This window comes from Veillonella fallax, assembly GCF_020687175.1.
GTDB lineage: Bacteria > Bacillota > Negativicutes > Veillonellales > Veillonellaceae > Veillonella > Veillonella fallax.
The window spans coordinates 57,672-115,342 of the sequence record NZ_JAJEQD010000003.1 but is presented as its reverse complement, the minus strand read 5'-3'; the positions used below and the strand labels follow the sequence as shown (position 1 = coordinate 115,342).

The window sequence follows — 57,671 nt, the reverse complement described above, 5'->3', positions numbered from 1 at the left end:
AGAGGGTCATCTAATCAACGTATTATAGACGTTAAGAAAACATTAGAAACAGGCGAAGTCGTATTAGCAATGGAGTAAGTATGGCATTTGATAAACGTTTAATAGGCCTCATAATTATCGTTGGATTTATAGCGGGATTAGTAGGGGCCTCTTATACACATTTATTACATGGAATTCAGCACTTTGTATATCATTATTCTTCTGCTGATCATATGAGTTTTGGCGCTGCTGTAGCTCGTGTATCTCCGGTAGAGCGATTGATACCATTGATTATTTGCGGTCTTATAGGCGGTGTTGGTTGGGTACTTATTCACCGATATGGTAAAGGTGTTGTAGATATTAAAACGGCTGTATCTGGTAAAATGGATATGAATCCTATTACTACTGTTTTACATGCAACTTTACAAATTATTACCGTAGGTATTGGTTCACCATTAGGGCGAGAAGTTGCACCACGTGAAGCCAGTGCAGGGATTACAACTTTTTTAGTTAAACATTTTGATATTAAACAAGAAGATCGCCAACTATTGATTGCTTGTGCAGCAGGTGCTGGCTTGGCAGCGGTTTATAATTCACCGTTATCGGCAGCGATTTTTACGTTGGAAACATTGCTTCTTACATGGAATATACGCGCTATGAGTGCTGCTCTTATATGCTGTGGATTAGCAACCTTTGTTACGAGACAGGCAGGTGTAGGGGATGTTATTCAATATACAATGGCTCAACCTAGCTTGGGTAGCCATTATGTTGAATTCGCCATTGCCTTGGGTGCTATTGTTGCGTTAGGTGTAGTTTTATTTAATATTACACAAAGTAAGTTACCAGCTATTCATCGTAGCAGTCCTGTTATGATTCCCATTTCTATCGTAGCATTTACACTTATCGGTGTATTAGCTATGTATTTCCCTGAAATTCTTGGGAATGGTAAAGCTGGAAATGAATTAACCTTTACCAATGAAATTACATGGACTTATGCATTAGGTTTATTTGGTTCTAAGTGGGTAGCAGTACTACTCGCATTAGCAGCAGGTGCATATGGTGGCCGTATTACTCCATCTATGATGTTGGGAAGTACGCTAGCTATAGTATTTGGTACCATTTGGTCTATTGCTGTAGCACCTATATCATTAGGCATGGCAGCCTTCATTGGTGCCGTAGCATTCCTTGGCCTTGCTCAAAAGATGCCGATGACATCTTGTGTATTTATGCTTGAGTTATCTAGGTTTTCTGTAGAGATGTTGTTCCCTATAGCATTGACCATGGGGACAGCACTTATGGTAGAACAAATTGTTCAGGCTAAATTAAAGACTAGTAAATAGTTATTAACTAGAGTATTTATAAATGTGTATGACTACATATTTTTATTACCTTGAAATACTATAAAGGTATAATGCTATATTTAGTTATATAAAGGCATATTAAGCTTGTGAATAAAAAATAAAAGCGGATAGTTGTGATCAACTATCCGCTTTTGTTATATGTAATTATACGATCTTAGCGTTTTTATCGTATTCCTCGCCACCTGCATCAGGAAGCATACCGTATTCAATAGTCCATAAGTGTTTATATTTTAAAGCTTGGTTGTGAATACGTTCGATTTGAGTTTCGTCTGTGCGAACAATACGAGCAGGAATGCCTACTACTAAAGAGTTAGGTGGGATGACAGTGTTTTCTTTTACTACCGCACCGGCTGCAATAATAGATCCAGAGCCGATATGACAACCACTTAATACAATGGCGCCCATGCCAACTAAAACATTGTCTTCAATTGTGCTAGCGTGAACAATTGCACCATGGCCGATTGTTACGTAATCGCCAAGAATACATGCTTTATCGTCGTCTACATGTAATACAGAGTTGTCTTGTACATTAGAGTAACGACCTACTACAATCTTGTTTACATCACCACGAAGTGCACAGTTTTGCCAAATAGAAGCATATTCTTTAAGTTCTACATCACCAGCAAGTTCTGCACCGGGCATGACGCAACTTTTAGGATCTAATTTTGGATATTTTCCATGAAATGGTAACATATGGTACTCCTAATTCATTAAACAATTTCAAGAAGGCGTTGAGCCTTACGAATAGACATAATGGCTTCGTTCATTACAGATTGAACGATTGTATGAGCTGGCTCAATAGCTACAAGACGATTCAATGCTTGACCGACTTGTACAGCACCATTTACAACATCGCCATCAATAGCAGCACGTTTATTAGTGCCTTGAGACATTTTTGTACGTTCTTCAGGGGTAGTAACGCCATCAGTTTCTGCGGCCAAATAGCGAGTAGTAAATTCATTTTTTAAACTACGAACACCACCGTGGCCAGAGAGAAGACCAGTTACAACAGAATCAGTATCTGTAGCTTTGATAATGGCTTCTTTCATATTTTTGTGTGCTTGGCATTCCTCAGCAAGTAAGAAGCGAGAGCCCATTTGTACACCTTGTGCACCCATGAGTAATGCAGCGGCAAGACCGCGACCATCAACGATAGAGCCAGCTACTACTACAGGGATAGAGATTTCAGGTAAAATGTTTTCCATTAAAGACATTGTTGTTTGGCTACCGATGTGGCCACCAGCTTCCATACCTTCTACGATCATCGCATCAGCGCCAGCTTCTTCGATACGTTTAGCTAATTTAAGGGAAGGAACTACAGGGATAACCTTGATACCAGCCTCTTGAAGAGGTTTGATATATGGTACAGGGTTACCAGCACCAAGTGTTACAAAAGCAGGTTTTTCTTGGATGATAACATCTACTAACTCATCTTTATTAGGAGCCATCAACATAAGGTTAACACCGAATGGTTTATCTGTTAATTCTTTGCATGCACGAATTTCATTGCGAGTCCATTCTGCATCACGACCGCCGAGGGCGATAACGCCTGTTGCGCCAGCATTAGCAACGGCAGATACTAATTTGTGTTCAGATACCCAAGCCATAGCGCCTTGGATAATAGGGTATTCGATTTGTAAAAGTTCTGTTAAAGCTGTTCTCATAAATCCTCCTATGATAACAATATAAATGACGATTTCTCTGATCAATATTTCATATTAAGATCGTGAAGTTCTTATTATGATTATATTGCATAGAGAAGTAAGAGTTCATAAGTACATACTTATATAATAAGTTATTAATTAAGTTCTTTTAGAATAAATAATATAACAATATTCTCTTCTATATATAATAGTATAATATATAAATTATGTACACCTTAGGTCTTATTTTAGTTAATACCTTAAAAACTATCGGTATAATAATGGCCATTACTTATATTAATAGATATATTGACAGATGAGTAACAATAGGGAAAGGAATTGAGGTAAATTTAGGTCATAATTAGTCTAAATGATAATACATTTCAAATTATAATGTAGCACAAATCCGCATATCATATATGCTTTTTAAATATTAGAAAAAATGAGAAATTAAGAAAATGAGTATTGAAAAGTTTCGATATCTTTGATATACTACATTACAGATAGAGTATCTGAATTATAAAAGATAAACATTAAACAATAATTTTCAAGTGAAGGAGGAAATACTCATGGAAAAATACGTATGCGTAGTATGTGGTTGGGTTTATGACGAAGCTGTTGAAGGCGTAAAATTCGAAGATCAACCAGCTGATTATGTTTGCCCAATTTGCGGTGTTGGTAAAGACCAATTCGAAAAAATGTAATTGACTTACCAAAAAGACTATCTTGAGTCCGCTTAAGATAGTCTTTTTTATTTGACAAAGCACTATGTCATGTTTATAATATTATGAGTCGAGGTAAGATTATGAAACTGCAAGTAGAGCAAGCAAAAGAACATATAGGAAAGAAATTTCCTTATAGCTATACGATACCAACCTCTGAGCTTGGTGACGTAACTGCTTTTCCTTGGAGCCGTCATGATATAACCATTAATGGTGAGTTTTGGTTTGATGGTCAAAATTACATCGTTCAAGGTTCGATAGAGTCTAAAGGTGATTACGAGTGTTCTCGTTGTTTAACTACAACAGAGCATAATCGTAAGGATTCCTTTGAGGAAATCTTTAGTGATTCTAGAGACGCTGTTGAAGATGTGATTCCTTTCGATGGAGAGGAAATTGACTTAACCGAACTAATTAGGGATACATTAATCATCAATGAGCCCTCTCAAGTGTTATGTCAGGATGATTGCAAAGGATTGTGCGTTCATTGCGGAGCAAATTTAAATGTTTCACCTTGTTCTTGTGAATCCTTTGTGGTGGATCCTCGATTTGCAGAGTTACGTGCTTTGCTTGATGAGAAAGATGATAGATTGTCCTAATGATTGTACTAAGGAGGTGCAGATAATGGCAGTACCTAAGCGTAGATTGTCTAAATGCCGTCGCGATCGCCGTCGTGCTAATTGGAAATTAGAAGCTCCTGGTTATGTAGCATGTCCACAATGCCACGAACCTAAGATGCCTCATCGTGTTTGCCCTACATGTGGTCACTATAAAGGTGAGCAAGTAGTAGCTAATGCTTAATATGTGAGCGGAAAAAAGACGCCTACTGTAGTAGTAGGCGTCTTTTTTGTATGCTTTTGTATACTTTTAGTAATATATATAACTTAATATACTTCATATGCATTAGTCAGTGCCATTATTTTATAGTAATATAAAACTGTAGAGTAGTGGCATTTTTTATACTTTTATAAACAAAACGATACTTAAATATAAAATAATATCTATATTTAGTATATATGAGGAAAATCTGTTACTATATGTATAAAAAGCCTTGCCAATAGGGGAATTATTGTATATACTTAGGATGTAATATTAATACTAGGTCATAAAAGGTGGTCCCATGAGTCGGTTAAAGAAGCAAGAGCGCCAAAAGCAGTTACAAGAAAAACTGAATATTACGCCATTTCTTACTGATGAAGAATTGGCAACACACTTTAATGTAAGTGTGCCAACTATTCGTCTTGATCGACTAGAGTTGGGGATTCCTGAATTGCGTGAACGCATACGCGTCATGGCTACAGGTCAATCACAAGAAACGGTAGAACATGTACCGTACGAAGTGGTTGGCGAATTGATTGATGTCACGGAAGGGCAACAAGCATTATCGATGTTGCGTACTACTGCAGACATGGAAGATCGATTTGGATATGTAGAGCCACAGTATTTATATGCTCAAGCGAATTCCCTCGCAAAGGTAGTCATGGGGACTACTGTTTGTTCTGCGGAGGTTGGAAATATAAAATATAAGAATCCAGTAGGAGCTGGTACTAATTTGGTGGCAAAAGCAGAAATTGTGCGTCGCCGTGGTAATAAGTTCTTTATTTGGGTCATTATAAGAGATAAAATAAAAGAAGTATTTCGCGCAAAATTTATTATGGAATCCGTAGAGAATAGGGTGTAGATTATGAAAATTGCAATAGACGCCATGGGTGGCGACTTTGCTCCATTGGAGACTGTACTAGGATCCATTGAAGCCGTACGAGCAAATGAACACATTGAAGTGGTGCTCGTCGGCGATGAGCAGCAAATTTTTAATATATTAGAAGCTAATAATGAAGCTAAGAATCCACGCATTTCTGTACATCATGCCAGTCAAGTCATCGGGATGGATGAACATCCAGGACAAGCATTGCGTAAGAAAAAGGACGCATCTGTTGTGGTAGCAACATCTTTAGTTCGTGATAATGTCTGCGATGCCGTGATTGCTCCAGGTAGCACAGGTGCTGCTGTAGCAGCTGCATTGTTTGGTCTCGGTCGTATTAAAGGGGTTGATCGCCCGGTTATTGCAACTCCGATGCCAACAGTTAGTGGCATTACTGTTATGTTAGATTCTGGTGCTAACTCAAATAGTAAACCAAAACATCTTGTACAAGGTGCATTGATGGGTTCTGAATATGCAAAACTTTTATTAGGTAAAGAAGAACCTACAGTAGGGTTATTAAATATTGGCGAAGAAGCCACTAAGGGGAACGATGTCGTTCTAGCCACATATCCAATTTTGGAACGTATGAAAACTATTAATTTCAAAGGTAATATTGAAGGCCGTGATATTCCAAAAGGGGTCGTAGATGTTGTTGTTTGCGATGGTTTTGTCGGTAATGTGGTACTTAAATTTGCAGAAGGCTTGGTAACAGGTCTTACACAATTAGTAAAGGATAGCATTATGGCAGGTAGTATTTTTGCTAAAATTGGTGCTATGCTTGTAAAGCCAGCTTTAAAAAAGATGGCAAAACGCTTAGATCACACGGAAAATGGTGGTGCTCCACTCTTAGGGGTTAACGGGGTGTTTATGATTGCCCATGGTAGCTCCAAAGCTAAAGAGATTAAAACTGCTATTGAAATTGCCAGTGATTTAGTAGAGCGTAAAATTATTCAACACATAAGAGAAACAATGGATATTGAAGGAGCCTTGAAGTATGACTATGATGAGTAAACCGGTAGGAATCATTGGTACTGGGAGCTTCCTTCCTGACAATGTAGTAACAAACTTTGATCTAGAAAAAATGGTTGATACCAATGACCAATGGATTAGAGAACGTACTGGTATCGAGGAACGACGCATTGCACCGGAAGGTATGAATACATCCTATATGGCGACTGAGGCAGCCAAAAAAGCTATGCAAATGGCTAAGGTTAGTGCCGAAGATATAGATATGATTATCTTTGCTACCTTAACACCAGATATGATTATTCCTTCAGCCGCTTGTGTATTACAAGCGAATTTAGGAGCTAAGAATGCAGCGGCCTATGATTTACAAGCTGCATGCTCTGGCTTTGTATATGGATTGATTACTGCAGCTAGCTATATTAGCTCCGGTTTATATAAAAAGGTTCTTGTTGTAGGGGCTGAAATTCTATCTCGACGGGTAAATTGGAATGATCGTGGTACATGTATCCTCTTTGGTGATGGTGCTGGCGCCGCGGTAGTATCTGAGGTCCCTGAAGGTTATGGCATTAAAGGTATTGACATGGGGGCTGATGGTACTGGTGGTCCATCTTTATGCATTCCTGCAGGTGGTACAGCAGTAGTTGCCAATGATCAACGCGTTGAAGAAGGATTAACATTCATTCATATGGATGGCCCTGAAGTATATAAATTTGCTGTTAAAACGATGGGACGTACTGTTTTAAAATCTTTAGAACGAGCTGGAATGGAACTTAATGAGTTGGATTTCTTCATTCCACATCAAGCAAATATTCGTATTATTGATTCGGCTGCAAAACGCTTACATATGCCGATGGAAAAAGTATTTGTTAATTTACATAAGTATGGTAATACATCTGCCGCGTCTGTAGCGATAGCTTTGGACGAAGCTAATCGTGAAGGGCGTTTCAAACGTGGCGATAATGTTGCGTTTGCAGGATTTGGTGCAGGCCTTACATGGGCTAGCCTTGTCTTGAAATGGTATTAAGGAGGACACATCAAGATGATTAAGACTGACATTTGTGATTTATTACAGATTGAGTACCCAATCTTACAAGGTGGTATGGCTTGGCTCGGTACTGCAGAATTAGCGGCAGCTGTTTCCGAAGCGGGTGGCCTTGGTATTATTGGGGCTGGTCATATGCCTCCTGATATTTTCCGTAATGAAATTCACAAATTAAAAGAGCGTACAAATAAACCATTTGGTTGTAATATCATGCTCATGTCTCCATTTGTTAAAGAAGTTATGGAAGTAGTTGTGGAAGAACGCGTTCCTGTAATTACAACAGGTGCTGGTAATCCTGGCGTGTACATTCCAGCTTTAAAAGAAATCGGTACAAAGGTAATCCCTGTAGTTGCTTCCGTATTACTTGCAAAACGCTTGTTACGTGGTGGTATTGATGCAATTATCGCAGAAGGTACAGAATCCGGTGGTCACGTAGGCGATATTACAACTATGGCATTGATTCCTCAAGTAGTAGACGCTGTAGATGTACCAGTTATTGCAGCTGGTGGTATTGCTGATGGACGTGGTATGGCGGCAGCATTTGCATTAGGCGCTCAAGCAGTACAAATGGGTACGCGCTTTGTATTATCTGAAGAATGTATTGCTCATGAAAACTATAAAAATGCAGTATTGAAAGCAAAAGATCGTGCTACAGTTATGACTGGTTTAACAACAGGTCATCCTGTACGTATCATTGATAATGCATTGGCACATAAATATAAATCCCTTGAATTTAGCGGTGGTTCTAAAGAAGAATTGGAAAGCCTAGGTGCTGGTACACTTCGTAAAGCTGCTATTGATGGTGATGTAAAAGAAGGTTCCGTAATGATTGGTCAAATCTCTGGTATGTTAACAGATGTTAAACCATGTGCAACTATCATCAAAGATATTATGGCTGAAACCGAACGTGTAATTAACAATCTTCAAGGTCTTGGTAAATAAGGAGGCCCTTATGAAAACAGCATTTGTTTTTCCTGGTCAAGGTTCCCAAAAAGTAGGCATGCTACAAGATTTGTACAATGCATATCCTATCGTAAAACAACGTTTTGAAGAAGCTGACGAAGCACTTGGTTATTCTATTTCCAAATTGTGCTTTGAAGGTCCTGATACTGAACTTGTTAAAACTGCTAATACACAACCAGCTATTTTAACTGCATCCGTAGCTTGCTATGAAGTTCTTAAAGAACAAGGTTTTACACCTGATATCGTAGGTGGCCATAGCCTTGGTGAGTATAGTGCTCTTGTAGCAGCAGGCGTATTGAACTTTAAAGATGCTGTGTATGTTGTTCATAAACGCGGTGAATATATGCAAGAAGCTGTGCCATTGGGCAAAGGTGCTATGGCCGCAATTCTGGCTTTACCTCGTGAACAAGTTGTAGAAATTTGTAAAGAGGTTAATGATTCTGTTGGTTCTGTACAAGCAGTTAACTTCAACTGCCCAGGTCAAATCGTTATTGCAGGTGAAACAGCAGCGGTAGAAACTGCAGCAGAAAAGATGAAAGAAGCCGGTGCAAAACGTGCTGTTATGCTTCCTGTAAGTGCTCCATTCCACAGCCGTTTGATGGAACCTGCAGCTCTTCGTTTAAAAGAAGAGTTGGATAAAATCCAAGTGAGCGATGCTCAAATTCCTGTAGTAGCAAATGTTACAGGTAAAATTTTGACTAATGCAAACGAAATTAAAGAGTCCTTAGTTACACAAGCTGCTAACCCTGTATTGTGGGAAGACTGCGTAGCTGAAATGGTTAACTTTGGTGTAACTCGATTCGTTGAAGTAGGTCCTGGTAAAGTACTTACTGGCTTTACTAAAAAGATCAATAAAGATATGGAATTAGCCAATGTTGAAGACATTGCATCCTTAGAGAAAACGCTTGAATTTTTGAAAGGGGTTCGATAAAATGCATTTAGAGGGTAAAGTAGCCATTGTAACTGGCGCATCCCGTGGCATTGGTCGCGCTGTAGCTATCAATTTGGCAAAATCTGGTGCTGATGTGGTGGTTAACTATAGCGGTAGCGAAGGTGCAGCTCAAGAAACTGTTGAAGCTGTACAAGCTTTTGGCCGTAAAGCCATTAAAATTAAAGCCAATGTAGCTAATGCTGATGAAGTTGCTTCTATGGTAGAAGAAGCTCATAAAGAGTTTGGTCACATTGATATTCTCGTAAATAATGCGGGTATTACGCGCGACGGTTTGTTGATGCGTATGAAAGACGAAGATTTTGATGCTGTTATTGATATCAATCTTAAAGGTGTATATCTAGTAACTAAAGCAGTATCTAAAATCATGATGAAACAACGTTCTGGTCGTATTATCAACATGACATCTGTTGTAGGTGTTATGGGTAATGCGGGTCAAACTAACTATGCAGCTTCTAAAGCTGGCGTAATTGGTTTCACTAAATCCTGTGCTAAAGAATTAGCGAGCCGTGGCATTACTGTTAATGCTATTGCACCAGGCTTTATCAATACAGATATGACTGATGTATTGCCAGAAAAAGTTAAAGAAGCTATGGTTGCTGAAATTCCATTGGGCCGTATGGCTGATGCTGAAGAAGTAGCAACAGTAGCAACATTCCTTGCTAGCGATTTTGCTAACTATATTACAGGCCAAGTCATCAATGTAGATGGCGGTATGGTGATGTAGTTTCAAAATTAGACTATATATAAATACACTTTGAAAGGAGGTGAACCACCAATGAACACTTTCGATAAAGTAAAAGCAATCGTTGTGGAACAATTAGGCGTTGATGAAGCTGAAGTTACCATTGATTCTACATTCATCGACGACTTAGGCGCTGACTCCTTAGATATCGTTGAATTGATCATGGCATTCGAAGAAGAATTCAATGTTGAAATCCCTGACGATGTTGCAGAAAAAATTAAAACCGTTAAGGATACAGTAGAATATATTGATTCTGCTAAATAAGCTGTAAAGCTGACAATTCAGCCGCACGGGAGGCCGAGTGGCCTCCCAACCGGTTTTATTTACAGGAGGATTTGATAGTGAAGCTCCCTGAACTTCGCATTGGGAATCTAGTGGCCAAAGTACCTATTATTCAAGGTGGTATGGCGATTAGATTGTCTACAGCTCGCTTGGCGGCAGCCGTTGCAAATGAAGGTGGTATCGGCCTTATTGCAGCATCCGGTTTGCCGTTTGATGAATTACGATACGAAATACAATTAGCTAGAAAATTATCACCTACGGGTATTATTGGTATAAATGCGATGGTAGCAGCAACACAATTTGCTGGCTTAGTAAAAACTGCCATCGAAGAGGGCATTGATCTTGTAGTAGCAGGTGCTGGTTTTTCAAGAGATATGTTCGCAATGGGCAAAGAGTCTGGTACTCCAATCGTACCAATCGTTTCGTCCGCAAAATTAGCTCGCATTTCTGAAGGTCTAGGTGCGGCAGCAGTCATCGTAGAAGGTTGCGAAGCTGGTGGCCACTTGGGTACGGATCGTTCCGCTCGAGAAATCGTTCCGGAAGTTGTAGCTGCTGTTAAAAACATTCCAGTTATTGGTGCTGGTGGTGTTCTTGATGGTCGTGACATTGTAGAAATGTTGAAATTAGGTGCTAGTGGCGTTCAAATGGGTAGTCGTTTTGCTGCTTCTGATGAATGTAATGCATCTGACGAATTGAAAAAAATGTATGTACGGGCTACTAACCCTGAGGACATTGTATTAATTCAAAGCCCTGTAGGTTTGCCTGGACAAGCAATTAAAAATAAATTTGCTGAATCTGTATTAGACGGTACTGTAGCACCTCCAACGGTGTGTGATAACTGTTTAAAACATTGTTCCCATAAATTCTGTATCATCCGTGCTCTTTCTCGTGCACAACAAGGTGATGTGGAAACAGGTTTGGTGTTCTCTGGCAATAATATGAGAAAAGTCGACAAGATTATGCCAGTTAAAGATATCTTTGCTCAACTCAAACAGCAAGTAGCAGAGATTGATTAATTTAAAAGGGCTGTATAGCTATAAGAGGTGGAATAATTGGAAAAACGTGTAGTAATTACTGGCTTAGGGGCAGTGACTCCTGTAGGTATCGGTAAAGAGAACTTTTACAATGCGTTATTGGCAGGTCAATCTGGTATTGGGCCAATTACACGCTTTGATGCATCTGACTATGCAACGCGTATTGCTGGCGAAGTAAAAGATTTTGATGTTACAAACTATGGCGTAGACAAGAAAGAAGCTCGTCGTATGGACCGTTCTGTAGAATTGGCTATCGGTGCTGCTGTTCTTGCTTGTGAAGATGCTGATCTTGATTTAGATAAACAAGATTTAGATCGTTGTGGTACTGTGGTTGGTACTGGTATTGGCGGTATCGACTCCATCCATGAAGTATATGAAACATTATTCGAAAAAGGTCCTGGCCGTGTAAGTCCATTTGCAGTTCCTATGATGATTGCCAATATGACATCTGCACGTGTATCCATCCGTCTTGGCCTTAAAGGTCCTGTTATTACAGACGTAACAGCTTGTACTTCTGGTACAAATGCTATTGGCGATGCTTTCCGTATTATCCAACGTGGTGATGCTGATATCATGTTTGCCGGTGGTACTGAAGCGGCTGTATCTCCTGCAGCTGTAGCTGGTTTCGCAGCTATGAAAGCTATGTCTACACGCAATGACGAACCAACAAAAGCTTCTCGTCCATTTGACCGCGATCGCGATGGTTTCGTAATGGGTGAAGGTTCTGGTATCGTTGTTCTTGAAGAATTAGAACACGCAAAAGCTCGTGGTGCTCATATCTACGCTGAAGTTGTAGGTTATGGTACTAATGGCGATGCTTACCACATTACTGCACCGGCTCCAGGTGGTGTACAAGCTCGTAAATGTATGGAATTAGCAATTAAAGATGCAGGTATCGATCCTAAAGACGTTAACTACATCAATGCTCATGGTACATCTACTGGCCTTAATGACAAAAATGAAACATTGGCTATTAAAGAATTGTTCGGCGATCATGCTAAAGACATCGCTGTTAACTCTACAAAATCCATGACAGGTCACTTGTTAGGTGCTGCTGGTGCTATCGAAACTATCGTTATGGCGATGGCTATCGAAACTGGTAAAGTTCATCCTACAATTAACTGTGACAATCCTGATGAAGGTTTGGATCTAGACTATGTTCGCGAAGGCGCACGTGACCTTCAAGTTAAATGTGCTCTTTCCAACTCTTTCGGTTTTGGTGGTCATAACGGTACACTTTGCGTACGCCGTTATGAAGGCTAATGGTAGCTGTTGAAGCGCATAAGAGTAAGATGACACAAGCTCGTGAAGAATCTCTTCATGGGCTTGTTGCTCGTTTAGACATACCTGTGTCAGATATATCCATTTTAGATTGTGCTTTTACACATACATCTTATGCGAATGAACATAAATCAAAGCATATTAATCACAATCAGCGATTAGAGTTTTTAGGCGATGCTGTTTTGGATCTTATTATTGGGGAATACCTATTTAAGACATATCCAGACATGGCCGAAGGTGATTTGACGAAAATTAAGGCCGCTACAGTGTGTGAGGATTCTTTAGCATCTGTAAGTCGTTCTTTACAATTGGGGCAATATTTATTGCTCGGTCATGGTGAACGTGCTTCCGGTGGTAATAATCGTAATTCTATTTTAGCGGATACCTTTGAGTCTCTCATTGGTGCTATCTATATTTCTACAGATTATCAAACTGCGATGGACTTTGTTTTAAAACATCTCATTATTTATATCAAGCAAGCTTTAGAAGGTAAACGGGGCAAGGATTATAAAACCTTGTTACAAGAATATGTACAACGAGATGGTGATAAACATATCGTCTATCGTTTGCTCAGTGAAAGTGGTCCCGACCATGCTAAGACCTTCCATATGGTGGTCGAAATCAATGGTGTTACTTACGAGGCCGGCTCTGGTAAAAGTAAAAAAATTGCAGAACAACATGCGGCTCAATTAACGTTAGAAAAGTTAATGGCCAAATAGAAAAGCGCCTAATGGCGCTTTTTTCTGTATAATAGTATATAGAATAGGAAATATATTTATCTTATAATCGTTGTATGGAAAGCCTTATATCTTAATATATTAATATAAAAGGTTTTGGCTGAGTTTATTTTGTATAAGAAAGGAGAGTGACTATGAAACCATTTGGTATGATACCTTTTTTTATACCTCATGTAGGGTGTCCTTATGTATGTACATTTTGTAATCAGTCCCGTATTACAGGCCAATCTGGCATTAGTCACATAACACCGGATTATATAAAAAAAACGATTACAGATTATGTAGGTAAAAAACGAAATGATAAGTTTTGGGAGGTCGCCTTTTATGGAGGCTCTTTTACAGCCATTCATCGCGATTTGCAACATACCTTATTAGCGCCAGCTTATGAGATGTTACAACAGGATATAATCGATGGTATACGTTGCTCTACACGGCCTGATGCTGTTGGGGATGAGGCTATCTCATTGTTACAATCCTATGGCGTAAAAACAGTAGAGCTTGGCGTACAGTCTATGAATGATTGTATTTTAGTCGATGCTAAGCGCGGTCACACAGCACAAGAGGTAGTAGATGCTGTTGCACGATTAAAGCGACGTGGAATGACTGTAGGTGTTCAGCTTTTACCAGGATTAAAAGGTGAAACTTGGGAAACCATTCTAGAAACCGCTATTGCTGTAGTTAAATTAGAACCAGATTTTGTACGAATCTACCCTGTTCTTGTTATAGAAAATACAGAACTAGCAGATCAATATAGATCTGGTGAGTATGAGCCATTAAGTACTGAACAAGCTATTAAATATTGTGCATTCTTAAAGGAATGGTTTGAACAGGATAATATTGAAGTTATACGTACAGGATTACAAAGCACGGAAGAGCTCGATTCAGGCAATAGTTTGATAGCAGGTCCCTATGAACCTGCTATGGGTGAGCTCGTTGTAAATGAACAATATAAACAACGTATTGAAAGATGTATTGATGAACATCTTTCTTCAGAAAATTTATTAGGAAAGCAAAATGATTACAATTTTTCTCATTTTGATTGTTACCATACCCATAAGGTAGGATGTAGATTTTATTCGGATAGTGGTGATATTTTGATGAAACATAGGATTGTAATTTCTTATCCTAGAAGCAGTACATCAAAGGTGCGAGGTCTCAAAAATCGCAATATTTTATATTTTCAAGAAATGTATCCTCAATTTAGCATAGATTGGTGTGAAGATAATACGAGAAATACTGTTCATTGCTGTATTGATGGCCTACAATATATGTTATAATAAAAGATATTAACAAAACCCATAATAACCATTGATATTGCTAGGATTTTATTTTATTCATCAAAAATTCGTCAAAAATAATTACCCAAAAATATTAGCTACACTTTCTGCAGCTTTTATTCTCATCTCATCTGTATAATGAATGTAATTGTGAATAACTGTATCGACCGTATCACCCAGTAGGCTTGCTACGGTCTTAACATCGACATTGTTTGATAACAATGTAGTAGCGTATGTATGACGAAAAGCGTGCATTGATTTTTCTGGGATGTATTTCTGTAATATCCTATTCGGTGTAGTAGTGTTACTTCGTTTAAAATTAAATAACCGATCTGTTGTACATACATCTTTGTACACTTTTAATATTTCGAGTAATGCAGGTGGTATAGGGATAGTCCTTATTCCATTAGTTGATTTTGTATAGGAGAAATCAAATTGATTATTTCCTAGTGCCACCCATTGTTTGTTTATTGAAATTGTTTTATTATCGAAATCAATATCACTCCATGTTATGGCTATTATTTCACCATATCTCGCACCTGTATATCTAGCTACCATAAACAACACATAATAAAGGTAGTTGATGTTTTCTAAATCATCTAATCGTTGCAATTCCTCAGTTGTAATAACAGATACTTTTTTTACATCACGTTGTTTAAGTGGCTTTATTGGTTTACAAGGGTTTTCACGAATTACTTTATATGGCGATATAGCATAGTTAAATATCATGTTTAACACTCTATAAGCAAGGTTTATTGTTGCAATTGCATATATAGATTTGTTGAATTGATGTAGTATATCTTGCGTTGTAATTGTTGAGAGTTTTTTATCTTTTAGTGCATCAACAACATTTAATGCATTTTTATATGTAATTAATGTGTTCTTAGTTGAATTAATGCGTTCGTTAATAAATATCTCAAAAAACTGAATAAGCGTTATATCTTTTAGACTGTCATCAAGTGGATTGGTGACAGTCTTTTTTAATTCATCAATAATTTTTTGTCCATAGAGCTTTGCTTCTCTTTGAGTAGCAAAACCCTGTTTGGATTTTTGCCTCCATTTTATACCGTCTTTATAGCTGACAATTATTTGGTAATTGCCATCTTTTTTGCGAACCGTCATATTGCATTGCATAGTTACACGTCCTTGCTATTAACCACGTGATAAAAGAATTCCTCGTCTATATCTTCATCTAATTCTCTATCATGAGCGATCCGTTCTATTAAATTAATATGTTTTTCAGAATGAAAGTCATCATGTTTAATATGTCCTAATTCGTGTAGTACACTAACTCGTTGAGCATCTAAAGGTTTATTTAAATTAACCAGTATTGAATGACTGCCATCTTCATTAAGACGTGCTACTGCTGTTTGTGTTTTCTTTAATTGCGTATAGATCAAGTTAATAGACATAACAATACTCTCCACTTATGATTTATTTAAAATAATTGATTGGGTAATGGATAATTAAAATACATATTATATGACTTATAGAATATATACATTGCCACTTGATATGCTGGAGAAATAGGAGTTGTTTTGCCAGTAGGAGCTTTCCCAGATGGATATGAAACTGTAGCTTTTAATATATTTCCATCGAAGTCGAAAATAGTTATTGTATTTATTCTCCAATTTACCCCATTATCATTCGATATAGCGTTTACGAAGTCATCCATATTTTCGTATTTAGGTGCTAGCATTTTGGCACTTCTTTCATAATTAAAAAATGATGTTTGGTTTGTTTGTACAATATAATTGGTATCATAAAATATACCATATAAAGTAGCATTAATAACGTAATAAGGCGGATTATATCTTGATACTAAAATAGTTGTATTATCAACATAAACCTCACTAGTCTCATTTGAATATACCATTGTATATTGGCTAGAATTTTGACGGAGTTCATTTACAGAAATCGCATTACTTAAAAATGGAATAAATAATATCCAAATAAATACTAATATTTTCTTCATCTTATTTCCCCTCCCGTTTCTTTAATTTATCAATCAAATCCACAACAAAATCTATATCTTCCTTACTCATATCCTCGGCAGCGTCAAACAGTATTCGCATGCCGGGGTTATTTTTTAGTTTATTTGCATATTCGGATACCTCAGGATCGGTGTAGTAGGTTTCGGATTCTTCCTCATATGGATATAAATCTGGTGAATTGTCGTATACAACATTACCCAATAAAAAATCTATTGATACATTTAGATATTGAGCTACTTGTTGCAATTTATCAACGCTTGGGGATGATTTATCCCAACGAGATATTGTCCCTCGGCCAAAATCCAAATCGCTTTCAATTTTTTGTAGAGTGGTATTCTGACGTTTTGCTAAAACACTAATTCTTTCTTTAATTGTCATAGGTCTACCTCTTTTTGAAAATAATCAAATAAACCTATTGACATTCTGATAATATTCAGATATTATAATATCAAGGTTGAAAATTTTCAGAAAAATAGGCTTGTATTTGTGGAAAAATATTTGATGCCTACATTGTAGAATATTTTCACCTATTTGTAAATGAAAATATTCAGATAAAGAAAGAGAGGTGAATTATGATATTAGAACGCATCCAAAATCTTTGTAACGAACGAAATACTAATATCGCTCAATTAGAAAAAGAATTGGGGTTTGGAAAAAGCACCATTCGCCGATGGAATACTTCTTCACCGTCGGTTGATAATTTGCAGAAAGTCGCAGATTATTTCAAAGTTTCTGTAGATTCGTTATTAAAAAAAAACTAAAAAGGAGAAGTAATGTTAGTACAAAATCAAAAAGACCTGTTAATAGCAAATAAGGTCTATGGAAACACATCAACTGCATTCGGTTGGGCTGGTCGAAATGCTGAGTATGCACAATATTGGAGAAAAATTATTAAAGAATACTTTGCTAAACGACATACAAGTAAGTTATGTAGAAAGTCCATCCACGGCAAAATCAAAGAATGTCGTGAAGCAGATAGGATGGCAAAAGTAGAATCAAGGATTCCAGTATGGAACCCATAGTTTATACGATTAAAGACGTTGCAGAATTGCTCCAATGCAGCGAAAGCAGCGTCAACAATCTTAGGGAACGTGGCATCCTACGTGAAGTAAAAGGGCTTCCGGGCGTCCGCTTCAATAAAAAAGAAGTCGAGGCGCTAGTAGGGATTGTGGATGAATACAGTCCACTACAATACAGAAAGTTAGAAAAGGAGCGTAATGAGCTTTTACAAGAAAATGAAAAGTTAAAAATGAGTATACGAAAAATAACCAGTGATTTACTGGTTATGGTAGAAGGGGAGTTGAAGTTGTGATTATTGCTTTAAAATGGGCTGCTTTTATATGGATTATCGGATCCATGGGAAGCCTAGAAATTGATAGAATTGGTTTTTTCCAGTTTTTATTACAAATCATTATTGGCGGACTAGTTTGGGTGTGCACTAATGTGTATGAAAAAGAAAACGCCCGCTAACCGGCAAGCTAAACGGGCGCAGGCAAATTATACCTAAGTAAATTATACAACTAAAATTAATTCTTTGGAGAAGAAAATGCAAAAAAAAATTGAAATCATATTAACACCTAAAGATAATGGTGGTCATGATATGGAATTTATCTTAAATAAAGATGAATTTAATGGCGGAGAAATAGAAATTGCGGCGCTTTTGGTTTCAGCTGCTCATAACTTTGGACATAAAAATCTTAATGTTACGCAATTTGTAGCATTTTTAGAAGCCACAAAAGATATGTGTGAAAAACAAAAAGGAATGGCTCTCTTAAATGAGTTACTTAATATATTTGAAAAGGAGAAAACAAATGAATGAAAAACAACAAGTTTTAAATCTAACTAATATTTGTGATGGAAAGTTAGAAGCTGAATTTGAGGAAATGTACAAAGATGCATTACGAAAAATCTCAAAAGGTCAGAAAGCTAAAATCACTATTAATATTGAAATGTTACGAGTTCCAGATACTGATACCATCGTAGAACTTGGTTACAATATTAAATCAACATTACCAGCTATCTCACGTCGTGCTATCGGGTCTTATGCGGACGACTTTACAGTAAAAGTTGATGTCAACGAAAAGCCGCAATTAGAAGTTCTAACATTTAATTCAACTACTGAAAAGAGAGGTTAACACAATGGAAGAAAAATTTAACTTAAATGTACAGACAGAAAATGGTGAAGTAATTATTCGTCATGGTGAAGCCAATGACGTATTTCAATATCACGGATTTAGATATGAACTTAGTAGTACTGAATCATTTGTTAAAGGTGTAAAAGCTAAGGGCGACCCTAAAACATCTGTTATTACATATTCAGACAAAAAGGTGGTAGCAGTAACAGACTGTACCGTAACAGATCGTACGCAAGACAAAATTGTATATGCATTTCAAAAAAGCGAACAGTTTAAAGAGTGGAACTCCATCTTTAATCTAAGTTTAACGCAAAAAGAAATGCTTGATTTACTCCAAATTCATGAACATGAAATCGAAGATTACGAAAAGCTTTTAATTGCTGTTAGAAACTTCAAATACGTAACACAAACGGAAGGCGATTTTACTAGAACTGATGATGACAACTATGTTATGAGCATCAAAGTAAAAGAAGCGGAAGGCACTTTAAAGATGCCTCGCTTTATCTTTGTAAACATGGTCATTCTTAATGAAAGTCAATTCACTCAAAAAATTGAAGTGCAATTAGACATCATTAAACCTAAAGACGAAGGGGATAAATTATTGTTCAAGTTATCTTGTCCAATCATGAATCGTTATGTTAAAGATGCTATCAAATATGAAACCGATTCAATTAAATCTGAATTAACCAATTACTTGTTATTGGCTGGTACTCAAGAATAAGGAGCAAATGCATGGGAGAATCAATCAAAATTAATTCATTTGAATTAGAAAATGTAAAGCGTGTTAAAGCTGTGTCTTATGAACCATCACCTAATGGATTAACTATTATTGGTGGAAAGAATGGACAGGGGAAAACATCTATTCTTGATGCTATTGCTTGGACACTAGGCGGTGCAAAGTTTGAACCATCTAGTGCGGTGCGTGATGGGAGCTACAACCCACCTAAATTAGAAGTAAAACTCTCTAATGGTCTAGTGGTTACACGTAGTGGTAATAGCAGCACATTAAAAGTCGTAGATCCAGAAGGTAAAAAATCAGGTCAACGTATTTTAGATGGCTTCATTGGCCAATTAGCCTTAGACCTTCCTAAGTTCATGGAAATGAGTGACAAGGAAAAAGCAAATGAACTTTTGAAATTATTAGGCGTAGAAGACGAATTAAATAAACTCGAAGGTAAACACCAAGAGGTGTACGCAAAACGTCATTCTATAGGGCAAATTGCCACTCAGAAAGACAAGTACGCTAAAGAGTTAGTTGGTTATGATGATGTGCCACTCGAACCGATTAGCGCATCGGAACTTATCCAACAACAACAAGCCATTTTATTAAAGAATGCTGAAAATCAAAAAAAGCGGAACAATGTTTCTGCTATTCAAGCTCAAATGGTTACCATCAACAACTTGGTTGATGAAACGCAAAAGAAGCTTGAAGAACTGCAAGCTAAGCAGGCACAATTGGCTGAAGATTATGATATTGCAACAACGGCAGCTAAAGACCTTGAGGATGAATCTACGGCTGAACTCGAGGAGCAAATCAAAAATGTAGATGCCATTAATCAAAAGGTACGTGCTAATCAAGAACGTGCAAGAGCATTACAGGAAGCTGCTGATTATAAAGCAGATTATGACAACTTGACTGGTGAACTTGAATCCATTAGGGAAGATAAAAATAAACTGCTTGAATCTGTACAAATGCCATTATCAGGATTATCCATTCAAGATGGCGTCCTCATCTACAATGATCGTCAATGGGATTGCATGTCCGGTGCGGAACAGTTAAAAGTAGCTACAGCAATTGTTAGAGCTTTAAATCCTAAGTGCGGATTTGTACTTATGGATAAACTCGAACAAATGGATGTAGACACTATGAAAGAATTTGGGGCTTGGCTTGAATCGGAAGGCCTTCAAGTCATTGCGACTCGTGTTACTAATAACCAAGATGAATGCTCCATCATTATTGAAGATGGACACATCAAAGGTGAAGAGTACAGTAATGTGGCAGCACCAGTTAATGAAACTAAACCTGAAAATGAATGGGGTGGATTTTAATGAATATTACAACGGGTAAACGAAAACGAGCGCAAAAGTGTATTGTGTATGGTGTCGAGGGCATCGGTAAAACAACTTTTGCTAGTCACTTTCCATCCCCTGTATTTATTGATACAGAGGGTAGCACAGACCATTTGGATGTGGCTCGTACAGATAAGCCTACATCATGGCAAATGCTAATTTCCTTTGTTAAGGAATTTGCAACAATGCCGGGGTTCTATCGGACTTTAGTCATTGATACGATTGACTGGGCAGAACAGCTATGCGTTGAGTATATCTGTGCTAAACATAATAAATCTGGGATTGAAGACTTTGGGTATGGTAACGGATATGTATTTGTCCGTGAGGAAATGGGCCGTTTCTTAAATCTACTTGATGAAGTTATCAACGCAGGTATGAACGTAGTACTTACTGCTCATGCTCAAATTCGTAAGTTTGAACAGCCAGATGAGTTAGGCGCATATGATCGCTTTGAACTGAAACTTGGCAAAAAGACAGGCAGTCAAACTTCTCCACTTATTAAAGAATGGGCGGACATGGTACTCTTTGCCAATTATAAAAACGAAATCATCACTACTCAAACAAACAAGAAGAAAGCAACTAATGGTAAGCGTTTAATGTACGCTACTCATAACCCCGCATGGGATGCTAAAAATCGTCATGGATTACCAGATATGATGCCATTTGAATATAGTCAAATCTCTCATGTTATTCCAGATGATGTACTACCAACTGCTGCAGCACAAGAATTAGCACAAGCTGCTAATAATGAATATGCTCCAGAGGTAATGAATGCTACTAAGAAACAAATTGGGGAAGTTACTACAACACAACCTGTAACATCACCACAGGAAGCTGTTGATACCAACAAAAACGAAACACCATTAATTGAAACAGCTATTCCTAAACCATTAAAAGACTTAATGGTTAAAGATGGTATCACATTAGAACAAGTTCAATCAGTAGTTATCGCTCGTGGTAAATATCCAGCTGGTACACCATTTGAAAATTATGATCCAGAATTCGTTAATGGATGGATTATCCCATTCTGGCCAAATATTGTTGAAGCAATTAAGAAAGGAAATTAATTATTATGACAACACAAAGCAATTTTGAAACATTCGGTAAAGCAGAAGAAGTATATTCATTTGACCAACCTATTTTAGCGGAAGAACGTGAATATACGTTACTTGAAGCTGGTTCTTATCCATTTGTAATCACAGATGTAGCAAAGAAATTTTATGAACCTAAAGAAGGTAGCAAGCTACCATCTTGTCCACAAGCTCAAATTACTCTCGAAGTAGATGGTGGTCAGCAAGGGAAAACAAAATTAATTCACAATTTGTTTTACACAAAGTCAACCATTTGGAAAGTTACAGAATTATTTATGGCCGTAGGTCTTGCTAAGAAAGGTGAAAACTACAATCCTGACCCTGAACAGTTATTGGGTAAGTCAGCCATGTGTGAATTGTCACAACAAGGCTATGTGAAAAATGATGGTAATAATGGTACTCGTAACGAAATCAAAAAATGTTTTGCAAGTCCTAATGCTCAAGCCAATGGATACGGTGCATTCTAATGAAACTTAGACCGTATCAACAACAGGCTGTAGACTCGATATGGCATGAATGGGAAACGGTTAATAAAACATTGTTGGTTCTTCCGACTGGCACAGGTAAAACAATTTGTTTTGCTAAAGTTGCTGAGGAAGCGGTTCGCAGGGGTAAGCGTGTTCTTATCCTTGCGCATCGTGAAGAACTATTGCAACAAGCCTCTGACAAAATTATGAGTGCGTCAGGGCTTACAACGGCAATGGAAAAAGCTGAATATACATGTCTTGGACAATGGGACCGCATCATAGTAGGTTCTGTTCAAACATTATGTAAAGACAAACGATTGTCAATGTTCAGTAAAACGTACTTTGATGTCATTATCATTGACGAAGCACATCATGCTGTATCTAGCAGTTATCAAGCTATATTAAATTACTTTGACCAAGCAAAAGTCTTAGGCGTAACGGCTACACCAGATCGCTCGGATATGAAAAATTTAGGACGTGTATTTGAAAGTTTAGCATTTGAATATACACTACCTAAAGCTATTCAAGAGGGGTTCTTGTCTAAGATTAAGGTGCAAACATTACCGCTCACATTAGATATCTCATCGGTTAAGATTTCAACTGGTGATTTTGCTGTGGGAGATATCGGTAGAGTATTGGAACCTTACTTAGAGGAAATAGCCAATAAATTAATGGAATACAGGGATAGAAAAATCGTTGTATTTTTACCATTAATTGCTACCAGTCAACGATTTTGTGAAATTCTTAATGAACGAGGATTTAAAGCAGCAGAAGTAAACGGTAAAAGCCAAGACCGTACAGAAATTACACAAGCATTTGCTGAAGGTAAATATAATGTACTTTGTAATTCAATGTTGCTAACGGAAGGATGGGATTGTCCAAGCGTTGATTGTGTAATTGTATTACGGCCTACTCGGTCTCGTGCTTTGTATTGTCAGATGATTGGACGTGGTACACGTCTTTCACCGGGTAAAGATCATCTATTAATTTTAGATTTTCTATGGCATGTAGAACGTCACGAATTATGTAGACCTGCTCATTTAATCGCTAAGTCAGATGATGTGGCCAAACGCATGACGGAAATTCTTGAAGAAAAAGGAATGGACCTTGAAGAATGCGAAAGGGATGCAGAATCTGATGTGTTAGCTCAACGTGAAGAAGCACTTGCAAAAGAACTTGCTGCTATGCGCAAGAAAAAAGCGCAACTTGTTGATCCATTACAATTCGAGTTTTCTATTCAAGCCGAAGACCTTACACATTATGTACCAGCTTTTGGTTGGCAAATGACATCTATTACGGATAGCCAAAAGAAAACTCTTGAGCAATTTGGCATCAATGGTGACAGTATTGAAGATGCTGGCAAAGCATCTATGCTCATTGATAGATTACAAAAACGTCGTGAAGAAGGCTTGTCTACCCCTAAACAAATTAGATTCCTTGAAAACAAAGGATTTAAAAATGTAGGAACATGGAGCAATAACCAAGCCTCTAAGATGATTAGTCGTATTAGTGCTAGTGGTTGGCGCATTCCTAAAGGTGTAGTGCCTGCTACATATAAACCACCTGTAGAAGATTTTAGTCCCCAATGGTAAGGAGTAAACATGGAAAGCAAAATTGATTTACGAGAATTGCTCGAATATATAGACCCTTCCCAATGCTCCTATGATGAATGGCTAAACGTAGGCCTTGCACTTCATCAAGAGGGCTATCCTATGTTCGTGTGGGAGGAATGGTCTGCAGATGATGGAGAACGATTCCATGAAGGCGAATGTGCTGCTAAATGGGAATCCTTTGGTCGATATACTGGAAAACTTGTTACCGGTGCCACGATCACTCAAATGGCAAAAGAAAACGGATGGACATCTAAACATAAGTTTGAAAATAATGAAGCATTAAGTTTTGATTCCATGGTATTAGCCACAACTCCAGAACAATATCAAGTTGTTGATAAGAACTGGATTGAAGAATCTGATGTTCATATTCCTAAATCGTATCCTTTAGAGCAACGTAAACAAGATATTGTTACATATCTGACTACGTTATTTGAGCCAGAGGAGTATGTTGGATATGTAGTTAATACATTCGCCTTACCAGACGGAAAACAGTCTCCTACGATGGGAAATTATAGCCGTACGGTACAACAAATCCTAGATGGTATTAACGGCACAACGCAATTAGAAAATGTGTTTGGCAGCTTTAATAAAGAAATGGGTGCATGGATTCGCTTTAATCCAATTGATGGTAAAGGTGTTAAAAATGATAACGTAACTGCATTTCGGTATATGTTATTAGAATCTGACAACATGTCACTCGGAAAGCAAAAAGCTATTCTTGAACAATTAGAATTACCAATTGCAGCCATGGTATTTAGTGGTGGTAAATCAATTCATGCAATCGTTAAAGTAGATGCTTACTCCTATGAGGAATACAGAAAGCGTGTTGACTTTATATATTCGATTGCTCAAAAGAATGGCTTCAAGCCGGATAAAAAGAATCGTAATCCTAGCCGATTGTCTCGAATGCCGGGTGTTATGCGAGGTGGTAACCCCCAATTCCTTATGGCAACCAACATTGGCAAAGAAAACTATAAGGAATGGGAAGAATGGATCGCATCCGTTAATGATGATTTACCGGAGCCAGAAGAACTTGATGCATTATGGGATAACATGCCAGATCTTGCACCCCCATTAATTGAAGGAATTCTTCGTGAAGGACATAAAATGCTCATTGCCGGACCATCTAAAGCGGGTAAATCATTTGCGTTAATTCAATTATGTATTTCCATTGCTGAAGGTAAGCCGTGGTTTGGATTTGACTGTACACAAGGTAAGGTTCTATATGTCAATTTAGAACTTGATAGGGCGTCATGCTTACACCGTTTTAAAGATGTATATGAGGCCCTTGAGCAGCAACCAACAAACATTGGGAATATATCCATATGGAATTTACGTGGTAAGTCCTTACCAATGGACCAATTGGCACCTAAACTTATCCGCAGAGCCCAAAAGCGTAACTACAAGGCTATCATTATTGACCCTATCTATAAAGTTATTACAGGTGATGAAAATAGCGCTGATCAAATGGCGAATTTCTGTAATCAGTTTGACAAGGTATGTACTGAACTTAAATGCGCAGTTATTTATTGTCATCACCATTCTAAAGGTAGCCAAACTGGTAAGCGGTCAATGGACCGTGCCTCTGGTTCTGGTGTATTCGCTCGTGATCCAGATGCATTACTAGACCTCTTAGAACTTGAACTCGAGAACATGAACGAGGATAAACTCCAAGATGCTCCTATTGATATTAGCCAATGTACTGCATGGCGAATGGAAGGAACACTCCGAGAATATCCTAAGTTTAAACCGGTGGATTTATGGTTTGAATACCCCATTCACAAGGTAGATACAAACGGGTTCCTTGCAATGGCTCAATTTGATAGCCCGCAGTCTAAAGGATTAGACAAGATGAATAAACGCAAGCAGGCCGTTAAGGAAAAGAAAAAAGAGCAATTGGTAGATGCTTTTAATATTGCCGCTGCTGAAAATGGATTTAACGGCAAAGCGGATATTAAACGGGTTGCGGAAATTATGCAAATATCTGAAAAAACAGTTCGTAGATATTTAAAAGAAACACCTATCTTTAAAGTTGAATTAGGTGAACTAATTCCTGTTGATTTAGGTTAACAATAAGGACGGACAAACCTTATATATATATATAGGTATGTCTTTATATTTGTCCCAATGTAAGGTGGATTCAAGCTAAGGGGGTAAGGAAAAGGATTTCTGAAATCATCCTTTTCTTACCTCTTCCCCTTAGGTTGAACCCTACATTACAAAAGGGCTTTGAAAATTGTATTAGTTAATTAGAATATATGTTCTATAAAGGAGTGATGTATTGGTTATTGAATTTTTCATTCCTCTTAAAAAGGTTCCTACTGTTACACATCAAACTAAGCAGGTGAATACACAACATGGTAAGCCTATCTTTTATGAATCCGATAAGTTGAAACATGCTAAACAAATATTCTTAGATGGTTTAGCTGATCATGTTCCTAATGAACCATTAGAGGGACCTATTCGATTGGTTACCAAGTGGTGTTTCGGTAAAGCGAATTGCAAAGCGCCATATTGGAAGACCACTCGACCAGATACAGATAATCTCATTAAGTTATTTAAGGACTGTATGACCAAGTTGAATTACTGGAATGATGATGCTCAAGTCTGTAGTGAAATTACAGAAAAGTACTGGAATCCAGTTACAGGAATTTGGGTACATATTGAAACGTTGAAAGGTTGATGCTATGAAGAAAAAATTAGTTTATGTTGCTCACCCATTTGGGGGCAAAGAAAGCAATCGTAAAAAGATTGATGTGATCATGGGAGATTTGGTTTTAAATGATACCAGTCATGACTACATTTCCCCAATTCATAACTTTGGGTATGTATATCTAACTGGTGACGATTACCAACGAGGGTTAGACATTTGTTTAAGTCTACTTGGACATTGTGACATTTTAGTATTGTGTCCTGATTGGGAATCTAGCCGAGGTTGTAATGGCGAATTTGAGTTCGCTAAGAAACATAGTATTTCTACTTTTACATTGAGTGAATGGAAAGCATTAAATCGGATTTGATAAAGGAGACTAAAAATATGTACGAATTACAAACAAAGGCAATTGAAGCAGCTCGTAAAGTGTTGATTGAAAATTTAGGCTATCAAACTGTTGAACCAGAAGATATGTTCATTGTTTGGTTTTGTAAAACCCTACAAAACTGGAAAGCCATTGTTAGTGGTCGGACTATCGAAGAATTTATCGAAGTAACACACAATGGTGATCGTAATGAAACATATGTTGATGTGTACTGCAAAACTAAAAATGTGTGTATTAAAGATAATCAATGAAAATACTAGATGCTTGTTGTGGTTCTAAAATGTTTTGGTTTGATAAAGAGCATGAAAGTGCTTTATATATGGATAATCGAACTTTAGACACAACGCTATGCGACGGCAGAAAGTTAGTAGTCAACCCAGATGTAGTAGCAGATTTTAAAAACATGCCTTTTGATGATGAAACGTTTTATTTGGTTATCTTTGATCCGCCGCATTTAAAAAATGCAGGTGATACATCATATTTAAAAGCTAAATATGGAACGCTAGGGCCTAGCTGGAAAGATGATATTAAGCAAGGTCTTGCAGAATGCTGGCGAGTGCTCAAAGAAAATGGCACGCTTATTTTTAAATGGAATGAGGAGCAGGTGCTATTTTCCGATGTAAAAAGGCTATTGCCTAGCAAGCCAATAATTGGACAACGTAGGGGCAAGACAATATGGTTAGTATTTTTTAAGGAGTGAGTATTAATATATGAATGAATACCAACTTATTAAACAAATAGGTGAATGCCCTAAATGTGGATGCAAGGAATTTATTGTAAATTCAAAGGTTGATGGTGAGGTTTCTTATTTTGTAAATCTAGATGGTAAAGAGTGTGATAATTCGGAAATGTATTCAGGGTTAGATTACCACTATGACGAATAGTGCGTTTGTGCGAAGTGTGAAAACAAACTATTTAAATATAAAGATTATTATGCTAGTGGTGATTTTTTGCTTGAATAAAATAACGAAAATAAATGATTGGTGTTTTTCAAGGAAGTGGTCCTATGGTAGAACTTAGTAAAAAAGAATATCGTGAACTTGCATATGAGTATCTACACGAAGCAAGTAAGGCAGCATTGAGGATTAAATCGTTAAAGCGTAATATCCAACGTATTAAAAGCGATATAACATCATTGCGTGCAGTAAACTACGGGAAAGAACGAGTAGACGGTGGTGAACCATCAGGAATTGAAGATGATATTAATCGGCTACTAAACATGGAAATGAGGTATAAACGTCAAATCCATGAACTACTGACTAAACGTGATGATGCTTGTCATATGATCGATACATTAACTAATACGGTTGGCTCCATTATCCTCATGCAACAATATATCAATGGTATGTCTGCTAAGGGGGCTTATTCATTTGTTGGTTACGGTGAATCGCAAGGTAAAGAATATAAGAATTTGGCACTCGTAGAGCTTGGGTATAAACTCCGACGGAAATCGGCGGTAAACGGCTAATATCGACCTTTTAAGCCCACTATATCTATGATATATTGTAAGTGGAAGAACATGAGTTCATCTTCTAAGCATTTAGAGTACCAAACGCAAAAAGGCGCATCTTAATTGATGTGCCTTTTTTGTTACAAAAAATTATGACACAAATACACTGCATCAAGCACAAATGCTTGAATAATAAAAATGGAATATGTACGGCCAATGAGATATTTTATGACGGCCTATGTCAATCCTATATTACGCATTCAAGCGCTAGCAAAAATTCATGCGGATTATGTGTAAGGAAAAATGGGAAGATGATTCGCAAGGGCGGTAATACATTAAAGTGAGGTGATGATCCATTGCGAGTAAATAGAAAAAACTGGCTAACTGACCCAGATAATTTATTGCGTGCGGAAGGTTGGGCTCGTGATGGCCTTACTGATGAGCAAATAGCAAAAAATATAGGTATTTCGATTAGAACTTTATACGACTGGAAAAAGAGTTCGCCGCAGTTTTTGCAGTCCCTTAAAAGAGGGAAGGAAGTCATTGACCTTGAAGTTGAAAATGCATTACATAAACGTGCTATAGGTTACGAATATGAAGAGAAAACATACGAGAATGGAAAGCTTGTTAAAGTTGTAAAGAAACAACAGCCTCCGGATGTTACGGCTCAAATATTCTGGCTGAAAAACCGTAATCCTGAAAAGTGGAGAGATACTAAAAATATCGATGTCAAAGGTGAGCTTACGGTGTCTGCTATGGATAAATTAAAAGCTGCACGGGAGAAAGCTAATGGAAAAACATGATGAGTTAATAGAGGCATTAGGCGCTCTTACACATGATCCATTAGCGTTTGTATATTTTGCCTATCCTTGGGGGGAGCCGGGGACGCCATTGGAGAATATGGAAGGGCCTGATGAATGGCAAATACAAATCTTAAAAGACATCGGTGAACAATTAAAGAAGGGCAAAGACCTACAAACTGCTATCCAAGAAGCGGTAGCATCTGGCCATGGTATCGGTAAATCAGCACTGATATCATGGCTTATTCATTTTGCCATATCTACTCATGAGAATACTCGTGGTGTAGTTACGGCTAATACAGAAGGTCAGCTCAGAACAAAAACATGGCCAGAGCTTAGTAAGTGGCACAATATGTTCATTGCTAAAGATTTATTTACGTATACGGCAACAGCTATATTCAGTAGTGATAAAGACTATGAAAAAACATGGCGTATTGATGCTATTCCTTGGAGTAAGAATTCCCCTGAATCATTCGCCGGTCTTCACAATCAAGGTAATCGGATATTGGTTCTATTTGATGAAGCCTCTGCTATTGATGATGTCATTTGGGAAGTAACTGAAGGGGCTCTTACAGATGCTAACACGGAAATTATTTGGTGTGCATTTGGTAACCCAACTCGTAATAGTGGGCGGTTCCGTGAATGTTTTAGAAAATATAGAAAGTTCTGGAATACATATCAGATTGATAGTAGAACTGTTAAGATATCTAACAAAGCTAAGATTGAAGAATGGTTAGAGGCTTACGGTGAGGATTCCGACTTCTTCAAAGTTCGTGTGCGTGGTGTGTTCCCTTCCGCATCAGATTTGCAATTCATCTCTACTGAAATTGCTGACAAAGCACAAAAACAATCTTATAAGCCGGGAGCATTTGAACATCTACCTGTAATCATTGGTGTGGATCCTGCGTGGACTGGTTCAGACTCCTTAGAAATAGTAATGCGTCAAGGTTACTCTATGAAGTCGCTTGCATCTATTCCTAAGAATGATGATGATTGGCGCATGGCTCAACTGATTGCTCAGTTCGAGGACGAATACAAAGCTGATGCCGTATTTATCGATATGGGGTATGGAACAGGGATATATTCCATTGGTAAGCAGTTAGGGCGCAAATGGCGGTTGATTGAATTTGGCGGTAAGAGTAATGACCCTGTATACCTAAATATGAGGGCGTATATGTGGGGACAAATGAAAGAATGGCTCCGTGAGGGTGGTTCTATTCCACCAAATGACCAAGCCTTATACGATGATATCGTAGGGCCTGAAGCGATCATTGATAAGAATGGTCGCATTCAGCTTGAAAGTAAAAAAGATATGAAAGACCGAGGGTTACCATCTCCGAATAAAGGTGATGCTCTTGCCTTGACCTTTGCTGCGCGGGTCGTTAAAAAAAGCGAAACAGGCAATAGGATTGTAGCTAATACAAGTTACAGTCCTTTTTAATTTGTTAGAAAGCGAGGAATAAAGATGTGTATGAAGAGTGCATCTGCTAACTATACACCACCTGCTCCAGCTCCAACTGTTCAAACGAATATGAGTAATCAGACTGGTGAGGAAATGGCAGAAACTAAACGTAAATTCAAACGTGGCTTTGAATCTACTATCTTAGGTCCGACTATTGGCGGCCAGAAATCAATTTTAGGGGGATAGCATGGCGGAAATGGAATCTTTACTGGCTAGACAACCTACGGAGGCCGTTAGGCCTGTTAGGCGTGATTATACGAAGTTGAGAAAAAAATTCTCTCAGCTATTTAATGCGCAGCAACGATATGTAAATAAGTGGAAGCAGTTGCGTGACTATCAGTTGCCGTTTATTGGTCAATTTGATGGTGAAGAAGACCAATCTGAACCTTACAATGGTAAAATCCTAAACCCTGTAGCTTGGGAAAGTTGCCAAATATTTGCCAGTGGTGTTATGAGCGGACTTACTCCACCAAGCCGTAAATGGTTTAAGCTAACCATGGAGAATATCGATGTAGCAGCTAATAGCCAAGTCGCTGAATTATTGGATGAACGAGAGGAAATCTTGTATGCGGTTCTTGCTAAATCTAATTTCTACAGCGTAGTTCACCAAGTTTACATGGAACTAACCATGGGACAGGCTCCTATGGGAATATTTGCTGATAGTGAATCTGGTGTTCGTTTCACATCGTATCCGATAGGTACCTATGCTATTAGCACTAACAGCAAGGAAATCGTAAATATTTTTGGTCGTAAATACAAAATGACAGTTGATCAGATTGTCGAACAGTTCGGGTATGAAAATTGTCCGGATAACATAAAGAATATTTACGATAACGGAAATAGCTTGCAACAATCATTCATAGTCAATTGGTTTGTTGAGCCTAACAAAGACCGTAAGGATAAGTTAGGACGTCGCAATATGCCATACTCGTCCATTTATTGGGTTGAAGGCAGCAATAGTGATGAAGTGTTATATCATGGCGGTTTTGAGGAATGGCCAATTCCAATCGCTCGGCATACGTCGATGGACTTGAATGGTTACGGTAAGGGTGCTGCATGGTTTGCGCAACCAGATTCACAAATGCTGCAGAAGTTGGAATTCGATTATCTAACAGCTGTTGAATTGGGTGTTAAGCCTCCTATGCAAGCACCATCTGATGTTATCAGTACAGTTAACTTGTATCCGGGTGGCATTACAGAGATTGAGGGGCAACATAAAGTTGAACCGATGTTTGCAGTACAGTCTAATTTACAGGATATTCAAAATAAGATTGCAGTAACAGAGGATTCAATCAAGAGAGCCTATAGTGCAGATTTATTCTTGATGTTAGACCAAATCGATAAGGGCCAGATGACGGCTCGTGAGGTTATGGAGAGAACTCAAGAAAAATTACAGCAATTAGGTCCTGTGGTTGAACGGTTACTCTCTGAATTCTTGAATCCAATCATTGAACGTGTGTATTCGGTACTAGATCGTGCCGGTGTATTTCCACCTGTTGATGATGAGGAACTCTTAGACCAATTAAACGGTCAAGAAGTGAAGATTGAATATATTTCACCACTTGCCCAAGCGCAAAAGATGAGTTCACTGGTAAATATCGAACAGTATTTTGCGTTTATTATGTCTTTGGCACAAGCTAATCCTAATATCGTCAACAAGTTCAACTTTGAGGAAGCGGCCAATACATACGGTGTAAATCTCGGTGTTCCGGCTAAGATTATTCGTTCAGATGATGAATATCAAGAAATCTTAGCACAACAAGCACAGGCACAGGCTGAACAGGAGCAGCAAATGCAGTTAATGCAAGCGGCTCAACTAGCACCTCAAATGGCTAGTGCGGCCAAACAAGCAACAGATGCCGCCAACGATGGCAATCCTGCATTACAGCAGTGGCTAGGAATGGACGGTATCTAGATGAAGAAAACAATTAAAGATTATATGCAAGAGCGAGATATGCAAGCTCTCAACCACGTACTTAGCACAGAGCTAGGTAGGTGGTTTTTTTGTCGCCTAATGGATCGCTCGGGCATATTAAAGCAATCGTTTACTGGAAATAGTGAAACATATTTCAACGAAGGAAAACGGAAGGTGGGATTGCTATTCCATTGGGACCTAAACAAATTAGGCATTGATGGAGTTAAACAATACCACCTTGCACAGCTCGAATATATCGGGCAACAAGAATATTTTAATAATTTAGTCGATAAGGAGAAACAAAATGGCTGATGACAATATGGGTGCTAACAATAACATGACTGGCAATGAACCGGGCGCGAATCCGGACCAAAATAATCCTACGCCACCTACTGAACCACCTGCTAAACCAGATGGTGAAGGTAGTAATCCATCTGTACTAGGCGGTGATAATACGCCACCTGCTGAACCAACAGTTTATGATTTCAAATCCGTGTTCCCTGAAGGTACTGAACTTGATGAAACTGTATCTGCAGACTTTAGTAAGTTACTTAACCAAGTTGGTGCAACACAGGAACAGGCTGTTGAATTAGCTAAATTTGGCAGTCAGTATGCACAAAATATCTTGACTGCTTATCAAGAGCAGCAAGAGCAAGCGATCATTGAAAAACAACAAGCGGATTATGAACACGCCAAAAAGGAATTAGGCGGTAAATTCGATGAAACTGTAGCGCTTGCAGGCAAAGGCATCGAAGCACTAACTAAAGCGGTACCGGAATTACGTCAATTACTTGTTGATAGTCACATCGACAACAATATCAACATGATTAAGGTATTTGCGGCCGTTGGTGAAATGGTTCAGGAAGACCCGGGTAAAGGTACAAGACAAGCTGGAACCGGTCAAAATTCTGATGAAGAAGCAGCAAAACGAAAAATGTATCCATCTATGTATTAAGAAATGAGGTAAATAATTAATGGCTACAATTGGAACTCAAAATTTAACACTTTTAGATTTGCAAAAACGAATGGATCCTAATGGTAATGTCGCTCAAATTATTGAGCAATTGGACCAATCCACTGAAATCATTCAAGATATGACGATGGTCGAATGTAACCAAGGGTCTAGCTTTGTAACGACTGTACGTACTGGTTTGCCAGATGTTACATGGCGTAAATTATATGGCGGTGTTCAAGCGTCTAAATCCTCCACACGTCAAATTACCGACAATTGCGGTATGCTTGAAGCATATTCGCAAACTGATAAAGCGCTTGTTGATAAATCCAAAGATAAAGCATCCTTCCGTGCAACTGAAGATAAAGCATTCGTTGAATCCATGGGGCAGGAATTATGTCGTACAATCTTCTATGGCGATGAAAATACGCCAGAAAAATTCATTGGCTTGGCTCCTCGGTTCAATACTCTTGATATTAAGAAGGCAGCAAGTGCAGAAAATATTCTTGATGCAGGTGGCACAGGTAACTTGGCATCTATTTGGCTTGTTGGTTGGGGTCCTTTGTCCGTTCATGGCATTTATCCTGAAGGTTCTGCAGCAGGCTTGCACCAAGAAGATAAAGGCGTTGTTACGGTAACTAAAGACGATGGTTCCATGTTCGAGGCATATCGCACTCACTTTAAACATGATGTTGGTTTGACTGTACGGGATTGGCGAAACGTAGTTCGTATTGCTAATATCGATGTTACGAAATTGACAAATGATGCTAAAGCCGGTGCAGATCTTATCAACTTAATGATTGAAGCGGAAGAACGTATTCCTAACCTTGGTGGTGTTCGTCCAGTTTGGTATATGAACCGTACCTTGCGTACATTCTTACGTTTGCAAAAGAACACAAAACATGGTTCCACTATCACTGAAGATATGGAAATGGGTAAACTTGTTACTCGTGCAAACGGTGTGCCAGTTCGTAAAATTGATGCATTGTTAAGCACTGAATCTCGTGTTATTGCGTAAAAAGAAAGGGACATAATTCAATGATTATTGATACTCAAAATACATTCTTTTGGAAAAAAGAAATCACTGCAAATACAAATTCTGATGTAGTGATGAATGGGAATGGTGGCGATGCTGCCGTTGCCTTATGGTTGTATATTCGTTTAGATAAAGATGTTACGGGTACGCCTTTATTTAATGTTTACACTTCTGATAAAGAAAATATGGCTGATGCTGTATTGCTAACCGGAATTACATTACCACAGAACTCTAAAGCTGGCACAGAATACAAAGGTCGACTTCCTGCAGGTGCTAAAAAGTTTATTCGTATCAATGCGAATAATATGACTGCCGCTACGATTACATCATTCTTAACAGATGGTGTGAATTTGAAATAAGAGGTGAGACTATGATTTTTACAGCTAACGTAATGATGTACCATGGTAATCGTGGATTAATTCAAGAAGGTGAAACTATTAATTTCTCTGAAGAAGAAATTAAAGAATTTGAGCCTGATTATTTCAAACAGCTTTTCTCTGGTAACGAAGATGAAGTAGCAAAAATCTTTAACCCAAAATCTAAGGCTAAAGACAAAGAACCGTCTACTGAAACTCAGCCTCCTGAAACAGAACAGGGTGACAAAAATCCACCAGATGAAAATACTGAAGGTGACAATACAGGCAATGAAAATCCACCAGATGAAAATACTGAAGGTGACAATACAGGCAATGAAAATCCACCAGATGAAAATACTGAAGGTGACAATACAGGCAATGAAAATCCACCAGATGAAAAGCCTAAGAAAACAAACAAAAAGAAAACCGATACTACGGAAGAATAAGTGACAATATGAGGGGTGCTTATGCATCCCTCTATTACCATATAGGGGGAAATATGACACCTACTGATATTTGTAATCAAGCACTTGCATTAATTAACGCAGGATTGCTTTATTCACTTGAAGAAGAAACAGAGCAAGGTCGCCAATGCCGTATGCAATATGACCCAACTAGACAGTTGGTATTGCGACAATTTGAATGGAATTTTGCTCGAAAAAATGAAAAATTGGTATTGTCCGCCCATAAAATTAATGGGTGGAATTATGTATATGCATATCCTGAAAAGTGTATCCGCATTTTAGGTGTTATTCCGCAAGGCGATCGCTTCCATGCTGAATCGCAACCGGAATACAACATATTTAATATTGGAAATAACAAAAAATGCATAGTGAGCGATATGCCACTAGCATTCATTGATTATATATATGACGTGACAGATTTAGACGTTTGGGATTCGATATCCTTGTATATGTTGCAATGCAAATTGGCTAGTGCATTAGCTATGCCGCTTACTGGGGATAGAGGATTGTTTGACCAAGCTTACAAATTGTATCAAGCGGCAGTTCAAGAGGCTAAAGGGATGAACGCAAAGGAGCGTAAACAAGATACAGTATATATATCTAGCTATGTGAAAGCGAGGGATTGGTAATGAGTAATCCTCTTTATATATCGCAATTAGCATTTACAACTGGCGAGGTGTCGCCGGATGTATCGAGTCGATTTGATTTGGAGCAATACAAAAGTGCCTTATTGGAATCGGAGAATGTGGTTATTCGTCCATATGGAGCCGTTGCAAAACGTCAAGGCAGCCAATACGTGGGGCAAGTTAAATATAGTGATAAGCCAACACGATTATTTGAATTTACGACAAACACCAATAATTCTTTCATGCTCGAATTTGGTGACAAATATATTCGTGTATGGAATTACGGAATTTATACCGGTATTGAAATTACGACTCCTTTCACTAGCGATATATTGTTTGATTTAAATTGTAACCAATCTGGTGATGTTATGTTCATCTGTAGTGGCAAGTACCCTATTCAAACGCTATCACGATATAGTGATACTGACTGGAGAATGAGTACATATAAGCTAACTGAACAACCTTATGATGAAATCAACACGGACAATGGGCATACATTGACAGTTAATGGCGATACGATCACATCCACAAAAGACCTCTTCACACAAGATATGGTAGGTAGTGTTATTCAGATTGCATATTACGTTGAGGCGGTACATACTAAGTCAGTTGGTGAAGTGGTAGAGAAAAAAGTAAAACGCTATATGCAAGCACAGACTATCGAAAAAACCTACAACAACATCAATTACAATGTTGGAGCATTTAGTACTGATACCGAGTTATCATGGAAATTCACAACGCACGGCACATGGGAGGGTACAGTCAAGTTACAGATTTCTAACAATGACGGTCAGACTTGGAAAGATTACAGAACGTATACATCTAAGAATGACTACAATGTTACTGATACAGGAAAGATAGAGTCTGGAGCAAGGCTTAAATATGTATCGGATATTAAGAGTGGTTCTGTGAATTGCGACTTATCTATTATGCCGTTCACTCAATATGGTATCGTTGAGATTAAAAGCGTAACTGATGCTAAGAATGCAAAGGTTAATGTTCTGAATGGTATTAAAGAGGGTGAGCCTAGCTACCAATGGAAATTAGGCAGTTGGAATAGAGGCAGAGGTTATCCTAAACTTTGTACATTCTATCAAGACCGATTTGTAGTTGCTGCTACTGATAGCAAGCCTAACTTCATATGGTTTAGCCGTACTGGTGATTATCCAAATTTTGGTGTCGAAAAGGTGGAAGGCACTATCACAGATGATAGTGCAATCACCTTGCCGGTTATTAATCGCAAGATGTGTGAGATTCGTCATCTCGTACCAGCTAACGATCTAATCATTCTTACAAGCGGTAATGAGTGGATTGTAAGAGGTGATAAAACCATTACGCCTACCAACTGCAATTTAAAAACACAAACCCAACGAGGGGCCTTATCGTGTGAACCTCAATTCATAGGTAATCGGTGCGTGTTTGTTCAAGAGCGTGGCGGTACTGTTCGTGATATGGGTTACTCTTATGAGAGCGACAACTACACAGGGCAAGACCTTACATTGTTTGTTAAAACATTGGTTAAAGGTCATCTGGCAGTAACAAGTGCTTATGCACAAGACCCTGACAGTATTATTTATTACGTTCGAGATGACGGGCAACTCAACTGTTTAACTTATATCCCAGAACAAAAAGTGTATGGATGGTCGCACTTTGTAACGAATGGTAAATATCGATATGTAGAGAGTGTAGCAGAGGGTGAGCAAGACACAATCTATTTTGTTGTGGATCGTGTGATTAATAATAAGAGTGTGAAATGCATTGAACGTAGTATTCCGTTGTATACAGAAGATAACTCCGATGTGTTCTTAGATTGCTATGTTAAAGTCGCTAATTCAATTAAGACTGATTACATCAACGCACCTCATTTAGTAGGGCAAATGGTAGACATAGTAATTGATGGACAACAGATGCCATCTAGGGTAGTACCACCAACTGGTGTTATTAAATTGGATGGCAAAGCAAATGTAATTACTGTTGGTTTGCCTTACACTACTAAAATTAAAATACCTAACGTAGAACAACAAATAAACGATGGTACTTTACAAGGCCGAGTTGCTACAGTATCAAGAGTAGTGCTTCGCATGTATAAATCGTTTGGCGGTAAAGTTGGCCGTACATTTGACAGAATGGATGATATTACATTACCACCAAATGAATTGTTTACAGGTGATAAGCCTGTAATCCTACCTAAAATGGGAATAAATTATTCAACCGATACATCGATATGTATTAAGCATAGTGATCCATTCCCATTTAATTTATTATCGATAACTCGTATTGTTGAAATTGGCGGAGGACTAAGAGATGTTCCGGGACTATAAAATTAACGAAATTGAGCCTACACGGCGAGATAAATTAATTCAGGACCTAGAAGTTAACCTAAGGGAAATAGACGCCATAGAAGTCCAAGAGGTGAATCGTTTATACCCTTTCAAAGATTTCTGTTCCGAGATTTGCAAATCTGATTATGATAGCCATGTCGTTGTAGAAGACGATGTGGCTATTTGCGTATATGGGATTGCAAAAGAACCAGTTAACGGAATGTATGGGATTTATTTTCTAGGTAATAAAGTATTAGAAAACGATATGCGATGGCAGATGTGTTTTATCAAGTTAAGCAATCAAGTTATTGCTGAATGGTTAGAGACTCGAGAATGGTTATTTAATTACGTTCACACAACTAACATAAAAACGAAACGATGGCTCGAATCGATTGGAGCCGTTATTCATCCAACTGTAAAAGTTGGTGATTTAGAATTATTTACTCTCAAGAAGGAGGACTTCATATGTGCTTACCCGCAGCGGCAATCTTAACCGCAGTCAGTACCGGCATAGGGATGATTGCGCAACATCAACAAACAAAAGCGCAAATTTCAATGTACAACGCCCAAGCACAAGCGGCTGAGGCTAATAAGCGAATATCTGACCGCAAACAAGAACAAATTGCTATGCAACAATTACAAGAGCGGGACAAGATGGATAACCGCATGAAGCTTGTAGCTGGCACAAATGCAGCCGAGGCAGGGGCAGGAGGATTGCAAATGGCAGGGTCCCCATTACAATTGATGGCATCTAGTTATGATGAATACAACAAAGACATCTACAATTGGGAACAAAATAAGAATAATGCTATTTACAATGAATATTTGAACGGTATGAACTATCAGAATGAGGCTAATGCCGCACGTGCTTCTGCTAAAAATGCACGACGTCAAGGCAATTTGGCAATGGTAGGTAGCATTCTTGGTGCCGCATCATCTATGTATGGTATTAAACAACAATACGCAGGTGGCAAGATGACGACTATATATGGTGGTGACCCTGTAGGATATACAGATAAAGGCCCAGTCGTAACTGTTAAGCGTGATTATAAAATGAGGTAGGATATGAAATTTGTTAATTATGATCCAACCCAAAAATTAAATACAATTCAAGGTAGCACACAGGCTTCTAGTAATGAAACGGCATATGGTGGTAATGTAAGTGGCTTAAATGCTATGAGTAAAGCTTTACAAGATGCAACAAATACATGGATGGAAATTGACAAACGAAAAGATTACATCGATGTAACCAATGCTATTAATGAGTTCAATAATAGTACTAACCAACTGTTGAATGATGATAAAGACGGGCTGATGAATCGTAAAGGAATGAATGCTCAATCTATATTGCCTGACTATAATGCTGGTGTAGATAAAATACAACGTGAAATCATGGGTAAATATAAATTCAGAACGAATGATGCTATTAATGCCTTTATAAAAGCCGTTGAAACATCTAAGACAACTGATTACAATAACATATCCAAATATTCAAGAGGTCAATATGAAACGGCGTTAAGTACAGCTACGCAAAATCAAATTACAAATCTTCGTGATTCTGCTATCCGTTCTGACAACATGGCTGACCAAATGAAAACAATTGCATTGATGGGTGATTTGTATCGGTCTACTGGCAAGGAATTGGGACTAGATGATGAGCAGATTAATGAAAAAATCCGTGCTAATACAGACCAAACAGGAAAGTATTTACTTGATAGATCCGTGGCAGAAAATGATTCAACGAAAGTTGGAAATTTATTGACTTCATTAAGTGGTGTTGTTAGTGAAGATGTGTTGACGCCATATAAAAAAATGTCCAGTCAAATGAACATTAATAAACTAGTTAATGATGATAATACACATGCTAAGTTGTATCAGATGTATGGACATGATTTAAACTCAGGAATGAGCAGCGCTGCCATGTATGTTAGAGCCAAGATGGAAACTGAAAACGAAGAAGCCATTAAAGGTGGAGTTGGTCAAAACAAACAGTTATGGGATATGGCTGTTTATGCTAATAAAAAATATGGTATTAATACTGAAATTGCATATCGACAATTATATGCAGAAGGTACAGTTGGCGGTGAATTAAGCAGGCTTGCTAGAGAAAATCACAATTACGCAGGTTTAACACAGGTTGAACCAAATGGTGAAGAAAACAAACAGACTGATGGTGGTACAAATTATTATAAAATGTACAATTCTGATGAAGAGTTTGTTGATGATTGGATGAAAGGATATATCATTCCTAATAATGCTATCAATGCACAATCTATAGATGAATATGCTGATAAATTAAAAGCTGGTGGATATTATACGGCAAGCGCAGAACATTATAAGAGCTTAATGAGAAATGCCCCAATGTCTAGCGGCGGTAGCCCTAAGTATTCCGAAGACCAAATTAAGAAAGCAGAAGAAGAGGCTAGGACGGCATATAAAAATTATTTTACGTTGCAAGAACAAACTAGAAAGATTGCTATTAATGATCGTTTACAATCAGGTCAAATAATCTTAAATCAAAAAATAGCCAATGGCGATGTAAGCGGTGCGTTCCAATATGCACAGGTTCAACTAGCAGGAGCAACTACTCCAGAAGAGCAAGAATATTGGAGTGGTAAAATGGCTAGCGAAAGACCGAAGCTAGATAAAATTTATGAAAACAGTTTGAAGATGACGGCACAAGAAAAATGGGGAATTAAGCAGTACGCTAAATCTCACACTTACGAACAAACACGAGCATATGCAGAACGTGTATTGCCTAATAAAATCATGGATGATGAACTTGATGCATCATTACTTGAAATCGATGATAACAATAAGAAAGCTAGCAACATTGACTTAACTCCATATGAATATAAACTTGCTACAGTTATGCCTGAAGACAAAACATTGGCAGGCAGTTTTAAATATGGTGTTAAACAAGAAATGGCTGGACGTATTGAGGAATTTAAGGTTAAACATCATAGACCACCTACAGATGCGGAAAAAGATGAAATCTTCGATGCTGCAGTCGCAACAAGTACATTACGTAGTACAAGCAAACCATTCTTTGGTGACGGAGACGATTATTCCTCAACAATTAGCGGTGCAAGTAACCAAGCTATAGGGATTATTCATGCGGAACCTATTGGCAATCATTATATCCGAGTAACCTATAAAGATGGTTCTACTCAAGACATTTATGAATCAGAATATAATGCATTACAACGGAGATATACAAATGGCTGATATTAATCAAAAAGAACGTGAGGAATTTCAAGCGTTAATACATGGATACGGACAAGGCCCACGTTCCTTTACGGCTAATGCCGGCATACAGTCTAGTCCAGTAGGTGGTTTAACACCAGTTGGGCAAGCTATCGGTTCAGGAATAGAAACTGTATCAAATATTGCTAAAAGCACAGCGGATGCATTATCTACAATTGCCAATACTCCTACTAGCATTAAAAATGCAGATGGGACGGAAACGATTTCTCCATTCGGGCAGCAAGGTAATGCATTTCAAGCGATAGGTCAACTAGGTCAATCTTTGCCTAATGCTTTGCCTGCTAGTTTCGTTAGCAATACAGACCGATTATTTTTATATAACAATGATCAATTACGTGCTAATGAAGCTTTGCGAATTGCTAAGACTTTAAATATTGGTGCAGATACAGTCATGTTTGGCGATGATAGAGCCTTTGAACGTGCTGATTATTTATCTAGGCGTGCAGAACGTGGCCAAGTTTTACAAGATATTTATGATGAGTTCCCAGAACTATATAAAGTAAAATATGGTTCGCAAGCTGAAGGCATTCAAGCATTAAATAATATCGAATCAATCAAGAATACAAAAGGTATATTCGATTCCATACAACAAAGTATCTGGGCAATGAATGACCAAATGAAATTAGGCGATGTTGGTTTTGCCTTAGCTTATGAATCTGACCCACAAAAGATTAGCGAATTAACGGCTGAAGTTAATCGATTACAAAATAACTTGCAAAATTACAGACGGCCAGATGGTGGAAGTCCATTACAAGAGGTATTGGGTTCAACTGCTAGTCAAATCTATATGATGGGCAAGCAAGGCGGTACAGGTGCTATTGTAGGCGGTATAATTGGCGGTATTGGTGGCGGTGTAGTTAGTGGTGGCTCTGCTGCTATACCTACTGCAATGACCGGCGCTAAATGGTTAGGTTCTGCTGATATGGCATACGAGATGTATAAGATGTCATTTGGCAATAAATATCTTGAATTGATTGGTAAACGTGACCAAAAAGGTAATCGAGTATATTCCAATGAAGAAGCAAAAGAGTATGCCATGTCATTTGCGGCTATAGATGCCAGCATTGAATTTGTGGCGACTCGTACAATCGGTAAAGCAGCAACTAAAATCGCTCCTAAGTCCGCACTTGCTAATGCAGTTTCAAGAGGAACTAGCAATGCTGTTGAGACATTCAATCGTGGTATTGGCGTAACTGCTGCACAAGTGGCTAAGTCTTCCATTAAAGCTGGCGCTCCAGAACTATTTGAGGAAGGCCTACAAGATGTCAATGAAAAGTTGCAGCATAATTTGTGGCGTAAATCGAATGATCAAGAGGGCCCATATTCTGCAAGTGATATGTTCGTAGGTGCTGGTGAGGCTATGTGGCAAGCACTACCTGCTGTTGTTGGGTTAGGCGCAATTGGTGGCAGCATTAGTGGTGCCCGCACAATGAAAGCTTTTAAAGACTTTCAAAAGTTATCTCCAGAAGAACAGCACATGGCTGTTGTGGAAGAACAAAATCGTAATGGACATGTTATTATGCAGAACCTTAAAAACGATGCTGCCGCTAACAATTTGGCAAAAGAAAACCCTGAGTTGTATGGAAAAATCGTACAAGCTCAGGGGGATAATATAGGCGTATCTACCGCTTATATTAATGTCAATGAAATGGCTGAAACCGAAGAAGGTCAAGCGGCTATTCGTAATATGGTAGATGCTGGATTGGTAACACAAGAGGATGTATCTAAGGCGATTACGGCTGATTCTCCGATTGAAATTCCTATCGGGTCTTATGCGCAATTAAGTGGTGGCTTATCTGAAGAAACTGTTAAGGCATTAGAAGAATCCTCTTACTTTACACGTGGTGGATTATCCATGAAAACACTTGAACGTGCAAAAGAAGAAGTGCATGCTATGAAAGAGATAGTTAAGGATGATACCGAAAAACGTGCAAAACATGTTAAGAATGATATTATTCGTAGCTACTTTGATGAAGTATCTGATGTAGATAAGGAAATGCTCGATGTGGTTCTTGCGGATCCGACACATATCAAGCAAACGTTTAATAATGTGTATAAGGAACTTACTGAACAGTACCGGGAACAATATACAAGTGATTTCGATGCTATGGATACCGATTTAAAAACGGCACGTACTAGCGGGGTAAACCCTACATGGTTAGGTGATAGCAAAGCACCTCGTTCTAATTCTGAGCGCAGACGAATGGCATATCAATCTAGCCTTGCTCGTACCCAAAGTACATTAGCTGATAATCCAGAAGCACTTAATCAAGCAGGTTCCCATTATGCTGATATGGAGCATACACTTAAACAGATTGAATCGTTAGAATCTATGCGAGATACATTATTTGAATTAGCAGATAATGACATCGCCTTACGTATGCAATTATCCAAATCCGGATATGAAGTGTATCAGTCTTTAAAATCCATAATGAGCGATGCAACTGTTGACCGTAAACAACGTGATACGGCAGAAGCCAATGCATTGCTCATGGCACAACATGCTGATGTTATGGCACAATACATGCGACAAATGGGCCGTGGTGGTTATACTGCTATGGATTATTTCCGTGATAGCGTACGTATCAATATGAATGCAGTTTTAGAAAACCAAAAAGGGTATAATCAATTAGATCAAGATGCAAGACTTAAATTAAGTATTGATAAGAAAAAGTGGAGTAGAATTATAGATAATATTTCATCTTATAAAAGATCTGATTTAATTAGAGTTATGGACACTCCAGCTGTACTGCAACTCGTAGGTGTTAAGGATTTGCCAATCAAAATGTATGTTTCTAAATATTTTGATATGAAAACAGGTGCTGGCAAAAACAATCAACATAAGACAGTTACTAACAAAATGTGGAAACAATTACCTAGTGCATTGGTAGACCCGATTGCAATTTTCCCATCTAAAACAGTTAATGGTTCGATTGTGGTTATGACAGAAATTACAGATAGTAACAAAAAGCAAAGTATTGTTGCTTTGGAATTATCAGCTAGTGTTGCAAATAATATTACAATTAATAGAATAAAATCTTTTTACCCTAAAGATAATGCTAGTGCAAACACGTGGTTTTATAATAATTTTTCAGATAAAAACAATCCACCACTCTATATAAACGAACAAAAAACCACTAGATGGTTTACAAGGAACGGGCTCCAATTGCCTTACCAAGTAAACCAATCTAGTGGTTACTTTAATAAAAGTATACCAAATGAAAATGATTTAAGCAACTACAGAAACGCAAATAGTAATATTTTTTATCAATCAGCATGGCATGGTTCACCACATGATTTTGACACATTTGATTTAGGTGCTATTGGTACTGGTGAGGGTAATCAAGCACATGGCTGGGGGTTGTATTTTGCTAAAGATAAGAAAGTATCTGATTTATATAGACGTGAATTATCTTTAATTCATGATGTTGATAAAGGTACATTATTTAAAGTTGATGTTCCAGATACTAAAACAATGATTGATGAACAACAGTCATTAAATATTTTAAGTAAAGAAACAAAGCAAAGTTTAAACGCAGCAATTAATGCATTGCCAGAACAAGAAAAAGAAGTATTTATCAATGAATATACAAATAGTCCTTTGTTTAACCATTATGCTAAAAAAGGAATCGATGAGTTAGGTAGTAAGTTTAATCAACTAGATACTGAGTACAATTTACTAAAAGATAAGTACCTTGATAAATATATCGAGGGAGAACTTAACACAATTACTCAGAGAACTATAAATAGATTAGCTGAAAAATATAACATTGATTTAAAGGCACTGAAAGAAAACCCAGATAGTATAAAAGATGTAAAAAATCAACTAGATACTATGTGGTTTAATGCTTTTACAGAATATGGTATGGCTAGTAAAAAGTATAGGGAAATTTATTGGGGTAAGTATAAAGAAGATTTTTCTACACTATTAAATGATAGTGGTATAAATGGTAGAGATTTTTATCTGGCATTATCTAAAGCCTTAGGGGGTGCAAAAAAAGCATCAGAACATCTTAATGAGTATGGCGTTAAAGGTATCACTTATGTTGGCGAACAAGACGGACGATGCTATGTAGTGTTCGATGATAAAGCAATTAAAGTCATTGAAAAGTACAACCAATCTATAAACGGCATGACAGAAATCATGAAAGATGGTGAACGCATTATCAGCATTTTCAAAACTGCTGATAGAAGTACATTCTTACACGAAATGGGACACGTATTCTTTGATGATATTAAGAACTTAGCTGAAATGGAAAATGCTCCAGAGCAACTTGTTCTAGATTGGAACAAGTTGAAAGAGTGGGCTGAATGGGATGATGCGCAAGGTGCTGACAATACAAAGGCACATGAAAAGTTTGCTCGTGGATGGGAAGCGTATCTTCGTGAAGGCAAAGCACCTACTAAAGGATTGCATCGTGTATTCCGGATGTTCTCTAAGTGGTTAACTCGTATCTATCGTGCGGTGACACGACTAGGCGGATTACCACCTAAGGAAATCCAAGACATTATGGCACGCATGATCGCTACCCAAGAAGATATTGATGCCTACACAAAAGAACAGGCACTTGAACAATTTGAATCTAGCAAGTTATTTAAACAGCTCGATGAAGCTGAACAAGCAAAGATTCAAGGTTATATTGCCGACGTCGGGGAAATGGCTAAAGAGCGTGTCATGAAGCGGTATATGAAAGAATTGGAAAGTCGTCCAATCAAAGAATGGAACGATAAAAAAGATTCTATTCAAGCCGATATCGAAAAGCGTTTAATGGAACAGTACCCAATCTATAAAGACCATCAACGCTATAATGCATTTGGTAAGGATGCTTTAACCAATACTCGATACGGCACGCTAAAAGAATTAGAAGCTGCTGAACGTGAGCAAACTGGATTTACGTTTGACGAAGCTGTTAATCAGGCTATGGAATCTGCCGAGCAGGCATTCATTGAAGATAACCATATTGGTAAATCTAATATAGAAATTGCTGAAGAATGGCTATTATCTTCAGATGGTCAAATGAAGTTAACTGAAGAGGAAGCAAAAATCATCAAGTCACAAACCAATCGTGACCTTGCGAAAAACTGGGAATTACTCGATAAGTTAAATCGACTTGACCCTAATTCAGAAACAATCGAATCTGAGTTAGAAATAATCGAAAAAGAGTTAACAAAAGAGCAAAAACTTCGTAAAGAAAAAGCAAAGGTTGATAAAGAGCTTGGTTCTGTTTCTAAAGAATTAGATAAAGCTAATGATGAAATAGAGCGATTAAAAGAACAACAAAAAGAATTACAGGAGCAAGCAAGTAAAAATCAATCTGAACTTAAAGATGAAAAGAATGAGTTAAGTAAACGTCTGACAATTGTAACGAATCGACTTGATAGAATAATCGAACAAAAAGAGCGATTAGAAGAACGTATGTTAATGAGATTAGACAATCAATCATTAAACTCACAAGAACGTATCGAACAATTAAAAGACTTACTTCAAGACCGCATTGATAACGTACGTGCTATTCGAGATAGTGGAATAGGTGTAATCAGTGACTATATGAACCGTGCTAAACAGGAATTGGGCGATTTGACCTTATCTCAAGCTAGCCAGTATAAGAAGTATCAAAACCAAGCTATTCGTGAAGGTAAGCGTGCTGATAGGGCATTGGCAGTCAATAAACTGGAAGAGGCACTACAAGCAAAACAGTTACAACTTTTAAATCAAGCGAGAGCTCGTGTTGCGTTTGACAATGCACTCCGCATTAAGAAGTTACGAACTAAGTTACTTGATAATCTAAATAGGATGACACGCCCTAAAAATCCTATTACTATTGAACCTAATATGCGTTACTTCTACGCACACATGGCATATCAAATGGGGTTAACTAAATATGATGGACTAGAACCAGTAGATGGTTTTGATATGAATGCGGTAATTAATGCATTAGATCCTGATGCGGATATTCTAGGTGACCAAAGCATTACATTCCTTGACCCATGGATTGTACAACTATTCTATGGTAAAATACCTATGTCATTTAAGAATCTTACAATGAGCCAATTGGATACACTCGAAGAATTAATGACTGGTATGTATAAAAATGGGCGCAATGCCTATGAAGGCTCTACTATTCTTAATGATAAAGGTGAATCTATTACATTTGACGATGCGGTGGATGGCATATTAACGGAAGCAATAGATACCTTTGGCAAAGTTAATGGGAATGTATTTAATGCACAAAACAATCAAACTGGTTTGGAAGCCGTTGCAGGTCTTATTAATAAAGGAAATTTATCCTTGCTCAAAGTTGAAACATTCTTGCGCCGATTAGGGCCTAATGCTGTGAAATATATCTATGATCCGATTAGCCGTGCAACGCAAGAGTTCAATGAACGTAAGGAAATATCCATGCGTAGATTGGCCAAAGATGTATCCTCTGTATATGGAAAACGTGAATTATTTAACATCCGAAATAAGCATATGTACGATGTTGGGGAATTGCGGAATCTAACCAAAGAACAAGTCATTGCATTGGCTTTAAACTGGGGTACAGAACGTAACCGACAACGGGCAATGGAAACGGCCAAGATAACTGAAGTTGAAATGGAAAAAGCCTTTCAAGAAATCCTTACTGATAAAGATTGGGAATTCATTATCAGAACATGGGATCATATTAATTCGTTCTTTACTGAACGTAGCAAAGTTCAAGAGGAACTCTATGGCAATCCATTGAAAAAGGAAGAAGGCATCACATTCACTATTGGTGGTAGAACTATTGTTGGACAGTATTACCCAATTGTGTATAATCCGGAAGTCAATGCTAGTATATCTGACAAAGAAGTGGAAGACATCGCCAAGACTATGGTTAGTAGTAATGCTATCTTAGGGACTGGCATGAGTGCTACTAAAAGCCGTTTAGATGTGGTTAAGGATAAATCTTTATTGCTTGATTTTGACGTTATACCAAATTCGATTATAGAAGCTATTAATCACGTTACTATGCGTAAAGCTGTGACGGATGTAAATCGGTTAGTAGCCAATCGAGAGTTTCAAAACTATATTGTTGAGAAATTTGGAATTAATTCCTATCAATTCTTGCGGACTTGGGTTCGTGATAATTGGAAGGATGAAGCGGCTAAGCTTGATGCATTTGGTAAGATTGTTACAGCATTAAAGAGAAACACATCTATGGCTATCATGGCTGGCCGTGTATCAGTTGCCATTCAGAATACCTTGAATATTCCTGTTGCTGCATATCGTATTGGTGCCGGTAATGTACTTCGAGCCGTTAATCATGCAGGTGTAGGATTCTATGGCCACGGTACAGAGCTTTATAACAATACCCGTGATTTTGTTATGGAACAATCCATATTCATGAGGGAACGTATTCAAACTTTGGATAAAGATTTGAAGAAGGGATTAAACATCCAAGGAAAGGGGCTCCGTATTAATGATAAGAATATCGGCGGGTACAAGTTTGAAAAAGGTGCTGAAATCCGTGATGAAATTAATAATATGGGATTCCGACTGCTCACGGAAACAGACTTCGCATTATCCATACCAGTATGGAAATTTGCGTATGATCAAAAGATTGCTGAACTCCAATCCAAGGAAGGGTTAAGTACTGAGTGGATTAATCAACAAGCAATTGAAGCAGGTGACCGAGCAATACGAGATATATTCGGAAGTGGCGATACTAAAGACGCTGCAGCTATTCAACGAGCAAGAAATCCATTAACGCAGTTATTCGTTCCATTTTACTCATACGCAAACACTCTATACAACATTATTGCTGAAGGGTGGTATGCAGGAAAAGATAAAGGGTACTGGACGCAATTTGCTCGAATGCTATGGTGGACAGTTGTATCGCAAGCAATTGGCATGGTAATTTATAAAGCTATGACCAATGGTGACGATGATGATCCAGAATCTATCGCCAAGTCTTTTGCCGAAGAATTTGTACAACAAGGAACTATGGGGATTCCGTTAGTAAGAGATATAGCCACTATGGGTATGAAATTTATTTTAGGAGAACATCCATACAATAAAGGTAATACCGTAATGGGATTAAGTATCTTTGAGAAATTATGGGATACCGGTCAAGCTATCTCAAGTGACAATAAAGATATCGTTGATGTAGGCCGTTCGCTCAGTCAGGTTTCTAACCGTGTAACTGGTTTTAGTGATACCGTAACCGATGCTTTCTGGACATTGTTGCGTGTAGGGCTGACTGATACGGATGCCAAGATTGAAGATGTATTCATGTCAATTTTGTTAGACAAGCGTTTAAAGACTAAAAAAGAAAAGAAGAAGAAAAAATAAAAGTAAGGACTACCTAGTTTTAGGTAGTCCTCTTTATATGCAAAGAAAGGCGGGATATTGTGATTCCACAAGTCAACAATCCAGTTGTTCAATATCAATGTGATGGGGTAAACAAGATTTTTATTTGGCCATATGACTTTAACAACATAAAAGACATTAACCTTATTCTAGTTGATGGAGACGGACGGCAAACAGCGCAAACAGGGAACATCTTATATGATGCACAAAATAAAACTTTAACGTATCCAAGTATTGGTGAACCATTACCAGCAACTTATAAAGTTGTTTTAGTTAGACGAACTCCAATTTCACAAACTACAGAATTAGCCAATAAATGGCCCTACAATCATATTGAAGGTATGGGTGATAAAGTCATTCTAATTCTTCAGGAAATGAAAGAACAATTGGATCGCACATTACAAATCAATGTAGGCGCTGATGAAGACCCAAATCAAGTAACACGTGATATTGTAGATAACTCCATTGAAGCTGCTAAAAAAGCAATTGCAGCTGCATCTACGGCAGAGGAAAAAGCCAATGAAGTACAAGACAATGCAACAAAGCTAACAGCCATTAACGAAAATATCAATGCCTTATCTCAAACTGTAGACGATAAATTGGCAACTGCAAATACGGCTCTTATCCAAAGTGCTGATACATTTGAGAAAACTCAAGTGCTTGCAGATAATACGAAAGCATATGCTGCGCAGGCGGAAACTGATAAGAAAAATATTAATGATTTGGTTACAAAAGCAGATGCTATTAAGACTGATATTAACAATAAACAAATTGCTAGTGTAGGCAATGCCAAGAAAGCGGAAGATGCAGCCAAACGTGCAGAGGTAGCAGCTGCTAAAGCTGAAGAAATAGCAATACCCGGTGGCAAAGGAATTGTAACCAAAAGTGAAGCTGATGCTAAATACATTGGAAAAGAATCGCTAAATGGTATTGTGTCAGTTAAAGACTTCGGAGCAGTTGGCGATGGCGTCACCGATGATACGGCTGCATTTAAACGTGCTAATGATAATTTGGCTAATAAAATTCTATTAGTGCCAAATGGTCAATACAAACTAACTGAACATTTAACCTTTAATACAGTAGGTTCTGTTATGGATATGGGTGTATATACCAATATCAAGCCGTATTATCCAATAGAAACACCAATGCTAAAAAGTGCATCCAATATCGCATTTATGAAAAACATTACGTATGATGCAGAAGTAAATCAATGCCAAGGGTTTACCTATAACTCTAAAAAGAATGTATTTGTACTTGCCTGTATTAATGGTGAAGGTACTAATCAAATTCTTTACGAGCTTAACCCAGACACTTTTGAAAAAGTAGGTACTTATAAATTTACGGATTCTGAACGCCTAGGGCATTGTAATACGATGACATATAATCGGTATACGAATAAGATTTACATCGCAAATGGGCTAAAAAATGGCAATAATTTGACGGTTATGAATGCCGATACTATGACAATCGAAAATACTATTACATTGCAAGAAAAGGTATTCAACATTGACTATGATCCGATTACAAGGACTTATGTATCCATTGTACCTATTGCAGGTAACCAAAGAGTACGAACTATCAATTTGTATAATGATGAGTTCAAAAAACTCAAAACGTACCAAGTCGATTATATCTATCCGGACATGAATAATAACGGGGCCTTTATGCTAAACGGCGCAATCATGTCCGCAACGTTAGGAAGTCTTGTAGAGTGTACACCATTCGGTACAGTTAAACAGATCATTGAAATCAATCGTGAGACGGAAATCGAAGACATCGCTTACTACAATGGCAAGTTCTATTTTGCAGTACTAACTCAAAAGCCAAACAGACGTCACCAAGTAGATATTTATGTAGGTGACCCAAATTACGACTTTGAAAACTCAATCAATACTGCACGATTAGCAACGCTTGATTATCTCAAACTAGCAGGTGGTACATTAAGTGGCGCACTTAAAATGGCTAATAATACCTTAATCGAGGGTTATAAACCTGACGGACATGGTGTTGGTATGGCTAAGGTATCTACTAGCGGTAACGTAGAACTTGGCGATAACTCCGTTAATACGTTTGTTAAAGGTAAGGAATTTAAACACTATGATGGTACAGATAGTTTCACAGTACTTACCACCAAACATTACGGAACGGCAATTTATAAGAAAAAGGATGTAGACGATAACTTTGTTAAGAAAACAGAAGTAGACCAGTTGGGTTTTCCGTACTCTAAAGTTGAGGCGGCGACAGATTGGAATACATTCACAGAGCAAGGGGCAATCGAAATCAACTTTGATGGCGGTGCTAATAATCCACCACGTAGCCACAAACAAGGGATGTTGATTGTAATGAACTTTGGGAAAGGTAAGATGATAGACCAAACATTCCATGCGTTCAATGGCGAAACATACCACAGAATGTTTATGGCTGATAAATGGAAATCTTGGGGGAGAGTACAAACATCCTTAAATAGCCGATTGAAATTGTGGAGTGCCAATGGTGGAAATGAGGTGTATGTTGAATAATGCCTAACTTAAAAGTTAAGAAAGGAAACGATACACTAACCTTTGGACTAACTGATAACTTGCGTGATGTAGGAGAAAAACGATTACCAATAGTAATTAGTGGTAAAACATACTATGCACGATTGGGCGGTGATAAAACCGCCCTTGTGGTGCAACGTACATCAAATAGTGCTAAAAGTTATGTACAAACCAACCCTGTATTGTTTAATACATGGCGATGGGGAAAGGTACCTTATGACATTAGGGGTACAGAAAAAATGTTTGTGTACTTACCAAAAGGAAAGTATAGAGCGACTGTGCATGGTGGGTATGACAAAACTAATGAATTTACTATAGCTGCATCGCAAGATATTGAGGTTAATGTTTCCACAACAGGTAGAGATGATTATTTAACAGATACTGTTTTCAATATAAATGGATGGAGAGATACTGTAAGTTTAACACGGCATCAATTTACTATAACTATTGAACGAATTGGGGAGTAAGAATGATAGAAGTTGTATTAGCGCCTTTCATGGTAGAAGGGTTTAACGTAGCAGAGGCGGTGCGAATATCACTAGCCATATTTACGAGTGTTGTATTGGTATTTGTCGATACATTCTTGCGTGTCTTAGTTGAGGCACGCAATTTTAATTTAGCTACAAATAGAGAATGTACTTTAAAGAATACTTTCCTAGCTATCATTTGGCGAGGATGGGCGAGTGTTGAAGTTAATGGTAAGCAACGTAGATTTTTGGTAAGCGGAAAACTACGAGCAGATATGACTAAAAAATTAGTTAAGTCTTATCCTTGGATATTCCTATTATCATTCATCCTATTAACATTGCCTGATGTTGACATTCCTATGCTAGGTAGAATTGATGTGTTTCTATCTACATTGATGTATCTAGTGCCAATCATGGTTGAGTTGGCAAGTATTGTAGAAAACATGATTGAACTTGAATTTGTAGAGAGTGCATGGTTTCAACGTGCGATGAGTTTGGTTAAAGAGTTGATAGCGTTCGTAAAATCAATAAAGGATGCGATTAAATGATTGAAAAAATTAGTATTCGTGAGGTGTTAACAATCCTCGTCTTAGGGGCGGTCAATATAATGGCCGTCCTTTATGGTTATAACGAATTGGCCATGAGTATTTCCTCCGGACTCGTTGGCTATTTAGGAGGACGTGAATCAAATAGGAAGGAGCAAAACAAATGGAACTAGGAAAATTAAGTGCTGCGTATGAAAGCAATGGAGACCCAGCTATTGTATCTACAGGCGAGGGAGACTTTGGGGGAATTTCGTATGGTGCTTATCAGTTAGCAAGTAATTGCGGAAGTGTAGATGCGTTTCTTGGTTGGGGCTTGCGTCAAGAAGATGGGTTTTACAAAGATTATGCAAGAGCCCTTCAAAGTGCAGGATCTATTAACTCCGATGAGTTCATTAGCAAATGGCAAGAACTGGGAACTGTGGACCCTAACGGGTTCATGGAAATGCAGCACGACTACATTAAATATGCCTATTATGATGTGGCGTGTAGCGAATTATCTAATCAATTATTTGATGTCAATAAACATAGCCGAGCATTGCGTGATGTTGTATTTTCTGCGGCCGTTCAATATGGTCCCGGTGAAGTTGTTAATCTTTTTAAAGAGGCAATGCAATATGTTCCGGGTTGGAAGCCTGATTGGAACTTATCTTATGTAAACGACATTAAGTTTGACTGGGATTTAATTAATGGTGCATATGAACAACGAAAGTTGCATCCATGGAACTATGAAGGTAATCCTAGTTGGTTGCGTGAAAATCTTGTTGAACGGTTCGATGCAGAAAAAGCACAAGCATTAGAAATGTTCTCGCAAGAAATGCAAGAAAGGGGTCTATGATGAGCCTTTGGACTTTCAAGGTATTATGTTACCTAAAACGACATAAAATTCTCATAGGGGGGCTAATTTTAATTATTTTAGCCATTGTAGGGGTGTCTATATATAATTCACATCAGGTTGAAAAGCCTGTGTTATTAAAACAGGAACAAGTAAAAGATCCTGTAAAATTGGCTAATGCTATACATATTACCAAAGATGAAGCTCGGCAAGTTGTTTCCAAAATGGAAACTGCTCAACCAGCAGTCACTTATTATGTACAAGCTCGTACGGTAGAACAAGCGGCTAAAGACACGCAGCAAGCTATCAAACGTGATGACCCGGCATTACCTAAAGCAGCTACAGAAAAATCTGATAGGACTGCTGTTGTTGCTAATACAGACCAGCAAAAGGTGGACGTTTATAAAATCAACCTAAACAAGGCTCATAAGATTAAAGCTGGTATAACGGTATTAGATAGTAAAGCCTATGAGACGATTGGCTATCAAGCAGGCAAAGTTGAAGTATTAGCACACTTTGACGGACAGCATTTTGAAGGTGGTAGTGTTCTGTATACAGTAAAGGAATGGTGATCCAATTATCTCCGAGTTGCACGGTTTGCAACAGTCAACTATTAGATGATAGTTAATGGGGGTGATAAAATCAGTACACTATATCTTGATGATGATATGATGCCGTATGCTGATATATTTCTAAAAGCAATAGCCAATATTGAGGCATTGGGTTATTCTTTTAAACCTGATTTGTTAATTCACAAATATACTGGTAGAAGCAAAAAGAGATTAGGCACGACATATTGTTATCCAAATGATGATTTTTGTTTAATTGAATTAAGCACAGATAATCATGAAGATGGTATTACTATAGATACGATTTATCATGAATTAGCACACGCCACTATAGAGTGCCATTTCAAAGGGCACGGTAAAGAATTTAGACAAATACGGAAGAAAATTATTGATGCTTATAATATAGATATTGGCGGTGCGATATTAAAAATGGAGTAAAAACATGGAAAAGACATTTGAATTTAACAACAAGACTTACAATTTTGCAGAAGATATTCAAGTTCCACAAGATGGGTTATTCGAAGCGACACTAGTTGATGAAAATAACCATCGATGTGAAATGGTATTTCGGAATGGCAAATTATTTCGTCTAACTGAATTAGATTAGAAGTAAAAATCGCAAATTTTACCACTGAACATAATATTGAATGGTAAATTACAACAAAAGGGGTACCCAAACGGTACCCCTTATTTTTTTTGCCGTCAAATAAACGTCAAAATTTATATGTTATTCTTGATGATTTTTGCGTATAATCGTACTATGTAAAAACTTGGCAACAATGATTATTACTGAAATTTAATTATATATGTTAAAACACAAAAATTATATGATAAAATAAAAGATATGATTATTCGGGGTTGTTAGTAGAAAGGAGGCAGTCATGCAATTACTTCGGTTGGAATTAAAGGGCTTTAAATCGTTTGCTGATAAAACGGTTGTAAAATTCTCACCAGGAATGACTGCCGTTATTGGGCCTAACGGAAGTGGTAAAAGTAATATTACGGATGCTATGAAATGGGTTTTAGGGGAATCCAATGTTCGTAACTTACGTGGTCAAAAAGCAGAGGATATCATTTTCTCTGGTACGGAAAAGCGCAAGCCAATGAGTGCAGCTGAGGTTACTCTTGTATTCGACAATAGTGACCATCAATTAGATGTAGATATGGCTGAGGTTGCTATTACACGCCGTATTTATCGTACTGGTGAAAGTGAGTTCCTTATCAATAAACGCTCTTGTCGTTTAAAGGATATTCATCTTTTATTAGCTGATACAGGCCTTGGGAAAGATTCAATGGCTATTATCGGTCAGAACCGAATTGATGCTATTTTGAATTCAAAGCCTGAAGAGCGTCGTTTGATCTTTGAAGATGTAGCAGGTATTTCTCGTTTTAAAATCAATAAAGAAGATGCATTGCGTCGTATTGCTAGCACAGACCGAAACATGGAACGCGTACGCGACGTAATGGCTACTATCGAAGAGCAACTAGGACCTTTGTCTGAAAAGGCGGAAAAGACTAAAAAGTATATGACCTTAAGTCGTACAAAGCGCGACTATGATGGGGCATTAGGCTTTCACAATTATAAGACCTCTGATCGTTTATTAACGCGTTTCGAAAATGATAATATAGCCTTTAAGAATGAAGAGATTGAGCTTCAAACGGAGTTGTCCAAATTAGAAGCTCGCCGTCATACATTGCAATCATCTTCCACTAAAGAGCAAGAACAGCTTAAATTATGGGAAGCTCAGTATACGGAAAAGCAACGTGATGAAGAGCGGTTAGCTGGTCATTTACGTCTTTTAGAAGAGCAGTTAAAGACCGCTCACCGTGAATTAGATGAAACGTCTATGCGCATTAGCGAGCTAGAAGCTACACAAAAGGGCGAAGAGCAACAATTACGCATTTTAAATCAATTGATTCAAGATGAAAGCGCCCAACTGGTAGAGAAAGAATCTAAGCTAGAAGAGCTAGAATATAATTATAAAAAAGCTGTCGAAGATGTCGGTGCAGAACAAGCTAAGTTCCAATCCTTACAATCTAATCGAGAAACATTTGAGCAACATCAATTAGAAATTGTGAGCGCTATTGAAACAGCAAAGGCTAGTATTCGTAGCTTAGAAGCTCGTAAGGCTGAATCTGCAAAGCAATGTGAAGTTTTAAAGGCTGAAATAGCTCAAGTAGATAGTGAACTACAAGCAGCTCGTGCTGAATATGAAACATTGGGTCAGAGATTTACTGCTATTTCTGCACAACGACAAGCCCTCGTTGATGGTGGTAAAGAAGCAGTTATACAAGCTCGTGAGGAACGCAAAGAGCTACAAAAACTTCGTACCCAAGAACAACGTGTTAAAGGTCGTATCGAACTATTAGCCCAATGGGAAGAACAACATGAAGGATATTTAGAAGGTACTAAGAATATCCTAAACGGTAAAGGATCTTGGCGCGAAGAAATTACAGGTGCTGTGGGTGATCTCTTTACGGTAGAAGATAAATATACTACGGCTATCGAAACGGCATTAGGTGGTAGTGTTAACCACGTTGTTACCACTACTGCTCGCGCTGCTGCGGAGGGTGTCAATTATTTGAAATCCATTCAAGGTGGCCGCGTAACCTTTTTGCCGATGGATTCTGTAAAAGGAAAACCCTATGAAA

The 57,671-nt window shown here is 37.9% G+C and carries 64 protein-coding genes (2 of these 64 cut by a window edge); 58 read left to right on the top strand and 6 right to left on the bottom strand.

What is annotated here, in order from left to right:
• Positions 1 to 78, top strand: partial view of an anaerobic ribonucleoside-triphosphate reductase activating protein gene (gene nrdG / locus LKD20_RS02325; protein ID WP_039969258.1) — the 3' portion only. 420 nt of this gene lie to the left of the window's left edge; only the last 78 of its 498 coding nucleotides appear in the window; the start codon falls outside the window, past its left edge; its stop codon occupies positions 76 to 78.
• Positions 79 to 80: 2 nt separating this feature from the next.
• Entirely contained in the window at positions 81 to 1,319 is a 1,239-nt protein-coding gene (locus LKD20_RS02320) for a chloride channel protein (RefSeq protein ID WP_227720774.1), read from the top strand.
• 165 nt (positions 1,320 to 1,484) lie between these two features.
• On the opposite strand, the gene LKD20_RS02315 is transcribed toward LKD20_RS02320, so the two are convergent.
• Both LKD20_RS02315 and LKD20_RS02310 read right to left on the bottom strand, forming a co-directional pair.
• Positions 1,485 to 2,033 (bottom strand): gamma carbonic anhydrase family protein, encoded by a 549-nt coding sequence (locus LKD20_RS02315; RefSeq protein WP_005386984.1) that lies wholly within the window; start codon positions 2,031 to 2,033, stop codon positions 1,485 to 1,487.
• A gap of 17 nt (positions 2,034 to 2,050) precedes the next feature.
• Entirely contained in the window at positions 2,051 to 3,004 is a 954-nt protein-coding gene (locus LKD20_RS02310) for a nitronate monooxygenase (RefSeq protein WP_005386983.1), read from the bottom strand.
• Between the two features lie 548 nt (positions 3,005 to 3,552).
• On the opposite strand from LKD20_RS02310, the gene LKD20_RS02305 reads away from it, so the two are divergent.
• From LKD20_RS02305 to LKD20_RS02240, 14 genes are all read left to right on the top strand, one after another.
• Complete coding sequence (locus tag LKD20_RS02305; RefSeq protein WP_004693422.1) at positions 3,553 to 3,687, top strand: rubredoxin; 135 nt, start codon at positions 3,553 to 3,555, stop codon at positions 3,685 to 3,687.
• A 101-nt stretch (positions 3,688 to 3,788) separates the two neighbouring features.
• Positions 3,789 to 4,301: a YceD family protein gene (locus LKD20_RS02300; protein WP_039969256.1), complete on the top strand. Its 513-nt coding sequence runs from the start codon at positions 3,789 to 3,791 to the stop codon at positions 4,299 to 4,301.
• 25 nt (positions 4,302 to 4,326) lie between these two features.
• Positions 4,327 to 4,503, top strand: coding sequence for a 50S ribosomal protein L32 (gene rpmF / locus LKD20_RS02295; RefSeq protein WP_004693428.1), 177 nt, complete (start codon positions 4,327 to 4,329; stop codon positions 4,501 to 4,503).
• A gap of 319 nt (positions 4,504 to 4,822) precedes the next feature.
• Positions 4,823 to 5,383: a transcription factor FapR gene (fapR, locus tag LKD20_RS02290; RefSeq protein ID WP_005386980.1), complete on the top strand. Its 561-nt coding sequence runs from the start codon at positions 4,823 to 4,825 to the stop codon at positions 5,381 to 5,383.
• Positions 5,384 to 5,386: 3 nt separating this feature from the next.
• Positions 5,387 to 6,415 (top strand): phosphate acyltransferase PlsX, encoded by a 1,029-nt coding sequence (gene plsX / locus LKD20_RS02285; RefSeq protein ID WP_005386979.1) that lies wholly within the window; start codon positions 5,387 to 5,389, stop codon positions 6,413 to 6,415.
• Complete coding sequence (locus tag LKD20_RS02280) at positions 6,399 to 7,394, top strand: beta-ketoacyl-ACP synthase III (RefSeq protein WP_005386978.1); 996 nt, start codon at positions 6,399 to 6,401, stop codon at positions 7,392 to 7,394. The genes plsX and LKD20_RS02280 overlap by 17 nt, the downstream gene beginning before the upstream one ends.
• 15 nt (positions 7,395 to 7,409) lie before the next feature.
• Positions 7,410 to 8,354, top strand: a complete 945-nt coding sequence (fabK, locus tag LKD20_RS02275) for an enoyl-[acyl-carrier-protein] reductase FabK (RefSeq protein ID WP_227720773.1) — start codon at positions 7,410 to 7,412, stop codon at positions 8,352 to 8,354.
• 10 nt (positions 8,355 to 8,364) lie between these two features.
• Positions 8,365 to 9,306 carry an ACP S-malonyltransferase gene (gene fabD, locus LKD20_RS02270; RefSeq protein WP_227720772.1) on the top strand — a complete coding sequence of 314 codons (942 nt, stop codon included), beginning with the start codon at positions 8,365 to 8,367 and terminating at the stop codon, positions 9,304 to 9,306.
• A 1-nt stretch (position 9,307) separates the two neighbouring features.
• Positions 9,308 to 10,051: a 3-oxoacyl-[acyl-carrier-protein] reductase gene (fabG, locus tag LKD20_RS02265; RefSeq protein ID WP_227720771.1), complete on the top strand. Its 744-nt coding sequence runs from the start codon at positions 9,308 to 9,310 to the stop codon at positions 10,049 to 10,051.
• Between the two features lie 51 nt (positions 10,052 to 10,102).
• Positions 10,103 to 10,333, top strand: a complete 231-nt coding sequence (locus LKD20_RS02260) for an acyl carrier protein (RefSeq protein ID WP_004693441.1) — start codon at positions 10,103 to 10,105, stop codon at positions 10,331 to 10,333.
• A gap of 77 nt (positions 10,334 to 10,410) precedes the next feature.
• A complete protein-coding gene (locus LKD20_RS02255; protein ID WP_005386972.1) occupies positions 10,411 to 11,367 on the top strand; it encodes an NAD(P)H-dependent flavin oxidoreductase in 957 nt (318 codons plus the stop codon).
• A 36-nt stretch (positions 11,368 to 11,403) separates the two neighbouring features.
• On the top strand, positions 11,404 to 12,648 hold the full coding sequence (gene fabF, locus LKD20_RS02250; protein WP_005386970.1) for a beta-ketoacyl-ACP synthase II: 1,245 nt from the start codon (positions 11,404 to 11,406) through the stop codon (positions 12,646 to 12,648).
• Positions 12,648 to 13,385 (top strand): ribonuclease III, encoded by a 738-nt coding sequence (gene rnc / locus LKD20_RS02245; protein WP_119209042.1) that lies wholly within the window; start codon positions 12,648 to 12,650, stop codon positions 13,383 to 13,385. The genes fabF and rnc overlap by 1 nt, the downstream gene beginning before the upstream one ends.
• Before the next feature lie 152 nt (positions 13,386 to 13,537).
• Positions 13,538 to 14,680, top strand: coding sequence for an elongator complex protein 3 (locus LKD20_RS02240; RefSeq protein WP_227720770.1), 1,143 nt, complete (start codon positions 13,538 to 13,540; stop codon positions 14,678 to 14,680).
• 81 nt (positions 14,681 to 14,761) lie between these two features.
• Here the strand turns inward: LKD20_RS02240 and LKD20_RS02235 are convergent, their stop codons facing one another.
• The 4 genes from LKD20_RS02235 to LKD20_RS02220 are packed head-to-tail and all read right to left on the bottom strand — an operon-like array spanning position 14,762 to position 17,052.
• The gene (locus LKD20_RS02235) at positions 14,762 to 15,814 is read right to left on the bottom strand and encodes a site-specific integrase (RefSeq protein ID WP_227720769.1); all 1,053 of its coding nucleotides are present in this window, start codon (positions 15,812 to 15,814) and stop codon (positions 14,762 to 14,764) included.
• A 2-nt stretch (positions 15,815 to 15,816) separates the two neighbouring features.
• Positions 15,817 to 16,092, bottom strand: a complete 276-nt coding sequence (locus tag LKD20_RS02230) for an ImmA/IrrE family metallo-endopeptidase (RefSeq protein ID WP_227720768.1) — start codon at positions 16,090 to 16,092, stop codon at positions 15,817 to 15,819.
• Between the two features lie 26 nt (positions 16,093 to 16,118).
• On the bottom strand, positions 16,119 to 16,655 hold the full coding sequence (locus LKD20_RS02225; protein ID WP_227720767.1) for a hypothetical protein: 537 nt from the start codon (positions 16,653 to 16,655) through the stop codon (positions 16,119 to 16,121).
• A 1-nt stretch (position 16,656) separates the two neighbouring features.
• Positions 16,657 to 17,052: a helix-turn-helix domain-containing protein gene (locus LKD20_RS02220; RefSeq protein ID WP_227720766.1), complete on the bottom strand. Its 396-nt coding sequence runs from the start codon at positions 17,050 to 17,052 to the stop codon at positions 16,657 to 16,659.
• Between the two features lie 194 nt (positions 17,053 to 17,246).
• Between LKD20_RS02220 and LKD20_RS02215 the strand changes: the two genes are divergently transcribed.
• The 42 genes from LKD20_RS02215 to smc form a co-directional block, all read left to right on the top strand.
• Positions 17,247 to 17,435, top strand: a complete 189-nt coding sequence (locus tag LKD20_RS02215; protein ID WP_227720765.1) for a helix-turn-helix domain-containing protein — start codon at positions 17,247 to 17,249, stop codon at positions 17,433 to 17,435.
• A 12-nt stretch (positions 17,436 to 17,447) separates the two neighbouring features.
• Positions 17,448 to 17,696 carry a hypothetical protein gene (locus tag LKD20_RS02210; protein WP_227720764.1) on the top strand — a complete coding sequence of 83 codons (249 nt, stop codon included), beginning with the start codon at positions 17,448 to 17,450 and terminating at the stop codon, positions 17,694 to 17,696.
• Positions 17,684 to 17,986: a helix-turn-helix domain-containing protein gene (locus LKD20_RS02205; RefSeq protein ID WP_227720763.1), complete on the top strand. Its 303-nt coding sequence runs from the start codon at positions 17,684 to 17,686 to the stop codon at positions 17,984 to 17,986. The genes LKD20_RS02210 and LKD20_RS02205 overlap by 13 nt, the downstream gene beginning before the upstream one ends.
• Positions 17,983 to 18,144: a hypothetical protein gene (locus tag LKD20_RS02200; RefSeq protein WP_227720762.1), complete on the top strand. Its 162-nt coding sequence runs from the start codon at positions 17,983 to 17,985 to the stop codon at positions 18,142 to 18,144. Before LKD20_RS02205 ends, LKD20_RS02200 begins: the two co-directional genes overlap by 4 nt.
• Before the next feature lie 76 nt (positions 18,145 to 18,220).
• Positions 18,221 to 18,493: a hypothetical protein gene (locus LKD20_RS02195; protein WP_227720761.1), complete on the top strand. Its 273-nt coding sequence runs from the start codon at positions 18,221 to 18,223 to the stop codon at positions 18,491 to 18,493.
• Complete coding sequence (locus LKD20_RS02190; protein WP_227720760.1) at positions 18,486 to 18,809, top strand: hypothetical protein; 324 nt, start codon at positions 18,486 to 18,488, stop codon at positions 18,807 to 18,809. The genes LKD20_RS02195 and LKD20_RS02190 overlap by 8 nt, the downstream gene beginning before the upstream one ends.
• Before the next feature lie 4 nt (positions 18,810 to 18,813).
• Entirely contained in the window at positions 18,814 to 19,530 is a 717-nt protein-coding gene (locus tag LKD20_RS02185) for a DUF2303 family protein (RefSeq protein ID WP_227720759.1), read from the top strand.
• Positions 19,531 to 19,541: 11 nt separating this feature from the next.
• Complete coding sequence (locus tag LKD20_RS02180; protein WP_227720758.1) at positions 19,542 to 20,858, top strand: AAA family ATPase; 1,317 nt, start codon at positions 19,542 to 19,544, stop codon at positions 20,856 to 20,858.
• Positions 20,858 to 21,946 (top strand): ATP-binding protein, encoded by a 1,089-nt coding sequence (locus LKD20_RS02175; protein WP_227720757.1) that lies wholly within the window; start codon positions 20,858 to 20,860, stop codon positions 21,944 to 21,946. Before LKD20_RS02180 ends, LKD20_RS02175 begins: the two co-directional genes overlap by 1 nt.
• 5 nt (positions 21,947 to 21,951) lie before the next feature.
• Positions 21,952 to 22,437 (top strand): hypothetical protein, encoded by a 486-nt coding sequence (locus LKD20_RS02170; RefSeq protein WP_227720756.1) that lies wholly within the window; start codon positions 21,952 to 21,954, stop codon positions 22,435 to 22,437.
• Positions 22,437 to 24,029, top strand: coding sequence for a DEAD/DEAH box helicase (locus LKD20_RS02165; RefSeq protein ID WP_227720755.1), 1,593 nt, complete (start codon positions 22,437 to 22,439; stop codon positions 24,027 to 24,029). The genes LKD20_RS02170 and LKD20_RS02165 overlap by 1 nt, the downstream gene beginning before the upstream one ends.
• 9 nt (positions 24,030 to 24,038) lie before the next feature.
• Positions 24,039 to 26,120, top strand: coding sequence for an AAA family ATPase (locus tag LKD20_RS02160; protein ID WP_227720754.1), 2,082 nt, complete (start codon positions 24,039 to 24,041; stop codon positions 26,118 to 26,120).
• Between the two features lie 211 nt (positions 26,121 to 26,331).
• Positions 26,332 to 26,733 carry a RusA family crossover junction endodeoxyribonuclease gene (locus tag LKD20_RS02155; RefSeq protein WP_227720753.1) on the top strand — a complete coding sequence of 134 codons (402 nt, stop codon included), beginning with the start codon at positions 26,332 to 26,334 and terminating at the stop codon, positions 26,731 to 26,733.
• A 4-nt stretch (positions 26,734 to 26,737) separates the two neighbouring features.
• Positions 26,738 to 27,070, top strand: coding sequence for a DUF4406 domain-containing protein (locus LKD20_RS02150; RefSeq protein ID WP_227720752.1), 333 nt, complete (start codon positions 26,738 to 26,740; stop codon positions 27,068 to 27,070).
• Between the two features lie 17 nt (positions 27,071 to 27,087).
• Positions 27,088 to 27,339: a DUF6275 family protein gene (locus LKD20_RS02145; RefSeq protein ID WP_227720751.1), complete on the top strand. Its 252-nt coding sequence runs from the start codon at positions 27,088 to 27,090 to the stop codon at positions 27,337 to 27,339.
• Entirely contained in the window at positions 27,336 to 27,788 is a 453-nt protein-coding gene (locus LKD20_RS02140) for a class I SAM-dependent methyltransferase (protein ID WP_227720750.1), read from the top strand. Before LKD20_RS02145 ends, LKD20_RS02140 begins: the two co-directional genes overlap by 4 nt.
• Before the next feature lie 10 nt (positions 27,789 to 27,798).
• Entirely contained in the window at positions 27,799 to 27,972 is a 174-nt protein-coding gene (locus LKD20_RS02135; protein ID WP_227720749.1) for a hypothetical protein, read from the top strand.
• A gap of 122 nt (positions 27,973 to 28,094) precedes the next feature.
• A complete protein-coding gene (locus LKD20_RS02130; RefSeq protein WP_227720748.1) occupies positions 28,095 to 28,556 on the top strand; it encodes a hypothetical protein in 462 nt (153 codons plus the stop codon).
• A gap of 338 nt (positions 28,557 to 28,894) precedes the next feature.
• Positions 28,895 to 29,341 carry a helix-turn-helix domain-containing protein gene (locus tag LKD20_RS02125; protein WP_227720747.1) on the top strand — a complete coding sequence of 149 codons (447 nt, stop codon included), beginning with the start codon at positions 28,895 to 28,897 and terminating at the stop codon, positions 29,339 to 29,341.
• Positions 29,328 to 30,779 (top strand): terminase, encoded by a 1,452-nt coding sequence (locus LKD20_RS02120; protein WP_227720746.1) that lies wholly within the window; start codon positions 29,328 to 29,330, stop codon positions 30,777 to 30,779. The genes LKD20_RS02125 and LKD20_RS02120 overlap by 14 nt, the downstream gene beginning before the upstream one ends.
• A 24-nt stretch (positions 30,780 to 30,803) precedes the next feature.
• A complete protein-coding gene (locus tag LKD20_RS02115; protein ID WP_227720745.1) occupies positions 30,804 to 30,986 on the top strand; it encodes a hypothetical protein in 183 nt (60 codons plus the stop codon).
• A 1-nt stretch (position 30,987) separates the two neighbouring features.
• Positions 30,988 to 32,715, top strand: a complete 1,728-nt coding sequence (locus LKD20_RS02110) for a portal protein (protein ID WP_227720744.1) — start codon at positions 30,988 to 30,990, stop codon at positions 32,713 to 32,715.
• Positions 32,716 to 33,027, top strand: a complete 312-nt coding sequence (locus LKD20_RS02105; RefSeq protein WP_227720743.1) for a hypothetical protein — start codon at positions 32,716 to 32,718, stop codon at positions 33,025 to 33,027.
• Positions 33,020 to 33,670 (top strand): hypothetical protein, encoded by a 651-nt coding sequence (locus LKD20_RS02100; RefSeq protein ID WP_227720742.1) that lies wholly within the window; start codon positions 33,020 to 33,022, stop codon positions 33,668 to 33,670. Before LKD20_RS02105 ends, LKD20_RS02100 begins: the two co-directional genes overlap by 8 nt.
• Before the next feature lie 19 nt (positions 33,671 to 33,689).
• Positions 33,690 to 34,685, top strand: a complete 996-nt coding sequence (locus tag LKD20_RS02095) for a major capsid protein (protein WP_227720741.1) — start codon at positions 33,690 to 33,692, stop codon at positions 34,683 to 34,685.
• A gap of 20 nt (positions 34,686 to 34,705) precedes the next feature.
• On the top strand, positions 34,706 to 35,062 hold the full coding sequence (locus LKD20_RS02090; protein ID WP_227720740.1) for a hypothetical protein: 357 nt from the start codon (positions 34,706 to 34,708) through the stop codon (positions 35,060 to 35,062).
• Positions 35,063 to 35,073: 11 nt separating this feature from the next.
• Entirely contained in the window at positions 35,074 to 35,505 is a 432-nt protein-coding gene (locus LKD20_RS02085) for a hypothetical protein (RefSeq protein ID WP_227720739.1), read from the top strand.
• A gap of 53 nt (positions 35,506 to 35,558) precedes the next feature.
• Positions 35,559 to 36,152 carry a phage connector family protein gene (locus LKD20_RS02080; protein ID WP_227720738.1) on the top strand — a complete coding sequence of 198 codons (594 nt, stop codon included), beginning with the start codon at positions 35,559 to 35,561 and terminating at the stop codon, positions 36,150 to 36,152.
• Positions 36,152 to 38,470: a phage tail protein gene (locus LKD20_RS02075; RefSeq protein ID WP_227720737.1), complete on the top strand. Its 2,319-nt coding sequence runs from the start codon at positions 36,152 to 36,154 to the stop codon at positions 38,468 to 38,470. The genes LKD20_RS02080 and LKD20_RS02075 overlap by 1 nt, the downstream gene beginning before the upstream one ends.
• Positions 38,454 to 38,963 carry a hypothetical protein gene (locus LKD20_RS02070; RefSeq protein ID WP_227720736.1) on the top strand — a complete coding sequence of 170 codons (510 nt, stop codon included), beginning with the start codon at positions 38,454 to 38,456 and terminating at the stop codon, positions 38,961 to 38,963. The genes LKD20_RS02075 and LKD20_RS02070 overlap by 17 nt, the downstream gene beginning before the upstream one ends.
• The gene (locus LKD20_RS02065; RefSeq protein WP_227720735.1) at positions 38,936 to 39,532 is read left to right on the top strand and encodes a virion core protein, T7 gp14 family; all 597 of its coding nucleotides are present in this window, start codon (positions 38,936 to 38,938) and stop codon (positions 39,530 to 39,532) included. Before LKD20_RS02070 ends, LKD20_RS02065 begins: the two co-directional genes overlap by 28 nt.
• Before the next feature lie 3 nt (positions 39,533 to 39,535).
• Positions 39,536 to 41,698 carry a hypothetical protein gene (locus LKD20_RS02060; protein ID WP_227720734.1) on the top strand — a complete coding sequence of 721 codons (2,163 nt, stop codon included), beginning with the start codon at positions 39,536 to 39,538 and terminating at the stop codon, positions 41,696 to 41,698.
• The gene (locus LKD20_RS02055) at positions 41,691 to 50,051 is read left to right on the top strand and encodes a MuF-C-terminal domain-containing protein (RefSeq protein ID WP_227720733.1); all 8,361 of its coding nucleotides are present in this window, start codon (positions 41,691 to 41,693) and stop codon (positions 50,049 to 50,051) included. Before LKD20_RS02060 ends, LKD20_RS02055 begins: the two co-directional genes overlap by 8 nt.
• A gap of 59 nt (positions 50,052 to 50,110) precedes the next feature.
• Positions 50,111 to 52,588 (top strand): glycosyl hydrolase family 28-related protein, encoded by a 2,478-nt coding sequence (locus tag LKD20_RS02050; protein ID WP_227720732.1) that lies wholly within the window; start codon positions 50,111 to 50,113, stop codon positions 52,586 to 52,588.
• Positions 52,588 to 53,073, top strand: a complete 486-nt coding sequence (locus LKD20_RS02045; protein WP_227720731.1) for a glycine/betaine/sarcosine/D-proline family reductase selenoprotein B — start codon at positions 52,588 to 52,590, stop codon at positions 53,071 to 53,073. The genes LKD20_RS02050 and LKD20_RS02045 overlap by 1 nt, the downstream gene beginning before the upstream one ends.
• Before the next feature lie 2 nt (positions 53,074 to 53,075).
• Entirely contained in the window at positions 53,076 to 53,621 is a 546-nt protein-coding gene (locus LKD20_RS02040; protein ID WP_227720730.1) for a hypothetical protein, read from the top strand.
• Positions 53,618 to 53,791 carry a hypothetical protein gene (locus tag LKD20_RS02035; protein ID WP_227720729.1) on the top strand — a complete coding sequence of 58 codons (174 nt, stop codon included), beginning with the start codon at positions 53,618 to 53,620 and terminating at the stop codon, positions 53,789 to 53,791. Before LKD20_RS02040 ends, LKD20_RS02035 begins: the two co-directional genes overlap by 4 nt.
• The gene (locus LKD20_RS02030; RefSeq protein WP_227720728.1) at positions 53,782 to 54,453 is read left to right on the top strand and encodes a VgrG-related protein; all 672 of its coding nucleotides are present in this window, start codon (positions 53,782 to 53,784) and stop codon (positions 54,451 to 54,453) included. Before LKD20_RS02035 ends, LKD20_RS02030 begins: the two co-directional genes overlap by 10 nt.
• A gap of 128 nt (positions 54,454 to 54,581) precedes the next feature.
• Positions 54,582 to 55,022, top strand: coding sequence for a hypothetical protein (locus tag LKD20_RS02025; RefSeq protein WP_227720727.1), 441 nt, complete (start codon positions 54,582 to 54,584; stop codon positions 55,020 to 55,022).
• A 96-nt stretch (positions 55,023 to 55,118) separates the two neighbouring features.
• Positions 55,119 to 55,457 carry a SprT-like domain-containing protein gene (locus tag LKD20_RS02020; protein ID WP_227720726.1) on the top strand — a complete coding sequence of 113 codons (339 nt, stop codon included), beginning with the start codon at positions 55,119 to 55,121 and terminating at the stop codon, positions 55,455 to 55,457.
• Between the two features lie 4 nt (positions 55,458 to 55,461).
• Positions 55,462 to 55,626: a hypothetical protein gene (locus LKD20_RS02015; RefSeq protein WP_227720725.1), complete on the top strand. Its 165-nt coding sequence runs from the start codon at positions 55,462 to 55,464 to the stop codon at positions 55,624 to 55,626.
• Positions 55,627 to 55,900: 274 nt separating this feature from the next.
• Positions 55,901 to 57,671, top strand: partial view of a chromosome segregation protein SMC gene (gene smc, locus LKD20_RS02010; protein ID WP_227720724.1) — the 5' end (the start) only. The gene runs 1,784 nt beyond the window's last position; only the first 1,771 of its 3,555 coding nucleotides appear in the window; the start codon lies at positions 55,901 to 55,903; its stop codon lies beyond the right edge, outside the window.

Bases quoted from the DNA above. Each gene is read 5' to 3' on its own strand.
- LKD20_RS02305 (WP_004693422.1), top strand. From the start codon at position 3,553: ATGGAAAAATACGTATGCGTAGTATGTGGTTGGGTTTATGACGAAGCT.
- LKD20_RS02030 (WP_227720728.1), top strand. From the start codon at position 53,782: ATGGAACTAGGAAAATTAAGTGCTGCGTATGAAAGCAATGGAGACCCA.
- LKD20_RS02180 (WP_227720758.1), top strand. From the start codon at position 19,542: ATGGGAGAATCAATCAAAATTAATTCATTTGAATTAGAAAATGTAAAG.
- LKD20_RS02140 (WP_227720750.1), top strand. From the start codon at position 27,336: ATGAAAATACTAGATGCTTGTTGTGGTTCTAAAATGTTTTGGTTTGAT.
- LKD20_RS02090 (WP_227720740.1), top strand. From the start codon at position 34,706: ATGATTATTGATACTCAAAATACATTCTTTTGGAAAAAAGAAATCACT.
- LKD20_RS02280 (WP_005386978.1), top strand. From the start codon at position 6,399: ATGACTATGATGAGTAAACCGGTAGGAATCATTGGTACTGGGAGCTTC.
- LKD20_RS02215 (WP_227720765.1), top strand. From the start codon at position 17,247: ATGATATTAGAACGCATCCAAAATCTTTGTAACGAACGAAATACTAAT.
- LKD20_RS02225 (WP_227720767.1), bottom strand. From the start codon at position 16,655: ATGAAGAAAATATTAGTATTTATTTGGATATTATTTATTCCATTTTTA.
- fabD (WP_227720772.1), top strand. From the start codon at position 8,365: ATGAAAACAGCATTTGTTTTTCCTGGTCAAGGTTCCCAAAAAGTAGGC.
- LKD20_RS02170 (WP_227720756.1), top strand. From the start codon at position 21,952: ATGACAACACAAAGCAATTTTGAAACATTCGGTAAAGCAGAAGAAGTA.
- LKD20_RS02080 (WP_227720738.1), top strand. From the start codon at position 35,559: ATGACACCTACTGATATTTGTAATCAAGCACTTGCATTAATTAACGCA.
- fapR (WP_005386980.1), top strand. From the start codon at position 4,823: ATGAGTCGGTTAAAGAAGCAAGAGCGCCAAAAGCAGTTACAAGAAAAA.
- LKD20_RS02235 (WP_227720769.1), bottom strand. From the start codon at position 15,814: ATGCAATGCAATATGACGGTTCGCAAAAAAGATGGCAATTACCAAATA.
- LKD20_RS02120 (WP_227720746.1), top strand. From the start codon at position 29,328: ATGGAAAAACATGATGAGTTAATAGAGGCATTAGGCGCTCTTACACAT.
- LKD20_RS02085 (WP_227720739.1), top strand. From the start codon at position 35,074: ATGATTTTTACAGCTAACGTAATGATGTACCATGGTAATCGTGGATTA.
- LKD20_RS02260 (WP_004693441.1), top strand. From the start codon at position 10,103: ATGAACACTTTCGATAAAGTAAAAGCAATCGTTGTGGAACAATTAGGC.
- LKD20_RS02300 (WP_039969256.1), top strand. From the start codon at position 3,789: ATGAAACTGCAAGTAGAGCAAGCAAAAGAACATATAGGAAAGAAATTT.
- LKD20_RS02100 (WP_227720742.1), top strand. From the start codon at position 33,020: ATGGCTGATGACAATATGGGTGCTAACAATAACATGACTGGCAATGAA.
- LKD20_RS02130 (WP_227720748.1), top strand. From the start codon at position 28,095: ATGGTAGAACTTAGTAAAAAAGAATATCGTGAACTTGCATATGAGTAT.
- rnc (WP_119209042.1), top strand. From the start codon at position 12,648: ATGGTAGCTGTTGAAGCGCATAAGAGTAAGATGACACAAGCTCGTGAA.
- LKD20_RS02115 (WP_227720745.1), top strand. From the start codon at position 30,804: ATGTGTATGAAGAGTGCATCTGCTAACTATACACCACCTGCTCCAGCT.
- LKD20_RS02105 (WP_227720743.1), top strand. From the start codon at position 32,716: ATGAAGAAAACAATTAAAGATTATATGCAAGAGCGAGATATGCAAGCT.
- fabK (WP_227720773.1), top strand. From the start codon at position 7,410: ATGATTAAGACTGACATTTGTGATTTATTACAGATTGAGTACCCAATC.
- LKD20_RS02070 (WP_227720736.1), top strand. From the start codon at position 38,454: ATGTTCCGGGACTATAAAATTAACGAAATTGAGCCTACACGGCGAGAT.
- LKD20_RS02110 (WP_227720744.1), top strand. From the start codon at position 30,988: ATGGCGGAAATGGAATCTTTACTGGCTAGACAACCTACGGAGGCCGTT.
- LKD20_RS02035 (WP_227720729.1), top strand. From the start codon at position 53,618: ATGATTGAAAAAATTAGTATTCGTGAGGTGTTAACAATCCTCGTCTTA.
- LKD20_RS02195 (WP_227720761.1), top strand. From the start codon at position 18,221: ATGCAAAAAAAAATTGAAATCATATTAACACCTAAAGATAATGGTGGT.
- LKD20_RS02065 (WP_227720735.1), top strand. From the start codon at position 38,936: ATGTGCTTACCCGCAGCGGCAATCTTAACCGCAGTCAGTACCGGCATA.
- LKD20_RS02230 (WP_227720768.1), bottom strand. From the start codon at position 16,092: ATGTCTATTAACTTGATCTATACGCAATTAAAGAAAACACAAACAGCA.
- LKD20_RS02220 (WP_227720766.1), bottom strand. From the start codon at position 17,052: ATGACAATTAAAGAAAGAATTAGTGTTTTAGCAAAACGTCAGAATACC.
- LKD20_RS02135 (WP_227720749.1), top strand. From the start codon at position 27,799: ATGAATGAATACCAACTTATTAAACAAATAGGTGAATGCCCTAAATGT.
- LKD20_RS02190 (WP_227720760.1), top strand. From the start codon at position 18,486: ATGAATGAAAAACAACAAGTTTTAAATCTAACTAATATTTGTGATGGA.
- LKD20_RS02165 (WP_227720755.1), top strand. From the start codon at position 22,437: ATGAAACTTAGACCGTATCAACAACAGGCTGTAGACTCGATATGGCAT.
- LKD20_RS02040 (WP_227720730.1), top strand. From the start codon at position 53,076: ATGATAGAAGTTGTATTAGCGCCTTTCATGGTAGAAGGGTTTAACGTA.
- LKD20_RS02055 (WP_227720733.1), top strand. From the start codon at position 41,691: ATGGCTGATATTAATCAAAAAGAACGTGAGGAATTTCAAGCGTTAATA.
- LKD20_RS02060 (WP_227720734.1), top strand. From the start codon at position 39,536: ATGAAATTTGTTAATTATGATCCAACCCAAAAATTAAATACAATTCAA.
- LKD20_RS02205 (WP_227720763.1), top strand. From the start codon at position 17,684: ATGGAACCCATAGTTTATACGATTAAAGACGTTGCAGAATTGCTCCAA.
- plsX (WP_005386979.1), top strand. From the start codon at position 5,387: ATGAAAATTGCAATAGACGCCATGGGTGGCGACTTTGCTCCATTGGAG.
- LKD20_RS02020 (WP_227720726.1), top strand. From the start codon at position 55,119: ATGATGCCGTATGCTGATATATTTCTAAAAGCAATAGCCAATATTGAG.
- LKD20_RS02095 (WP_227720741.1), top strand. From the start codon at position 33,690: ATGGCTACAATTGGAACTCAAAATTTAACACTTTTAGATTTGCAAAAA.
- LKD20_RS02315 (WP_005386984.1), bottom strand. From the start codon at position 2,033: ATGTTACCATTTCATGGAAAATATCCAAAATTAGATCCTAAAAGTTGC.
- LKD20_RS02150 (WP_227720752.1), top strand. From the start codon at position 26,738: ATGAAGAAAAAATTAGTTTATGTTGCTCACCCATTTGGGGGCAAAGAA.
- fabG (WP_227720771.1), top strand. From the start codon at position 9,308: ATGCATTTAGAGGGTAAAGTAGCCATTGTAACTGGCGCATCCCGTGGC.
- LKD20_RS02240 (WP_227720770.1), top strand. From the start codon at position 13,538: ATGAAACCATTTGGTATGATACCTTTTTTTATACCTCATGTAGGGTGT.
- LKD20_RS02320 (WP_227720774.1), top strand. From the start codon at position 81: ATGGCATTTGATAAACGTTTAATAGGCCTCATAATTATCGTTGGATTT.
- LKD20_RS02185 (WP_227720759.1), top strand. From the start codon at position 18,814: ATGGAAGAAAAATTTAACTTAAATGTACAGACAGAAAATGGTGAAGTA.
- LKD20_RS02045 (WP_227720731.1), top strand. From the start codon at position 52,588: ATGCCTAACTTAAAAGTTAAGAAAGGAAACGATACACTAACCTTTGGA.
- LKD20_RS02175 (WP_227720757.1), top strand. From the start codon at position 20,858: ATGAATATTACAACGGGTAAACGAAAACGAGCGCAAAAGTGTATTGTG.
- LKD20_RS02160 (WP_227720754.1), top strand. From the start codon at position 24,039: ATGGAAAGCAAAATTGATTTACGAGAATTGCTCGAATATATAGACCCT.
- LKD20_RS02015 (WP_227720725.1), top strand. From the start codon at position 55,462: ATGGAAAAGACATTTGAATTTAACAACAAGACTTACAATTTTGCAGAA.
- rpmF (WP_004693428.1), top strand. From the start codon at position 4,327: ATGGCAGTACCTAAGCGTAGATTGTCTAAATGCCGTCGCGATCGCCGT.
- LKD20_RS02075 (WP_227720737.1), top strand. From the start codon at position 36,152: ATGAGTAATCCTCTTTATATATCGCAATTAGCATTTACAACTGGCGAG.
- LKD20_RS02310 (WP_005386983.1), bottom strand. From the start codon at position 3,004: ATGAGAACAGCTTTAACAGAACTTTTACAAATCGAATACCCTATTATC.
- LKD20_RS02210 (WP_227720764.1), top strand. From the start codon at position 17,448: ATGTTAGTACAAAATCAAAAAGACCTGTTAATAGCAAATAAGGTCTAT.
- LKD20_RS02145 (WP_227720751.1), top strand. From the start codon at position 27,088: ATGTACGAATTACAAACAAAGGCAATTGAAGCAGCTCGTAAAGTGTTG.